The organism is Helicobacter sp. WB40 (assembly GCF_027859275.1).
GTDB classification, from domain to species: domain Bacteria; phylum Campylobacterota; class Campylobacteria; order Campylobacterales; family Helicobacteraceae; genus Helicobacter_D; species Helicobacter_D ibis.
This window is the reverse complement of sequence record NZ_JAQHXS010000010.1, coordinates 1-54,188: the sequence shown is the minus strand read 5'-3', so window position 1 is coordinate 54,188 and position 54,188 is coordinate 1. Positions and strand designations below refer to the sequence as shown.

Below are 54,188 nucleotides of genomic sequence, written 5' to 3'. Positions count from 1 at the left end.
TTAATCTTTTATTGCTATTTATATTCAAATATACGACATTTTTCTTAGAAAACTTTAGACTTCTAACTTTGTTTTTTTTTAAATAAAACAATATTTTGCAAGAATTTTTATTATTGTCTCTATAGTTTTTCCTTTGTTTATGTTATTAGTTATGGGTTTTGTGATGTATTTATATGATCCTTTGCAAATTTATCATAAGCCATATTTTAGAGATAAGACATTTTTTACTGATATGTGTTTAAGCGCTAGAGGGATTATTCAAAATTATGACTTTGATTCATGTATTGTTGTAACTTTCATGCTGGAGAATACAGATTCATTAGAAGCAAATGAAAAGCTAGGTGGAAATTGGGTTAATATATCTGCTCCTTCATCTACTTTTGATGAAAGAGGGGTAATTTTAGATTATCTATTTAGAGTGAAGAATCCTAAAAGCATCATTTACTCACTAGATCCATTTGAAAATGCCAAATATAAAAATGAGTTTAGATTTCTTTATGATGAAAATTACTTAGATGATTTTAAAATATATATATAAATTATGTGTCATGCTATGGCAAACTAGTGTAAATTGCGTGGACAAAGAAGATTTATTAAGCTTGCAAGATGGGGACTAGATAGTGATTTTAGGCATATGTTTGGCGGAGTTGAAAATTGGCTAAAATACGATAGGCAAGAGGCTATAAAATATTTCAAAAACATAAAAATATAGCCTTTTGAAACTAAAAATACAACACATGATTTTACAAAACTACAAAACCTAGCTAATAATTCACTCATCAAATATATTAAGCAGAATCCACAAACCAAGTTTCATCTAATTATCCCTACTTATTCTAAATTTCATTATAGAGTAGACAGTAAAGATGCGTTTGTAAAAAATAGAGAGTTTTATAAATGGTTAATTGTAGAGATTAGTAAATATCCTAATGCATATGTTTATGGGTTTGATGATTTAGATTATGCAGATAATATTGAAAGCTACAGAGATTCTGAACATTATGACATGGATTTAAACTCCATGCATATAGATTCAATTAGACATAAAACTAATATATTAACACCTAGCAATATGGAGCTATATTTTCAAAGTATGGAAGCAAAGATAATAAGATATGAAGCACTAAGTGTTTTGAATTCTGTTTTATTGCCAATAAAAGAGTAATGAGAATGGTTTTGTTAATTAAACATTAAACAATAATAAGTAAAATTTTGCAAAATTTTAAATGAGGTAGAACACATGAAAAAAGCAGTTTTAAGTTCAGTATTATCAGTTGCACTTCTAGGCGGGATTGCAAATGCAAAGACTTTTGCTAAGGTAAATGGAGATGAAATAACAGAAAAAGATGTAGCAGCACTAATGAGAGCTATGCCGGGAGTTTCTTTTGAGCAATTACCAGAAGAGATGAAAACACAAGTAATAAATCAAGCAATAGAAAGAAAACTACTAATTGATGAGGCTAAGAAAGATAAGATTCAAAACTCTAAAGAATACAAAGAAGCAATGGCTAGTGTAGAAGAAGATTTAATGCTTGAAATATGGATGAGAAAAGAGGTTGAGAAAACTAAAGTTTCTAATGCAGAAATAAAGAAATTCTATAATGACAATAAAGATAAATTTGTCCAACCAGAATCTGTAAAAGCAAAGCATATCCTAGTAAATAATGAAAAAGAAGCAAAGGATATAATTGCAGAATTAAAAAAAGCAGGAAAAAATGTTGAAGCTAAATTTTCAGAAATAGCAAGAGCTAAGTCAAAAGATGGTTCAGCACAAAATGGTGGTTCTCTAGGCTGGATAGCTAAGGGGCAGGTTGTGCCTGAATTTGCCGATGCTGCATTTAAGCTTAAAAAAGGAAGCTTCACTCAAAGCCCTGTTAAAACACAATTTGGCTATCACATTATCTATGCTGAAGATAAGAAGGCTACTTCTACTTTAGCTCTAAAAGATGTAGAAAAGCAAATTGAACAAAACTTAAAGCTAAAAAAGTTCCAAGAAAATACCAAAAAAGAGGGTGAGGAACTAAGATCTAAAGCAAAAATCGAGTTAGTAAAGTAAGAATATGCTAGTTAGTGGTAGTGAGATTCTAAGTAAAGCTAATATTGAAAATTACGGCGTTGGAGCATTTAACTTTGTAAATTATGAAATGCTAAGCACTATCTTTGAAGCAGCAGATAAAAAAAGCTCTCCAATTATCGTTCAAGCAAGTGAGGGAGCTATTAAGTATATGGGTATTGATATGGCTGTTGGAATGGTTAAAATTCTAGCTAATCGTTATCCGCATATTCCCGTTGCATTGCACCTAGATCATGGGACGAGCTTTGAATCATGTATAAAGGCGATTCGTGCTGGATTTACTTCTGTAATGATTGATGCTTCTCATCACCCATTTGCAGAAAATTTACATGAGACAAAAAGAGTGGTAGAAGTAGCACATAATGCTGGAGTTAGCGTAGAAGCAGAGCTTGGTAGGCTAATGGGCATTGAAGATAATATCTCTGTAGATGAAAAAGATGCATGTCTTGTAAATCCAAAAGAAGCAGAAGAGTTTGTAAGAGAGTCTAATGTTGATTTTCTAGCTCCTGCGATTGGCACTAGTCATGGGGCTTTTAAGTTTAAAGGTGAGCCAAAATTAGACTTTGAGAGGTTGATTGAAGTTAAGAAATTAACCAAGATTCCATTAGTTCTTCATGGTGCAAGTGCGATTCCTGATAATGTTAGGGAGGCATTTTTAAACACTGGTGGAGACTTAAAAGGTAGCAAGGGTGTTCCATTTGATTTTCTAAAAGAAGCAGTAAGGGGTGGTATTAATAAAATTAATACTGATACTGATTTAAGAATTGCTTTTATGTCGCAAGTTAGAAAAGTGGCAAACGAGAATGCAAGCGAGTTTGATTTAAGAAAATTCTTCACTCCTGCAAAGGATTTTATGAGAGAAGTTATTGCAGAGAGAATGGAGATTCTAGGCAGTGCAGGAAAAATTTAATAAAAGGATATAAATGGCGTATTCAATGGGAGATTTGAAAAAGGGTTTAAAAGTTGAGCTAGAAGGGATTCCATACAGGATCACAGAATATCAACATGTAAAGCCTGGTAAAGGTGCGGCTTTTGTTAGAGTTAAGATGAAGTCTTTTTTGGATGGTAGAGTGTTGGAAAAAACTTTCCATGCTGGCGATAAATGTGATGAGCCAAATTTGCAAGAGCGTTCGATGCAGTTCTTATACCATGATGGTGATTATTATCAATTTATGGATAATGAAAGCTATGAGCAAATTGGGCTAAGTGAGGATCAAGTAGCAGATTCTGCTAAGTGGATGATAGATGGCATGGCAGTGTCAATCCTCTTTCATAATGGAAAGGCAATAACTGTTAGTGTGCCACAAAGTGTTGAATTAAAGATAGTAGAAACTCCACCAAACTTCAAAGGTGATACAACAAGTGCAGGTAAAAAACCAGCTACACTTGAGACAGGTGCGGTTGTGCAAGTGCCATATCATGTGCTAGAAGGTGATGTAATTAGGGTAAATACAGAAACAGGCGAGTATTTAGATAAGGTAAAATAATGAAAAATGTAATGGTTATTTTAGCTAATGGCTTTGAAGAGATAGAATGTATAGCCGTAGTTGATGTCTTGCGTAGAGCAGGTAGCAATGTTGCTCTAGTTAGTATTAGTAATAGTTTGGAGGTTACTTCTCAAGGAAATGTAAAGGTAGTGGCTGATAAATTGTTAAGCAATGTTAGTGCAGATTCTATTGATGCTGTTGTTTTGCCAGGTGGATATGGTGGTGTTATGGGTATGATGGAATCTAATGAGCTTAGTAGCATTGTAAGTAATATTCACAAGAAAGGAAAAATAATATCTGCTATTTGTGCTGCTCCTTTATTTTTGGATAAGTTAGATATTCTAGGAGAGCTACAATTTACATGCTATCCTAGTGTTAAAGAGAATATCAAAGCTAAAAACTACACTGCTATAAAGCCTGTAATTCATGATAAAAATATTATTACTTCACAAGGACCGGCTACTGCACTTGAATTTGGATTGTATCTAGCTTCTATACTTGAGGGTAGTGATGTTTCTAAATCTATAAGAGAGGGGATGTTGCACGCTTGAGATTCTATAAACTTTGTTTATTTAGTATAGCTGGCGGTTTGTTTTTAGGTGGTTGTCTGCTTGGATATAGAGATGTAATTTATAATCCACAAGCAGCACCAACTAGAGAACAAATTATAAAAAAAGCAGTATCATATGCTACAAATCCTCAAAAACTAGAAGAAGATATTAAAAATCTTCCTATTAGATTTAAAGAAGCAGTAACAAAACTTACACAAAACGCGTCAAAAAAATGGGGAAGTAATACTCCAACTGCTTCGCAAGATGTGTATGTTAAATATACAGATTCTTATCTTTCTCGTGCCGAAGTTGATTTTAACAAAGGTGTTATTTCAGTATATACACTAGATGAGAAGAATCCAAAGCAATCATTGCACAAAGCTATTGTAACAACTCTTCTTACTCCTGAAGACCCAGAAGGTGTTGATTTGTATTCTGATAAGGATATAGAATATTCTGGTAAGCCATATCTAGCAGACTTAGTTAAGGATAATGATGGCGTTTCTGTGCTTTATCCTTGGAGGGCAAATAAATATGCTGACTATCTTGTAAATAACAAGTTGCAAACAAAAGAATTTACCCAAAATGGGGTTCAAAAAAAGGCTCATTATGTTCAATTTAATATGGTTGAAGATAGAGAGATTCAAAGTGAGCATAAGTATGGTGAGTTTGTTGCTTTATTTGCAAAAGAGTATAAGCTAGAACAAGCTTTGATTTTTGCGATTATAAAGACAGAAAGTCATTTTAACCCATATGCCGTAAGTCATATACCTGCTTATGGGCTTATGCAAGTTGTGCCCGGAAGTGCTGGTAGAGATGTGTATAAGGCATTAAACAATACAGATGGAATCCCAACTAAAGAAATGCTCTTTACCCCAAAGACAAATATACAATATGGTTCGACATATCTAAATATTTTATTTACTAGGTATTTAAAGGGAATAAATAATTCTCTCTCACAAGAATATTGTGTTATAGCTGCTTATAATACTGGTAGTGGGAATGTGCTATCTGTGTTTCACAAGGATAGAAAAAAGGCAGTTGAGATAATAAATTCTATGTCTTCTGCTGATGTATATAAGAAGCTAAGAACTTCATTGAAATATGAAGAAGCTAGAAATTATTTACATAAAGTTACAACTGCTAAAAAAGAGTTTCAAGGGCATGTAGCCTTGGAGGATAAGAATGTGCTCTTGGGCTTGAAGTGAGTTCATGGAAGTTTTTGAGTTAGAAAATAGCCTATCTAAGTGCAGTTACTTAGAAGGCTTAGAATCGAATATGAAATATTTCTATATCAAACAATGCACAAATGACTTTTATATGACACTTCTTGAGAGAGGTTGGCGAAGGTTTGGTCATTATTTCTTTGTACCTATTTGCTCTACTTGTAATGCCTGTGTAACAATTAGACAGGATTGTCAAGCTTTTGAGTTTAGTAAATCGCATAAGAGAATCTTAAAAAATCCAATTAAGGTTGTAATAAATAGACCTCATGTAACACAAGAACATCTAATGCTATATGACAAATATCACAGATATATGAATCGTAAGAAAAAGTGGAATTACACTCAAATCACACTTGATAATTATTATGATACATTTGTTGCTGGATATGAGGAGTTTGGCTATGAGTTTGACTATTATTTTGAGGATTTGCTAATAGGTGTTGCGTTAGTTGATATACTGCCTGATGCTATATCATCTGTGTATTGTTATTATGACCATGATTTCAAGAAGTATTCAATAGGCACTTATTCTATATTAAAGCAAATACAATTTGCAAAATCATATAATATACCTTATTTATATCCTGGTTATTGGATAAAAAATCACTATGCTATGGGCTATAAAGAGAAGTTTAAGCCATTTGAGATTTTGCTTAATAGACCAACTTTGGAGGATAAATGCATATGGATAAAGGAATGATATGACTTTGGTTATTTCGAAAATATTTGAGTATATTTCTCATTTTTGCTTTTTCACACCTTTACAGATTCTTATAAATAAAGCTTATGTTAAGTTATTTAATATCTCATTAGATGAATTTGATAGCATTGAATCTTATAGGAGTTTAAATTCTCTTTTTACTCGTTCTTTGGTTAGGGAGAGAGAGTTTTTGGAGGATTTAAGTGTATTAATCTCGCCTAGCGATGGATTGATAACTGAAGTAGGAAAATGCACAAACAATAAAGCATTGCAAATAAAGGGAGAAGAGTATGTTGTATCTGACTTTTTGGATAAAAGCATAGATGATGATTATGAGTTTATAAATATCTATTTATCTCCAAGTAATTACCATAGATTCCATGCTCCAACGAATCTAATAGTAAAAAAGGTGAGGTTTATAAAGGGTGCTTTATATCCGGTGAATAATTTTGCACTAAAGAATGTTGAAAATCTTTTTACCAAAAATAAAAGAGTTGTGCTAGAGTGCGTTGATTTCTATGATAATGAGTTTTTTATTGTGGCAATAGGTGCGTTAAATGTCGGTAGAATCCAAATACATATAACACCAGAGCTGATAGATAAAAAAGATTCTTGTGTGATTATATTAGATGACATAAAGATTAATAAAGGTGATGAAATAGGGTATTTTGAGATGGGTTCTACCATAGTTATGATAACTAAGGGTTGGAATTATAATGTAGAATCAGGTAATAAGGTGTTATTTGGTAATGATATAGGAGTAAGCCATGATACAGGAAATAAAGAATCTTAAAGAAAAAAACAATGTTTTGCTTGTAGCACATTATTATCAACAAGATTGCATAGTTGAGATAGCAGACTTAGTTGGAGATAGTTTAGAGTTAGCAAGAAAGGCAAGTTCTAGCAATGAGGACATTGTATTATTTTGCGGTGTTGGGTTTATGGGGCAGAGTGTTAAGATATTAGCACCAAAAAAGAGGGTTTTTATGCCAAAAATTGCTTGTTGCTCTATGGCTAGAATGATAGATGATACATATTTTGATAAGTCAATAGAGATTCTAAAAAGCTATGGTATAGATGAAGTTTTTCCTATTACATATATTAACTCAAATGCTGAAGTCAAAGCAAAAGTAGCCGAGTTAGGCGGAGTTGTATGCACTAGTTCTAATGCAAAAAAAATAATGGATTATGCACTAAAGCAAAATAAAAAGATATTTTTCTTGCCAGATAGATGCTTGGGACAGAATCTAGCGCAATCACAGGGGTTAAAGAGTGTAGTATTAGGGATAGATAGCAAAGAAGATGTAATTTTAAGTGATGTGATTTGTTATGATGGATTTTGCTCTGTTCATCAGCTTTTTAAGGTGGAGGATATAGAGTTTTTTAAAGAGAAATATAAAGATATATTAATAGCAGTTCATCCAGAATGTCCGCCAGAAGTCGTGCAAAAGGCTGATTTTGTTGGCTCTACTAGCCAGATCATAAGCTTTGTAAATGGGTTAGATGATAGTCAGAAGGTTGCGGTTGGAACAGAGTTTAATTTGGTAAATCGTCTAAGACCTAGTAAGAATGGAATCCAAAATACATTTGTCCTATCTTCTACAAAGCCAGAATGTCCAACAATGAATGAAACAACCCTGCAAGATGTGCTGAATTCACTAAATGCTATAGATAGCGGTGAGGCTTATAATGAAATAATTTTAAATAGCGATGTTGCTCTAAAGGCCAAGATAGCATTAGATAAGATGTTAGAACTCTCATAGGAGTTATTATGTTAAAGATTTTGTTAGACGATTTTTTAAAACAAGCATTATTAGAGGATAATGGTAGAGGGGATTTATATTATTTGCTATCAGACAAAAAGATAGTCAAAACAAGAGTGATAGCTAAAGATAGCGGAATTTTATCAGGTGAAATTTATATAACTAGGTTGTGTGAGTTGGTTGGAGTTGATTGTGAGTTTTTAATACATGATTCTAATGAATTTAAAAGTGGGGATATTATTTTAAATATTTCTGGGCTTGATCGTGATATTTTATCTATTGAGAGAGTGTTATTAAATATTTTACAACATTCAAGTGGGATTGCTACAAATGCTAATAAATACGCAAAAAAACTACAAAATACAAAGTGCAAAATACTAGATACTAGGAAAACTAGGCCTCTTTTAAGGGAGTTTGAAAAATACTCATCTAAACAAGGTGGAATTGTAAATCATAGATTGGGTTTAGATGATTGTTTAATGCTAAAAGATACTCATATGGCTAATATTTCTAACTTAAAAGAATTTGTAGAAAAAGCTAAAAGCAAGATTCCATGGACTTCAAAAATAGAAGTTGAGTGTGAGGATATTCGATTTTTTAAAGAGGCACTAAGTAGTGGTGTGGATATTATTATGTGTGATAATATGCAGATAGATGACATAATAAAGTGTGTGAGATTAAGGAATGATATAGCGCCCCATGTATTAATTGAAGCTAGTGGTAATATTACTTTAGATAATATTTTAGAATATGCAAATAGCGGTATAGATGCTATTTCTAGTGGTTCTATAATACATCAAGCTAGGTGGATTGATTTAAGTATGAAGTTTATAGATGAAAGATAGTGAGAGATTATTTATAAAATCATTAGAGGATACTAGAGCTACACTTGGACTTGGCGATGATTGTTTTGTGTTTAACGATTATGTAATTGCTAGCGATTCATTCTTTGAAGATGTGCATTTTAAAATAAAGTGGTGCAATTTATATGACATTATAGAAAAGGCATTCTTAGTAAATCTCTCTGACATATATGCTACAAATGCTACTCCAGTGTATGCAATGCTAAATATCTCAATACCGCATAACTTTAGACAGATAAAAGAGTTATCAAATATCATAGGCAGTATTGCCTTAAAGCATGGAGTTAGAATAATAGGTGGAGATACTATAAAAGATTCAAAGCTTCAAATTTCATTAACACTTATTGGTAAATTACAAAAAAAACCACTTTTAAGATGGAGGATAAAAAGGGGTGATTATATGGCTTATACTAGCCCTTTTAGTGCATTAACCAAAGCTAAAGCACAAAAATTTGGCAAAAATATTTCTGCACTAAAAATAGCATTAAGATATAACTATGTAAAACATAATAGTAGATTTTCTAAACCTCTATTGTATCCTAGAATGATTTTTGAGATAAATAAAATAGCAAATGCAGGTATGGATATATCTGATGGAATCTTCATGGATTTGCAGAGACTATCATCAAAAAACAATGTATCTTTTAGATTTTGTAAGGCTATTTTTGAATGGTTTTATTCTCCAGAGGAGTATCAAATGCTATATGCAATTTCTCCAAAGAAACTAACAAAAGCAAGAAATATAGCTAAAAAACATAGACATAAGTTAGAGATATTTGCAAGAGCCAAGATAGGGAGATATACAAGCAAAAAAAGAAATTGGCATAGTTAAAAATAAAATGATACTTTTGTGATTTATATAAATTTTGTGGATTTTCTATAAAGCTTTGTAGCTCCCACTTTGGAGGAGCTATTTGTGTTTTATGATGAACAAGCTGACTTTCCAGTGTTGATTGGTTGAATCTCTTTATTATCAGCTAGATTTTTAGCATTTACTTCTTCTATGAATTCCCACAAGCTTTTTGCAGCTTTTAGATATTCTTTTGCCGATTTAGATTCTGGGTTGAAATAAACAATTGGTTTTCCACTATCTCCACCTTCTCTAACGCTTGGTTCAATCGGGATTTGTGCTAGAGTTTGTGTGCCATATTCTCTAGCTACTACTTCTGTTGTGCCTTTGCCAAAAATATCATATTCTTCTCCACAGCCCGGGCAAATAAAGCCACTCATGTTTTCAATGATACCTGCTAGTGGGATTTTAAGTTTTTTAAACATATCTAATGCTCTTGCGCCATCATCTAAGGCTACTTTTTGCGGAGTTGATACCGCAATTCCTGCAGTTACAGGCACACTTTGTGCTAAAGTTAGCTGTGCATCACCAGTTCCCGGAGGCATATCAATAATCATAACATCAAGCTCGCCCCAAATTACATCGCTTAGCATTTGTTCAATCGCTCGAATAATCATAGGACCACGCCAAATAAGACTCTGCCCCTCATCATAAAGCACACCCATAGAAATCATCTCTACCCCATATGCTTGAAGTGGGATAAGTTTTTTTAGTTTTTGATCTACTTCTGGCTTATCTTTTTCTAATCCAAGCATTCTAGGCACATTTGGACCATAAATATCTGCATCTAGCAGTGCTACCTTTTTACCTTGCATGGCAAGTGCTATTGCTAGATTCACGCTTGTTGTAGATTTTCCTACGCCACCTTTACCACTGCTTACCATTACGAAATTTTTGATTTGTGGGGCTAGATTTTTAGTTGTTGGTTGCTTTGGTTGTTGTGGGGTTGGTTGTTTAATGTCTATATTTATCTTGCTAACTCCAGCGTTCTCTAGCTTTTGTGTTATATTCTCTCTTAGTGAGTTTGCCACATCATTTGAAGCTGATGGAATCTCAAGTCTTAAAGATACTGCATTTTCATGCACTAGCATTTCTTTTACAAATCCAAAAGTTACAATATCTTTTTCAAAATTTGGGTAAATTACCTCTTTTAATAAATTTAATAATTGTTCTTGATTCATTAATACTCCTTAACTATGTTGTTCTATTATTTCTTGTGATATTTTATAGCTACAAAATTTTGGTCCGCACATTGAACAAAATTTCGCATCTTTAAATACTTCTTGAGGCAGACTCTCATCGTGGTATTCTCTAGCTCTCTCTGGATCTAGTGCTAGTTCAAATTGTCTATTCCAATCAAAATTATATCTTGCATTACTCATAGCATCATCTCTGACCCTAGCATTGATTCTGCCTCTTGCAATATCAGCAGCATGTGCTGCTATTTTGTAGGCTATGATTCCCTCTCGCACATCTTTGGCGTTTGGTAATCCTAAGTGTTCTTTTGGGGTAACATAACAAAGCATTGCTACACCCTTCCAAGCTGCAATACTAGCACCAATGGCTGAAGCTATATGATCATATCCTGCGGCAATATCAGTTACAAGTGGTCCCAAAACATAAAAAGGTGCTTCATGGCAAAGCTCTTTTTGTAGTTCTACATTGCGTTCGATTTCATTCATAGGCACATGTCCCGGACCTTCTATCATTACTTGCACATCTTTTTCCCATGCCCTTAAGGTTAGCTCTCCTAAGATTTTTAACTCTCCAAGTTGAGCCTCATCACTAGAATCTGCTAAGCAACCCGGACGCAAAGAATCTCCAAGACTTAAAGATACATCATATTTTCTGCAAATCTCTAAAATATCATCAAAAGCTTCATAAAAAGGATTCTGTTTATGATAGTGCATCATCCAAGAAGCCATAAGGCTTCCGCCACGACTTACAATTCCCATTTTTCTTTTTGCCAAAGAAGGCATATGTTCTAGCAGGAATCCACAATGGATTGTAAAGTAGCTAACACCTTGTTTTGCTTGTCGTTCTAAGACTTCAAGCATTTTATCTATGGTGAGTGCGTTTATATCATTTTTTACATCATGTAAAATCTGATAGATAGGTACTGTGCCAATAGGGACGCTAGAGTTTTTAATAACAGCTTCTCTTATACTATCTAAATCACCACCTGTGCTTAAATCCATAATAGTATCTGCACCATATTTAATGGATACTAGAGTTTTTTGTACCTCTTCATCAATAGAGCTTGCAAGAGCAGAGCTACCGATATTAGAATTAATTTTTGTTCTAACAGCAATCCCAATTCCCATTGGTTCTAAATTTGTGTGATAGATATTTGATGGCAATATCAAGCGACCTTTTGCCACTTCTTTTCTAATTAGCTCAGAATCTAAATGTTCTATGTTTGCTACATATTGCATTTCTTCTGTGATGATACCTTGTTTTGCATAATAGAGTTGCGTTTTTACTTTATCGTTTTTGCGGGCTTCTACCCATTTGCTTCGCATTATTTCTCCTTATAAATGATGGCTTATAAACGCCGTATAAGGTATCAAAATAAAAATAAAAAAAAGCTTTTAAAAGGTTAAAAATTTTTGTATTTTTAAGTATATTTTGAGAGACATAGATGAAGACTCATAGGAGATTCCTATGAGTATAAATTAGAAGTTATATCTAACTTCTACCCTAAATCTGTTTTTATCTTCAGAATCTGTATTTACAGCATCATTCCAAGTGCTTACATCAGGGTTACCTAAGATAACTTGCTTATCAGCATCAGTTTGTAGCATAGCGTAGTAAGTTGAAATTTTTAGAGCCTTAGAGTATTGCCATGTGATTTTTGGAGTGATTTCTTGGAAATCAATATCGCCAGAATATCTAGCAGCATCAATACCCCTTGTAAGAGTGTTTGTTCCCTTTACATAGTCGATACCTACAGTTAGGTTATCCAAAATATCATAGCTAACATTTCCGTAGAATATGCTAAGTTCGTTGCTTTCATTTTCTAGAGGCATTGTAATACCAGTGTATGTTGGAAGAACAGAGATATTTATTCCTGTAGCAGGATTGTCAAACCATAGCTCACCAGCATAGCTTAGGTATCCACCATCTCCATTGTCAAGTGATACAGAATAAGAATCTTTTGAGTTACCCCAGTAACCAACTTTAACAGCTAGTGGAACTTGGTAATCGTGGAATTTTACACCACCTTCAATAATGTATAAATCAGCCGAATCTTGAACTTTACCGCCATGAAGCGCTGCAAAAGGCTTATCTAAATCATTGTTTAGGTTAGCCAGTATATATTGTCCCTTAAGATGTGCTAGACTGCTATCCCAACCAAGTTGTGCAAATACAGCACTATCAATTAAATCATCAGCACTAAACAACCAAGCTTCAGCATTGATATTACCAATTCCTGTTTCATAATTAGCTAGAGCAGCGATAGTATATAGTGGCTTAACTACACTTGTATAATCACCAGCATAACCAGCAAATTGATCATCTGTGCTCCAAGAATCAAATGCACCAGCAACAAAAGTCCAGTTTGGTAAGTCAGAGTTCATTGCTAATATACCTGTTCCTCTGTCATCTAGCGAATCGTTTAAAGGAGTAGCCAATCTCATTTTACCAGCTTGAATTGTAGTAGCTGTTGTATCTGGACTGATAGTAGCATAGAATTCTGTTACACCAAAGTTAGAATCTTTACCAGCACCAAGACCTGTTCCCAAGAAAGGAGTATTAACAGTTGCACCATTAGCATTAACAGCACTTACGCCTTTACCATGATTTACATTTTGATCTACATTGTGGTATCCGATACCTAATGTCATTGCAACATTATTTACAACAGGAGTTTTAAATGTAGCTTCTGCTCTCCAGTTGTGTCCAGCACCGCCTTTACTATCTGCCACAGGGTTACCTTGATTATCTGTTCTTTTACCATCTTTGACAAAGCCTTCATTGTCTATTCTAGTATCATTATATCTGTATCTTAAGAAACCATTAACCTCAACACCTTTGATTGCTTCTTCTAGTGGCTGCGCCAAACTAACTGATGAAAGACCTGCTACTGCAACACAGGTAGCTAAACTAAGTTTTGTGAATTTCATTTGTAACTTCCTTGAATAAATAGAATAAATCTTGCGTCATTTTAAGCAAAATTAAAGGATTATTTTATCTTTTAATAGCTTAAAGTAACATTATAATCTTGCAATACCAGGGATGAGTATTTTATTTTTCTTTTGTGCAGTTACAATCTTCACAACCACAACCATTATTTTTTTTAGGGAATAATTTGTAAGTAAAATATCCAAATGATAATATAAAAATACCAAATAATATAATCTTTTCTATCATGCACTTAGCCTTGTTTATGTGTTATATTTTAAAGCAATCTAAAGTAATAATGAAAGTAATTTTAACAATGTTTCTTAAAAATAAACTTATTAATTTTTTAAGTCTTTAAAGTATAAAATTAGGTTTTTATGACACATCGCAGGTTAGGGAATATTATGATAAATAAAAAATTCTTAAATAAAATAGGAGATTCTAGGATAGCTGGAATATTTAGCAAAACCGGTCTAGGATTAGTGGCTGTTTTGGCTATTGTTGGTTGTAATGGTGGAGAGAATCAAAATTCTTCTTCTAGTGGATTAGAACAAGCCACAAAAAATGGAGCTATAGTAACAATAGAAGAACAAGCAGACGGAAGCTATAAAATACTAGAAGAAACACCAAGTTCTAGTACTAGAGTGATTCTTAGGGAGCAAAACGGCAATGAGAGAATCTTGACGCAAGAGGAGATAGATAAGATAATACAAGAAGAATCTAAAAAGATAGATTCAGGTACTTCACAGCTTACAAACCCAACAGGTGCTGGGTTATCTTTGGGGGAGACGATATTAGCAAGTGCTGCTGGTGCTATACTTGGAAGTTGGATTGGTAGTAAGTTGTTTAATAATCAAAACTATCAATCACAGCAAAGAACGAGCTATAAAACTCCTCAAGCTTATGAGAGATCTCAAAATTCATTTAATAGAAATAATGCAACAAATGCCGGTAGAAGTGGGTTTTATTCCCCAAATAATAATACGCCAAATACTACAAATACTCAAAATAGACAAAATAATTCAAATACATATGGTGGGTAAGTATGAAGATTACAGAAGTTGAAGCTTTAAGTAATGAGGATTTAGAGAATCTAGGATTAGAATGGCATACAGACATCGATGATACTCCATATATTAGCAATGAAATAATAGAGGTTACAGAAGATGAAGCACAAAGATATTATGATGCTGCAAATGAACTCTATGATATGTATGTGGAAGCAGGGCAATATGTAATTGACAATGATTTATTTTTTGAACTAGGGATTCCGTTTAATTTAGTCGAAGCTATAAAAATGAGTTGGGAAGAGGAGGTGCATTGGCATCTTTATGGTAGATTTGATTTTGCAGGTGGGCTAGATGGGAAGCCAATTAAGTTATTGGAGTTTAATGCAGATACTCCTACTATGCTATATGAGAGTGCGATAATCCAATGGGCACTTTTGAAGAAAAATGGCTTTGATGAATCTATGCAGTTTAATAGTTTATATGAATCTTTAAGTGATAACTTTAAGAGAATTATCACTCTTGGTGATGATATTTCAAACTTTGATTTTGTTTATGAAGGTTGGAAGATTCTGTTTTCTAGCATACAAGGTAGCATAGAAGAAGAAAGAAGCGTGAAATTACTAGAAGTAATTGCAAGGGAAGCTGGATTTAATACTTCATTTTGTTATGCACATGAAGCACAGCTAGATGAGCATAATGGACTTAGTTTCAATGGAGATAATTACGAGTTTTGGTTTAAGCTAATACCATGGGAGAGTATCGCAGTAGATGAGCCAGATTTGGCAATGCTTATTACTACAATGATTAGAAATAAAAATACTATCTTTTTAAATCCAGCATATACACTTATGTTTCAAAGTAAAAGAATGATGAAGATTCTATGGGATTTATTTCCGAATCACCCATTATTGCTTGAGAGCTCATATGAAATGCTTAATAAAAAGCAAGTCAAAAAACATGCTTTTGGCAGAGAGGGCGAGAGTGTATCAATTCTATCTAACGGTGGAGAGATACTAACTAGAAGTGCTGGAAATTATGAAAATTACCCAGAGCTTTATCAAGAGTTTGCAGAATTAAACTCACATAATGGTAGCTTCTATCAAGCAAATGTTTTTTATGCATATGAGGCTTGTGCTTTGGGCTTTAGAAAAGGTGGTGAGATATTAAATAATATGTCAAAGTTTGTATCACATAGGATTGTTTAGTTATTTGAGTTTTCTTTTATAGATTAGAAATGCGATAATTATTACTAAGAAAAACACAACTTCAATAGCTAATGATTTTAAATCTTCCATAAATTTCTCCTTAGTGCATAGAATCTATGCACTAATTTTATCCTTTAGTAAGTTTTGCAAAATTGTCTCACTTTTTAGTAAGTTTTCTTTATCTTGTGTATTTAAATTGTTTAGATAATTTTCATTGACTAATTTTTTTAAATCTTTTATCCAGTCATTATAATCATCACTTGTTGTTACTTCTATTTTTTCATCTTTGCTAGATGTAGATTGGTCTTGATTTGTATTTTGTTCTTTATTGTTACCTAGATTTATAAGGATATCATCTATACTATTTTCTATATCTACCTTATAATGCTTTAGCACATATATATCTAGTGTGTTGCCCTCTGCACCAGATGTTTTAAATAGCATTAGTTCCTCTTTATCTCCCATCATCTCTTTTAAATTTAGTGTTCCATTTAGATCTTTATCTTGAGATATTGAATGGTTTATAAAGTCTCCTATGTTGTCAAAGAATCCAACTTTTTCTAAGAATTGCTTTTGAGCTTCTATTCCGCCTGGGATTCTATCTGCAACAGAATAATATTTGGAATCTTTTAGTGATACAAGGCTATTTATATGGATTCCTTCATCTAAGCTTAGTTTGCCATCACCATCTTTATCTTGCTCTAAATATCCCATGCTATATGCCGCATCATAATACCAAGACTTAACAAAATCTTGTGCTTCTTTTGAATCTAGGCTTCCGAATTTTTCTTTTATTGCTTTTGCATTTTCTTCTGTTAGAGGGACGCTTATATTTTTGCCACTTACTTCATCTATAAATGATACAGAATTAGGCTTAGCAGTTCCATTAGATTCTAGTGGATTGTAGCCATTTTTTATCTCATCACTTATATTTTCTGGTGCATTGCTTGGAGATTTTATTATTTCTTTTTCAAAAAATGAATCTTTCTTATCACTCATGCTTATAAGCTCATCTTCATTTTCTGCTTTTTCTTTTGCTTCTAGTTTTCTTATTTGAAGTCTTGTATCTTCTATGTCTTTTTCTGGTGCATTTTGATATGTTAGGTCAGCTAGTTTTTTATATGCTTCTTGCTTTAAGACTTCTGTTTGACTTAGGACTTCTTGTGAGCCTTCTGGTGTTTGTTCTGCTTTGTTGCTTTTTTTGCTTCCACTTGTGTTAGATAGCATTTTAGCTGCATCGCTTTCTTTGTTTGTATTTATAGATTCTTCTAGTGATTTTTTTAGTTCTTCTACATTTACTTTTTGTGCTATATCAGCAGAAACAGAGCCTGTCATCTTTAGTTGCTGAATAGCTTCTTGTATAGCCTTTTGCTTCTCAAAGCTTTCATCTTGACTAGCAGTTGTGCTTAGTCTTTTATTCTCTTCGCTTCTATTTTGTAGTGCTTTTTGTGTTTCATAAGAATAATTAACGCCACTAATATACGATGATATGCCACCATCTTTGTTTGTGTAATACATGCCAAATCCTTAAAATAGTATTACTTCCTTGTTTGTTTTTATATCCTTATTACTATAAATTACAAGCAAATATTATTCCTATAGTGTTATATTGACAATAAATATTAATTCTTATAGAATTTTTGCTCATCTAAGAACAGATAAATCAATAAAATAGGGCTTTTGTGCAGACACTTCATAAGGCATTACTTTTAAAAAAAATGTATTTATTGCAAAATTTTGGGTTTGAATATGTAGAACCAAAAATATTACAATCATTGCAAAAGAGTTTTGATTTTAAAAATTTGGGTTCTTTATGTGGAGCTATTAATTCATGCACACTTTGTAAGCATAGAAATAGCAAAGCACATGTCGGTATTATAAATAGTAACTCAAGGCTAATGTTTGTTAGTCTTTTTCCAATACTTGATAATGAAAATAGATTCACATCAAAAGGGGCTGACATGCTATTAAATATAATAAAAAAAGTGCTGAATTTAGAAATACAAGAAGTATCAATAACATCTCTTATAAAATGCGAGATGAATATGACTTATAGCAAGGAAGGGTTTAGTAATTGTAAGGATTATTTTTTAAAGCAATTAGAATTTTCTAATGCACAAAAAATAGTGTGTCTTGGAAGTGAAGCTTATGGGTTGTTGTGTGATGTGGGATTAAGATATGAAGAATCTCAAGGGAGATTCTTAAAATGGAATGGATATGACTTATTTCCGACATTTTCTATATCTCAACTTCTAAGACAACCAAAATTAAAAATACAAGCACATAAGGAATTTTTAACAATCAAAGGAAGTTTATGAAGATACTAAGAAGTTTAGTTTTTGTTATGTTGTTGCCTAGTTTATTGCTCCCAGCTGGTAGATATGTTTCTCCAATTAACATTCCAAGTGTGGAAGTATTAAATGTAGATGTAGAGCAATGTTCTCGTGCATGTTTAAAGAAACTCCTTAAAGAAGGTAAGGTATTTTCGTTTGTTGCGAAATTAAATGCAGAAAATGCCAATGAGGAGCTATATGTAAGTTTAAATGAGATAATGCGAAGCTTGCAGATTCAACAAGCTCCACTAGAGTTGCAAAATGCCAAAAAATCAGCATTTAATATAGCACTAGTCTTTCCAAGAAAGACAATAGGTAGATATTCTAGCAATACCACAAATATGGTCTTAAGCTATCTTCTAAATCAAAATGCAACTTTTAATTTTGAAGTATTTGATTCAAATACAGAAAGTATAGATGATATACAAAGGGTAATTGGCAAGATACATCAAGGCGGATACAAGCATGCAATAGCTATTTTTACTCATGTTGGAGCAAATAATTTAAATAAGCTAAATATTAACATTCCAGTATATATCCCAAGTGTGCATATCTCTCAAATACAAGGGGAGGTATCTAAGAATCTTATATTTGGTGGGATTGATTATGAAGCACAAATTAGAGCACTATCGAGTTTGAATAATAATATTAAAACAACTAGTTTTTATGATTCTAGTTTTATAGGTTCTGCATTGCATGGATATGTAGCAAAATATAATCAAAATATTAGTTATGAGAAGGTATTCAATCAAAAAGATTCTGCGAATTTTCCAAAGGAGATGAAGAATCTTAAAGGAGCAATTTCAAATTCTAAGGTATTTTTAAATACGCCAATTACTAGCAGTGCAATTATACTTTCACAAATTACATATAATGATATTAAACCTAGTGGAATTTATTCTACGCAGATAAACTACAACCCAAGTTTGCTATCAATCACACAGGAGAAAGATAGGAGAAATATGTATATAGCAAACTCAATTAGTGAGCTTGATATTAAACTAATAGAACAATCAAAACTTATAAAGGCTGATTTGGAATATGATTGGATTAATTATGCAACTGCTTTTGGTGTGGAGTATTTTTACACAAGCAAGATTCCAAGTGCAAAGAGATATTTCAAAGAAAAAATAGTAAATAATCAAGTGCAATATGAAGTAGAGATTCTGACTCCAACAAGCAGTAGATTTGAATCATATTATGAATAATGTGGAATTTCATGGTTTTAGAATAAAACTAAGAAGAGGTAGAGGGTATAAAAATTTTCGTTTAAGCTATAGGGGCTTAGATGATATATTACTTAGTGCGCCAAAGTCTTCTAGTATAAAAGAGTGTATGAAATTTTTAGAAGATTCAAAGCAATGGCTTGTGGCACACAAATCTACGCAATATACAATACATAAAGATAAGATATTTTTGTTTGGAGAATGGATTAAGAGTGAATTACAGGTGTTAGATGAGTGGAATAGGCTTTGGTTATATAATGACAAAAAAATAGTTGAATTTTATAGGTTAAAGTTGCAAGAATATATAAGCATATCATTGCCAAAGTTTAGCAAATTATTGGGGTTATATCCTAGTGATGTTGTATATGGTAAGAGCTTAAATACTCTTGGTAGTTGTTATACAGTAAGTAAGAAAATACGCTTTAGTTTAAGGCTATCTTTAATGCCATATTATGTAATAGATTCTATTATTATCCATGAGCTTACACATTTGGAGTTTAGGGGACATGATTGTAACTTTTGGAACTTTGTAGCACAACATGATATAAATCTAGTAGCTACAAAAACTTATCTAAAAACAAATAGTGGGCTTAATAGATATATAGCTAAAAAATTATTCAAGAATTAAAAATAATAAAATTAACTATATTCTCTATTAGTGGGCTTTTTTGATGTTTATAATATTCGATATATATCTCTCTATGAATCTTTTGCCCAAATGTATTACTAGATATTATCTTGCCCTTTATTTTTGGCGTAAATTCATTTGGAATTATGGCTATGCTATTCTCTTTTATAAGGCTAGATATGTTTAAGATGTTATTGTAGTATGTTGTCTTTAGAGATTCAATATTTAAGGACAATTTTACAAATATATCATCAATTGGTATATGTATGTAGGTTTTGTGTGGAATAATCCATTGTGCATTGCTTAAAGCACTATTGCTTTTTATGTTTATGTTATTTGATAGCACTATTTTGAAGTTTTCTGAAAGCCATAGTCTTGTGTTGATTGTTTTTTTGTTACTTGGATTATCCAAGATTGCTATATCACACTTTTTATTTATTAAATCATTTTTTGGGTCTTTGCTTATATAGAAATTTATATTGTTGTAGTATTTTGTTATGGTATTTTTATATGTTTGCATCGTGTTTTTATGTATATATGGAGAAGTTGCTATATTTAGTGTTGTCTTTGAGTTTAATAGCTCTAGTTGATCTTTTTGATAATCATTTAACATTTTTTTATTTTTTAATGCTAGTTTTAGCAGTTTTTCGCCATCTTGTGTTAGTTTTATGCCACTTCTTTTTCTTTCTATGATTTTAAAATTAAAGTATTTTTCTAAAAATTTTAGTTGGGAGCTAATTGCAGGTTGTGATAATCCTAGCTTATGTGAAGCTTTGGATATATTGCTTTCATTAGCGACTACGATTAGGGTATTGAGTTTGGTAAAATCGTATAGCATGTTGTCTCTCTTTATTTTTTATTTATACATTGTATTACAAATATCTTAAAGAAAACAAAAACATGTTAGAATCCACACAAATAATGCAAGGGCAGTAATGAAACTTGAAATTTTAAATACATTAAATCAAAATCAACTTGAAGCTGTAAAGTCAATAGATGGTAGCTTACTGATTCTAGCTGGAGCTGGAAGCGGGAAAACAAAGACAATAACAACTCGTTTGGCTTATTTGATTGATGAGATAGGTATAGACCCAAGAAATACGCTTACTCTAACTTTCACTAATAAAGCAGCACTAGAGATGCAAATAAGGGCTATAAGCATGATAGATAGCGTAGGGATTCCGCCACTTTTATGCACATTTCACAAGTTTGGGCTTTTGTTTTTAAAATCTAATATACATCATATAGGTAGAAAAAATAGCTTTTATGTAATTGATAGCGATGATGTAAGGTCTATGCTTAAAAAGCTGGATAAAGAAACAAAAGGAATAGAAATACCACCTAAAAAAATAGCTTCTATCATTTCTAATTACAAAAATTCTGAAATTAGTGTGGAGATGGCATTAAAAAATGCAGATTCTCTAAGTGGAGATTCTAGATTTGTAGAAGAGAGTATAAAGGTTGCTCAAATTTATAAGCAATATGAAGAGATTTTGCTCGATAGAAATGTAGTCGATTTTGATGATTTATTGCTTTTGCCACTAGATATAATGCAAAGACACAAAGAAATAGCAGTAAATCTAAGCAATCATTATCAATACATAATGGTAGATGAGTTTCAAGACACAAATAAGATTCAATACAAACTATTAAAACAATTATGTATTAGTCATAGTAATTTATGCGTTGTTGGCGATGATGATCAAAGTATTTATAGTTGGAGGGGTGCTAATATAGATAATATTTTAAACTTTACAAAAGATTTTAGAGCCAAAGAAATAAAGCTAGAAGATAATTATCGCTCTACAAACAACATACTAAAGGCTGCAAATTGTCTAATAAGTGAAAACAAAAAAAGGCTTGGAAAGACTTTAAAAAGCACGCTTGGAGATGGAGAAGAGGTTGAAGTCTTGCATTTAAGAGACGAAAAAGAAGAAGCAAAAAAAGTAGCAAAAACAATATCAAAACTCATACAAAATGGTATAGAACCAAAAAATATAGCAGTTCTATTTCGACTAAATGCACTATCAAGGTCGCTAGAAGAAGCATTTAATAAAGAAAAGATTCCATATGTCCTTGTTGGAACGATAGCATTTTATGAAAGAAAAGAAATTAAAGATATTATTTCTTATTTTAGAGTGCTAGTTGATTTAAATGATGACACATCTTTACTTAGAATCATAAATACTCCTAAAAGAAAAATAGGAAAAACAACAATACAAAAGCTACAAACACACGCAAAAGATAATAAATCTAGCATATATCAACTATTTAAAACTAATAATTTACCTCCATTAGCTCCAAAATTAAAAAATGAAATTGAAAATTTATTTAAGATTCTAGAAACTTTACAAGATGATTTTGAGCATTATAGTTTTGATGAATTTATAAATCGTTTTGAAGAGAAAATTGGCTTTTTAGATGATTTAGAAAATTCAAATGATGATATAGATAGGGTTAGTAATGTGAATGAATTTTTTGGATTATGTAAGGATTATTATAAAAATAACACAAATGATTCATTGCTTGATGCATTAAATGAGTTAGCTTTGCAAAGCGAACAAGAAAATGCAGAGAAAATAAGTAGCGAAAATAGTGTATCTTGCATGAGTGTGCATTCTAGCAAGGGTTTAGAATTTGATTATGTTTTTATAATAGGTTTAGAAGATGGGTTTTTCCCGCTAAATAAAGAAGATATATCGCTAGAAGAAGAAAGAAGATTAGCATATGTAGCATTTACTAGAGCAAAGAGTAAGCTGTATTTGTGTCATGTAAGTTCTAGGCTATATTTTGGTGGGCGAAATGATAATATGAAACCATCAATATTTTTAAAAGATAGCAACTTGCAAGATGGCAATAAAATAATGGTAGATAAAAATGAAGAATTTCAAAAAGGCAGTTGCGTTATGCACAAGATTCTAGGATATGGCAGAATCTTAGAAGTAAATGGAGAAAATGTTAAAGTAAATTTTGGTGGTTCTATAAAAGTTTTACGAAAATCATTTTTGGAATTAGTATAGGAGAGATACATGAATCCTTATATAGATATTTATAGAGATGGAGAAAAGATAAGAGAGGTTTTTTTAGCCATTAACCAAATATCCAAAAAACTAAAAAATCCTTTAAAAATCATGGAAGTGTGTGGAGGTCATACACATACTATTATGAAGTATTCACTTTTGCAGTTATTACCAGAAAATATAGAGTTTATCCATGGGCCCGGTTGTCCTGTGTGCGTGATGCCTAGAGGCAGAATAGACCATGCATATAAAATAGCATCACAAAAAGATGTAATATTATTAACGCTAGGAGATATGATTAAAGTTCCGGGAAGTTTTGGTTCTCTGCAGGTAGCTAGAAGTAATGGGCTTGATGTAAGATTTATATATTCTCCGCTTGATATATTAAAAATAGCAAAAGAAAACAAAGATAAAAAAATCGTATATTTTGCAATAGGCTTTGAGACTACTACGCCAATGACTGCAGCACTTCTAAATAGAGTAATAGAAGAAAAATTAGATAATGTATTTTTTCATATAAACCATGTTTTAGTGCCGCCACCGCTAGAGGTTATTTTGGATTCTAAAGACTGCAAGATTAATGCACTTCTAGCACCATCACATGTAAGTGTGATAACGGGAGCAAAAATATATGAATCTTTATTAGATAAGTATCATTTACCAATTGTTGTATGCGGGTTTGAGCCACTTGATATAGGAGAGAGTATATTATCGATAGTAAATCAAAAGATAAATAATGAATCTAAAATAAACATACAATATGCAAGAGTTGTAAGTAAAGATGGCAACTTAAAAGCACAAGAATTAGTGGATAAATATTTTACTCTTAGGGATAGTTTTTATTGGCGTGGGTTGGGTGAGATTCCTCATTCTGCATTGAGATTAAAAGATGAATATGCAAAATATGATGCTGAAATTATCTTTAAAGATTATCTAGGTGGAATCCCAAAAGATGAACATAAAGGTTGCATATGTGGAGAGATTCTAAGGGGCAATAAAAAGCCACTTGATTGTAGATTGTTTGCTAAAGCATGTAATCCACAAAATCCACTTGGAAGCTGTATGGTTAGCTCTGAAGGTGCATGTGCTGCATATTATAAATATGGCGGTGTAAGCAATATTTTAAACCAAACAAAGTAGAATCTAAAGTAATTATTAAAGAAGGTGTTGCATGAAACAAGATGTAAGAAGTCTGTATTTGGAGTTTTTTAAAAATAAAGGTCATCAAGTTTATAGTTCTATGCCTTTGGTGCCAGATGACCCAACTTTGCTATTTACAAATGCGGGTATGGTTCAGTTTAAAGATATTTTTACAGGAAAGATTCCAATACCGCAACCAAATATCGCTACAAGTGCACAACTATGTATTCGTGCTGGTGGTAAGCATAATGACTTAGAAAATGTAGGCTATACAGCAAGACATCATACGCTTTTTGAAATGCTTGGGAATTTTAGCTTTGGTGCTTATTTCAAAGAAGAAGCAATTGCTTATGCATGGGAGTTTGTTACAGAGGTGCTTGGGTTCTCTAAAGAAGTCTTGTATGTAACAATCCATGAAGATGATGATGAAGCTTTTAATATTTGGTGTAAGCATATAGATTCTAGCAGAATTAAAAGAATGGGGAATAAAGATAATTTTTGGCAAATGGGAGATACTGGTCCTTGTGGTCCTTGTAGCGAAATTTTTGTAGATCAAGGTGAAGAGTTTTGCGGACCTGAAGATTACTTTGGTGGAGATGGAGATAGATTCTTAGAGATATGGAATCTCGTGTTTATGCAGTATGAGAGAGATGAGAGTGGGAATTTAAAAAAGCTTCCAAAGCCAAGTATCGATACTGGAATGGGACTAGAGCGTGTAATGGCACTACTAGAAGGCAAAAAGAGCAATTTTGATTCTTCTTTATTTATGCCATTAATTTTAAAAGTAGAAGACATAGTTGGGAAAAAATATATTTATGAGAGTGGAGCAAGTTATAGAGTAATTGCTGATCATGCTAGGTCTGTTGCATTCTTGCTTGCACAAGGTGTGAATTTTGACAAAGAAGGCAGAGGATATGTTTTGCGTAGAATCTTACGCAGAGCAGTTAGGCATGGATATTTGCTTGGTATTAGAGAGCCATTTTTATATCGTATCATAGATGTTGTATGTGATATTTTAGGTGATCATTATAGTTATCTAAGGGAAAAAAGAGAGTTTATAAAGAATCAATGCATAGGCGAAGAGAAGAGATTCTTTGAGACTATTGAAAATGGAATGAATCTCTTTAATAAAGAGCTAGAAAAGCTAGAAAAAGAGCCACAAAACAGACTATTTAGCGGAGAGATTGCTTTTAAGCTTTATGATACTTATGGATTCCCGCTTGATTTAACCCAAGATATGCTAAGAGAAAAGGGATATGGAGTTAATTTAGATACATTTGAAAAATGTATGCAAGAACAAAAAGAGCAAGCAAAGGCGAGCTGGAAGGGAAGTGGAGATATAAGTAATAGCGGAGAGTTTAAAGAATTAATAGCAAAATATAGTAAAAATATTTTTGTTGGCTATGAAAGCTCTGAATCTACTTCTAAGATTCTTGCATTGCTTGATGAAAATTTCAAAGAAGTAACAACGCTAAATGAAAATGGATACGTAATGCTTGATAAAACTCCATTCTATCCTCAAGGAGGAGGTCCTATTGGAGATATTGGAAGCTTGTATGTAAACGATAAACAAGTAGCAATCATAAAAGATACTAGAAAATATTTTGAGCTAAATATATCTACTATTGTATCTAAAGCTCCAATACATGTTGGTGATATCGTTCATGCAGTGGTTGATAATAATAGGCTAGAAATTGCAAAGCATCATAGTGCAACTCATTTGCTTCATAAGGTCCTAAGAGATGTGCTAGGTGAGCATGTAGCACAAGCTGGAAGTTTAGTTGAGCCAAATAGATTGAGGTTTGACTTCACTCATCAAAGTCAGCTAAGCGGTGATGAGCTAGAGAATATAGAAATCTTGGTTAATGAAAGAATACTAAAAGCAAGTAATCAAGAATGCGAAATAATGAATATAGAAAAAGCAAAACAAAAAGGTGCCATGGCACTTTTTGGCGAGAAGTATGGCGAGAATGTAAGAGTGATTACTTTTGGAGATTCAATAGAGCTATGTGGTGGAATCCATGTGCAAAATACTGCTAGTATAGGAAGCTTCTATATTATAAAAGAAAGCGGTGTTAGCAGTGGTGTTAGAAGGATTGAGGCAGTATGTGGCAGTGCTGCATATAAATATGGTAAAGATGCTATAAATGAAATACAACAAGCAAAAGAAGAGCTAAAAGCTCAAGACTTGCTAATGGGTATAAGAAAGCAAAAAGAGCTAATAAAAAGTCTAAAATCAAATAATAGCAACACAACTAATGCAGACTTTAAAGCAGAGGTTATAAACAATGTAAATTTGATAGTCTCTAAAACAGATTTGCATGATATAAAGCCATTAATTGATAATGCTAAAAACAAGTATGAAAAAGTTGTAATTTTGTTAATTAATAATGAAGGTAAAATTGCAGCAGGTAGCAAGAATACAAATGTAAAAGCTGGAGCATGGGTAAAAGAAGTAGCAAGTATTATGGGCGGTGGTGGCGGAGGAAGAGATGACTTTGCTACTGCAGGCGGAAAAGATATAAGCAAACTTGATGAGGCTTTGCAAAAAGCTAGAGAATTTGTGTTAGAATGTATTAATTAACTTTAAAGAGGTGAGTATGCAAGTAGGTTCTAATTTTTCTGGTTATAGTTGGTTTGATGCCTATGCTAAAGATTTTACACAAAAAGAAAAGAAAGTAAGCTATGAAGTAGAATCTACAAGTAAAAAAGAAGATGAAGAACAAGAAAATTATGAATTAGATAAGCAAGATAAGAAAAAAGAAAATACGGAAATGGTAAATGGCAAAGAGCTAGAACCTGATGAAGCAGATTATGTCCGCGAATTAGAGAGGATAGATAGAAATGTAAAAGCCCATGAAAACGCCCATATAGCAGCTGGTGCTGGTGTAGTAACTGGAGGTGCTAGTTATAGCTATACTAGAGGGCCTGATGGAAGAATGTATGCAACTGCTGGTGAAGTGCCAATAGCTATGCAAAAAGGTGATACACCGCAAGAAACTATACAAAATGCAAGAAAAGTCGTTGCTGCTGCTATGGCACCTGCTGACCCTAGTCCGCAGGATTATAAAGTAGCTGCAAGTGCTATGCAAATGGAATCTCAAGCAAGAGTGGAGATGGCACAAGAAACACAAGAAAAACTAAAAGAAGATATAAAAAGAAGAGAAGAAGATAAAAGTGAAAATGAATCTTTAGACAAAAAGCAAAATAGTAAAAATTCTTATGAAATATCTAGCTATATAAAAAATCAAAATAACAACAATATAGATACTCCAAAGCTTGAGATAGCTGGTTAATTACTACAAATTCTTAAAATAATTTACTCCATATATAATATTTTTTTACAAAATGTCGATTTATCACAATATAAATATAATAAAATGGAATGAAGTTTGCTTGTATAATTGCAAGTAAGATTTTTAGATTCTAAGGAGAGAGCTATGGAATTAACTTATGAAGGATATAAACTTTGTAATTTTTTTGATGTTGTAGAAGCACCAAAGAGTAAGGATACAAAGATAAATGATTACAAAAAAAGCTCCAAAAAGGGCGATGTTGTTGTTTTATGCTCTATAAATAATCAAAATAATATGCAAAAAATCATTAAAAAGGCTTAGTATGAATACCTGTGTTATGACTGAAATTAATGAAGCTTTAGAGATTCCAAGACTAAATGACATAACATTGAATGTAATAGATAGTTTTGTAGAAAAGAAGAATCTAAAAAGTGGAAAGTGCAATATTTTTGATGAATTAACAAGTGAAGAGTATATTTTAAAGGGCTGGGAAGCTTTTTGTAGTTTGGTTGATGTTGAAAAGCTTATAAATGGAGAGTTTAAAAAAGCAAGTGAGGAAATAGCAGATATAATAATCCTAAAAGGTGGTCTGTTAAATGGAATCACTCAAACAATACAAAATAAAGATGAGTATAAACCTGTTGCATTTTTCTATGAGATTTCTTTATGGGATGGAGCATATCATAAGCAAAGTTTATTTACTCTGCTTTTTAAAAAGCATAAAAACATTACACTAAAAGATGTTTTTGATGATTTTATGTTGCATTTAGCTAGTGAAGATTTAAATAGCTTTGATAGGGATTCTTATTATGCTATCTTAGATGGAAAGAGAAGCGTTGAAACTCACTTGTTTGAAACATTTGGCAAAGACTATAATTTGAAACTTGATAGAATGTATGGGGTTGGCATATGCAATGAGATTCTATCATATTACAACAGTGCAAAAAGAAAGCACCAACTAGCCTAAAATAAAGCACCCTTTATGATATAATAAATAAAAATGAGGGGTGCAGATGATAAAAATAACAGAAAATAGCCTAAGAGATGGAAATCAATCACTAATAGCTACTCGTTTAAGATTGGAAGATATGATTGAAGCAGCAAAACACTTTGAAGAGGTTGGCTTTCATAGTGTAGAAGTGTGGGGTGGTGCTACTTATGATACTTGCTTGAGATATTTAAAAGAAGATCCGTTTGAGAGATTATCCACTTTAAAAGAAATCTTTAAAATAACTCCAATACAAATGCTACTAAGAGGGCAGAATCTAATAGGATATAGACACTATGCAGATGATGTTGTATGTGAGTTTATAAGGCTTAGTGCCCAGCATGGTGTAGATATTTTTAGGGTTTTTGATGCGTTAAATGATATAAGAAACATCAAAAAAAGTGTAGAGGAAATAAAGAAACAAAACAAACACGCACAAGGTGCTATATGCTACACAACTTCACCTGTTCATAACATTAAAGGATTTGTTGAATTTGGTAAAGAATTAGAAAAAATAGGTTGCGATTCACTTGCTATTAAGGACATGGCTGGATTATTAGAGCCAAATGTCGCATATGAGCTAGTAAAAGCTATAAAAGAAGAGATAAATTTGCCTCTAGCACTTCATACGCATTCCACTGCCGGATTTGCTTTTGCTAGTCATATTAGAGCTATTGAAGCGGGGGTTGATATTGTTGATCTTGCTAATTCTTCTTTTGCTGAAGGAACAAGTCACCCATGTACTCAATCAATGGTAGCTACATTGAGAAATACAAAATGGGATAGTAAATTAGACTTAAAGCCAATGGAGAAGGCAGCAGAGATTCTAAAGAAAAATAGAAGAAAATATAAAAAGTTTGAATCAGAATACAATCAAATTGACACTAGAGTTCTCATAAATCAAATACCCGGTGGTATGATATCTAATATGGCAAATCAACTAAGGGAACAAAATGCACTTGATAAGATGGACGAGGTATTAGAAGAGATTCCTAGTGTGAGGAGGGATTTTGGCTATCCTCCATTAGTTACCCCTTCAAGTCAGATAGTTGGAACTCAAGCAGTGCTAAATGTCCTAACACAAACAAAATATAAAACACTAACTACTGAATCTCAAAACCTAATAAGAGGACTATATGGCAAAACTCCAGCTCCAATTTCTAAAGAATTACTAGAAAAAGTTGAATCTTCTAGCATAATATCAACTAGGCCTGCTGATACTCTAAATGATGAGCTACAAAAGGCTATTGCAGAATCTAAGGATTTTGCAAAGTCTCCTACTGATGTCATCTCATATGCTATGTTTGGAAATATTGCAAAGACATTTTTAGTAGAGAGAAATGAAAATAGACTAGCCCCAGAGGCACTAACTACATTTCAAAGTGATAATGCGCCAATGCCAAGAGAGTTTAGAATAAATATGCATGGAGAGACATATAGTGTAAAAGTTGAGGGGAGTGGTGCAAAAGATCAAGCACTTAGGTCGTTTTTTGTAAGAATCGATGGAGAGCTAAAAGAAGTAATAATAGAAAATGAAAATGAAGATAAAATAGAGACACCAAATAGAAAAGATTCATTGCCTCAAGCACACCTAAGAGGACATATAATATCTCACATGCCGGGGAATCTAACAAAAATCAAAGTAAAAGTTGGCGATAAAATAAAAGAAGGCGATGTAGTAGCAATAGTAGAAGCTATGAAGATGGAAAATCAAATACTTGCAACAATAGGTGGCGAAGTGAAAGAAATATACGCTAAAGAAGGACAACAAATAAGTGCGAATTTAGCAATAATGCTAGTAGAGTAGGTATGAAAATCCTTAGCGTAAGTGAATTAAATGAGCAAATTAAGGCTATATTTGAAGAGAGTTTTTATTATGTAAGCGTGTGTGGTGAAGTTAGTAATTGCGTATATCACACAAGTGGACATGTTTATTTCACGCTAAAAGATAAAGATTCGACTATTAAGTGTGTTATGTTTAAAAGCAATGCTATTAGGCTTAAATTTCAAATAAAAGATGGCAATAGAATTGTTGTATGTGGCTCTCTTGGTGTATATTCCCCAAGGGGCGAGTATCAGATTAATTGTCAGAGTGCTCAAACGCATGGCGTTGGTAACTTACAAGAAGAGTTTTTAAAACTAAAAGATGAATATCAAAAAAAGGGATATTTTGATAATAAAAAGAAGATTCCAAAATATCCTAGAAAAATAATTTTACTAACCTCAAAAACTGGCGATGTAATAAATGATATGAAAATGGTAGCACTTAAAAGAGGATTTGGGGCTAAATTTATTTTAATAAACACAAAGGTGCAGGGCGAAGATGCAAAATGTAGCATAGCCAAGAATATATCTATTGCTGATAGCCTAGAGGCTGACTGCATTATCCTTGCTAGAGGTGGTGGTTCTATTGAGGATTTATGGGCTTTTAATGAAAGAGAAGTAGTTGAGGCTATATTTAATGCTAAAACTCCAATTATCTCTGCAATAGGACATGAGCCAGATTATGTATTAAGCGACTATGTAGCATCTCTAAGGGCACCAACGCCATCTGCTGCAATCTCTATGATAATGCCTGATATTAGTGAAGTTATGATGAATCTAGATTCTATAGCAACTAGATTTAATAGGCATTTTGTAAATTTAATAAATAATAAACAAAAAGATTTAGATACTTATTTAATACGACTAAATGCTTATTCTTTGGATAAATATATAGAAAAGCAGTATCAAAAAATAAACACACTAAAGACCATGCTTGGTTTAAAAATTGCTCATAAAGTAGGCAAATTAGAGAGAAGTCTACCAAGTATTCAAGAGCTAAATGGAATGCTTAAATTAAAAATATCAACATTATCATACAAACTAGAATCCCTAAAGGCAATGCTAGATTCTAAAAATCCAAGCAACATTCAAAAAAAAGGTTATGTATATGCAAAAATAAATAATAAAAGCATAGAAAGCCTAAAAGACATCGAGGTAAATAATACACTAATCTTAGAGGATTTACATGCTTCTTTAGAAGTTGTAGTGAAGTCAAAAAAGCTACTTTGAGATAATTTTTCATTATCTTTAACCTTATTTTACAAACACAATTTACAATCTATTTTAAAATTATTATAAAGGACAATGATGAAAAAGATAGTGTTGTGTGCTACATTATTTAGCACTTTAGTATTAGCTAGAGAATATGAAGCAAATTTAAAAGGTCATATAACAATAGATTCAAAAGCTTATATAAAGCCGCCAAAAGATGCACCAGAGTTTTTTAACACATATGGCAAGTTTGCAAATTTCACAAGAGAGGAAAAAATAGCGTCTTTTGTATCTAAAGGAAATAGGGAGACTGATTATTATCTGCCATTTAACAATCAACCAATACAAGGTCATAGTGGTATTAAGTATGACAAAAATACCGATAGTTATTTTGTATTAACAGATAATGGGCTTGGAAAAAAGCATAACTCATATGATGCAATGCTTTATATGCATAATTTCAAGCTTGACTTTAAAGATTCAAGTTATAAGTTAGTTGAGACTATATTTTTTAATGATAAAAACAAAAAATATAAATATCCAATCACAACTGAAGCAACCAAAGAGAGGTATTTAAGTGGTGCTGATTTTGATTTAGAGAGCTTTCAGATGATTGGTGGTGATTTTTGGGTTGGAGATGAGTTTGGTCCATTTTTATTGCATTTTGATAGAAGTGGCACTTTAAAGGAAGTTTTTGAAGTATATGTTAATAATAAGGAGTTATTAAGCCCAGATAATCCTAAGCTTAAATTTGCAGACCTGCCAGAGGGTAAAAATATGGAGTTTAACATTAAGCGCTCTAGGGGATTTGAAGCTATGGCAAGTTATGGTGATAAGCTTTATTTATTGCTAGAGGGAGGTATTTATAATGGAGATTCTTATGAATCTGTAAATGGAAAAGAGTTTTTAAGAATCATAGAATTTGACACAAAAAGCAAGAAATACACAAATAAGACTTATAAATATTTCCTAGAAGACAAAAGTCATTCTATAGGTGATTTTAATATGATTGATAAGCAATATGGGCTAATAATAGAGCGAGATGGAAAAGAGGGTGTAGCAGATAAGCAATGTATAGGTAAAAACACTGCAAATTGTTTTAATAATGTTGCTAAGTTTAAGAGAATCTATAAAGTAAAGCTAGAAAATGGTGAAGCTAAAAAAATAGGATATATAGATCTGCTAAATATTAATGATAATGATAGAGTGTCTAAAAAACTGCTTGTAAATGGGAGATTTGTTTTTCCATTTGAGACTATAGAGGGAGTAGATATAGTTGATAGCAAACATATAGTAGTAGCAAATGACAATAATTTTCCATATTCTTCAAGTAGAGAATCAAACAAAACAGATGATAATGAATTTATATTACTTGAAGTTTCAGAGTTTTTGAACGCTAAGTAATTTATAAATTATCTTCAAACCAACCTGCAATTTCGCTACGGATAGTATGCTTCAATACTATCCCAGCTATAAAATTATCACACTTAGCCTTTTGTAGTAGGGTGGTTAATCCATTGTGATATTTGTTTAAATATGGGTGGTCTATTTGGTTTATATCTCCTAAAAATACAATCCTAGAATCTTCAGCCATTCTAGTCCCTATAAGCTTGATTGTTGCATTTGAAGCATTTTGAGATTCATCAAAAATTACAAATTTCTTTGCTATGCTAATCCCTCTTGCATGAGCAATATCTAGCACTTCTATATTGTGTTTTTGTAAAAAATATTCTGTGGCTTCTTTGCTAAAGATACTATTAGCTTCACCTCTATATTCTATTTTTTTTGCTAGAGATTCTTTTTGCATTTTTGTTATCATAAAGTTTATGGCACTAAAGAGTGGATACATAAAATAGCTTAACTTTTGATGTTCATCACCTTTTCTAAAACCCAATTCAGCTTCTTTATCATTTGCAGTAATTGTGTTTCTCATATATACTATTCCATCCACTATCCCTTGTTTAAAGAGGCTAATACCAGCTTGCAAAGCCATTAGGGTTTTCCCGCTTCCAGTAGCACCACTGCATATTGTTATTTTGTTGTTTTTATGAGTGAGTAGAGAGTATAGGAATCTTTGTTCTAAATTTATAGGATTTATATATAACTTTTCTTTAGATATTAAATCAAAATCAATTTCGCAAAACTCATTATTAATCTTTAACCCATATCGAATCTTGCCTGTATCATATAGAGATGATTCTGTATTGTCTTGCTCTTTTATTTCTATTAAAGACCAGTTTTTTAGGCAGCAAAAATCATTATCTTTTTCTATATGTTCTTTTGTGTTGTTTTTGTGTATTTTAAAGCTATGAAAAAAATTTAAATCATGCAAAGATTCTGTATTATTATTGCTTAGAGGGTTAGCAGATACTCCACTGCCTAAGGCTTGTATCTTTAATGAAATGTCATTAGTTAGTAATTCTAATTTGTAATCTTTTGCGATTTCTAGGATTCTTGCATCATTTAAACCATAGCTTAAATTATTTGTAGCAAAAGTTTCTCTATTTATTATTTGAATCTTTATTTGCTTATTTTCGTAATCAAAGTAAAAAACATGTATCTTATCTGAATTTATAGGTGATATATTTGCAGATTCATTAATGTAATTTAGCCTTCTAAAAAATTCTCTTGCAAAGTATCCGATTTGATTGTTTAGTTCTTTTTTGGAATCTAGCTCATGTAGAGTTACGCTGGAGATAAAAATATCTCCATTTATTAAAGCTAGATTATTAATATCATCTAAAATAATCGATGTATCAAGTAAAAACACTTATTGACAACCCTCGCACTCTATACTTCTATCCATTGTTTGACTTTCAGAATCCATGCTTTGAGATCTCAGATAATATGTGGATTTTAGCCCTAACTTCCATGCTAGTGTATATATTTCATTGAGATATCTTCCACTTGCTTTATCTATCGTTATAAATATATTTGTGCTTTGTCCTTGGTCCACCCATTTTTGTCTGATTGCTGCTGCTTTTATGATTAGTGTTTGATCTATATCATATGCTGAAGTATAGTAGTTCCAATTATCTAAGCTTAAATTAGGTGCAACAACCGGAATAAGACCACTCAAGTTTTCTTCAAACCACTTTCTCTTATAGATAGGCTCGATAGTTTGAGTTGTGCCAACTAGGATAGAAATAGAGCTAGTAGGTGCAATAGCCATTAAGTATCCATTTCTAATTCCATGAGTTTTTACTTCTTCTCTTAAAGATTCCCAGTCATACACAAACCCAAATAATCCACCTCTATCGACCAGCTTTTTGGCTTCTATATTGGCTTTATCTATTGGGAAGATCCCTTGAGACCATAAAGAGCCAGTAAAGTCATTATAAACACCCTTTTCTTTTGCTAGATTGCAACTAGCATTAATTGTGTTGTAGCTTATTATCTCCATTATCTCATCTATTGTCTCTAGGTGCTTTTGGCTTCCCCATTCAATTTTGTTTTCTGCTAACATTTGTGCTTCACCCATGATTCCAAGACCTATTGCACGATTATTTAGGTTTGTTGTTTTTACTTTTCTGTTTGGATAGAAGTTTAAATCAATAACATTATCTAGCATTCTTACTGCTATTGGTATTACTCTTTCTAAGTCTTCTTTTGTGTGTATTTTTGATAGGTTTATAGACGCTAGATTACACACCGCACTTCTGCCATCTTTTGATTCTCTTTGGGCTATGAATACTCTCTTGCCATTTATGCTATCTGTTGAGCTTATTTTATTTGATGATTTTGTATTTCCACAATCAAGTTTAATTTCCATATTTTCTGGATAGTCTATAAATGTGCCATCTTCAAACTCAACTCTTATAAAGCATTCATTAGGTTCTGTATTTTGAAAGATTTCTGTGCAAAGATTCGAGCTTCTAATAATCCCTGAATGATAGTTTGGATTTGTTCTATTGGCATTATCTTTAAAGCATAAAAATGGAGATCCGACTTCAAAGTAGCTAGTTAGAATCTTTTTCCATAATTCTTTTGCTTTTATTGTTTCTTTTGGGATATTTGGATCATTTTCATATTCTTTGTATCTTGCTTCAAACGCCTCCCCGTGTAAATCTGTCAAATCAGAACAAATAAGAGCATCAAACAAGTTCCACAAACCGTCTTCTGCAACTCTTTTCATAAATAAATCAGGAATCCATAGTGCAGGGAATAAATCGTGTGTTCTCCTTCTTTCTTCGCCACTATTTTTCTTAATATCAACAAAATCGAAAATATCACTATGCCAAGGTTCCAAATACACTGCAATAGCACCTTTTCTAGTACCAAGCTGATCTACTGCTATTGCTATATCATTTGTAATTTTTAAAAATGGTATAACTCCGCCTGCTGCGTTTTTATGTCCATCAATAAAGCTTCCTAAACCTCTAATCTTAGAAAAATCCCAGCCAATTCCACCGCCATATTTACTCAATAGCGCCATTTCTTTATATGAATCAAAAATCCCTTCAATATTATCAGGTGTACTTCCTACATAGCATGAGCTTAGCTGATGTCTTGGGGTTCTAGCATTTGATAGAGTTGGTGTAGCTGCCATTGCTTCAAATTTTGATAGCATATCATAAAACTGCTCTGCCCAGTAGTTAGGATCTTTTTCATTTTGTGCTAAAAACATAGCAATGCCCATAAACATATGTTGAGGTAACTCAATTGGTTTTCCTGTTTTATCCTTTAATAAATATCTATCATATAGAGTTTTTATTCCTAGATATGTAAATTGCAAATCTCTTTTTGAATCTATTTTTAGATTTAATCTATCAAGGTTGAATTTTTCTTTCATGCCTTTTATTATTCTATTTTCTCTCTCGCCTAGCTCTAGGTATTCTTTTAAATGCTTATATCCATTAAAGCCATTTACCCTATGGTATAAATCATACAGAAATAATCTAGCAGCAACAAAAGTCCAGTTTGGTGCATCTACATCTATTTTATCTACAGCAGTTTTTGTTAATGTTTGTTGAATCTCTTCTGTAGTTATTTTATCTCTAAATTGTAACTTTGCATCAACTTCTAATTCACTTTGTGAGACACCTTCTAAGCCAACTACAGAATCTTTTGTATATTTTTGTATTTTTGTTATATCTAATGGCTCTATTCTACCATCCCTCTTTATTACCATAAGCATAACAAGCCCTCCCTTATTTATTCTTTCTTTTTCTTTGCGTTGGATCAAGCACTTTTTTTCTTATTCTTATATTTTTTGGAGTTACTTCTAATATCTCATCTTCTTCTATCCATTCTAATGCTCTCTCTAAATTCAAATCCCTAGGTGGAGTTAGCTTTATTGCATCATCGCTTCCACTTGCACGCATGTTAGTTAGGTGTTTTGCTTTTACTGGATTTACATCTAAGTCATTTTCTCTTGAGTGTTCTCCTATAATCATACCTACATATACTTTTGTTTGTGGTGGTATAAATAATACTCCTCTTTCTTGTATATTTCCTAGTGAAAATGGCGTAGCTTCTCCATTTTCCATAGAGATTAATGCTCCATTGTTTCTAGTCTCTACATTACCACTAAATGGACGGAATTCTAAAAAGCTATTATTCATAATCCCTTCACCTTTAGTATCTGTTAAAAACTCGCTTCTATATCCAATTAATCCTCTAGCTGGAATTTCAAACTCTAATCTTGTATATCCTTCACCCATAGGATTCATGGCTTTTAGTTCTGCCTTTCTTCTGCCTAGCTTTTCAATTACACTACCAGAATAATCTTGTGGAGTATCTATTACTAGCATTTCAAAAGGTTCGCATTTTTGTCCATCTATTTCTTTTACAATTACTTCAGGTCTTGAGATACTAAATTCAAAATCTTCCCTTCTTAGATTTTCTGCTAGGATTGTAATTTGCAATTCACCTCTACCGCTTACTTTAAATTTACCTTCTCCAAGCTCTTCTATTTTCATAGCAATATTTGTTTGCATTTCTTTTTCTAATCTTTCTTTTAGCTTGTTTGCCGTTACATGCTTGCCTTCTGTTCCTGCAAAAGGAGAATCATTAACCGCAAAATTAACACTCATAGTAGGTTCTTCTAGGTGCATAGGATCTAGTGGGATAGGATTATTTGGATCAACTATTGAATCTCCAACATTTATAGAATGGAATCCCGCTAAAGCAACTATATCTCCAGCTTGTGCTTCATTAATTTCTGTTCTTGCTAGTCCATAAAATCCTATTAGTTTTGTAATTTTGCCTGTAACTTTTTCTCCATTACTTTTAGCAAGCATTACATTTTCGCCTTTTTTTATCTTGCCATTAAAGATTCTAGCAATTCCGATTTTTCCAACATAATTATCATAATCTAGTGTAAAAATTTGAATTTGAAGTGGGTTTGTAGATTCTCCGCTTGGAAGTGGCACATGCTCTAAAATGGCATCAAATAATGGTTCGAGATTTTTCTTTTCATCATCTAAGTTTTTAATCGCATATCCATCTCTTGCTGCTGCATATACAACTGGAAAATCTAGTTGTTCTTCATTAGCGTCCATAGCAGCAAAGAGATCAAATACTTCATCTACAACCCTATCTGGTTGTGCTGCTGGTTTGTCTATTTTATTTACAACAACAATTGGCTTAATCCCAAGTCCTAGAGCTTTTTTAACCACAAATTTAGTCTGTGGCATAACTCCTTCTTGTGCATCAACTAAAAGCAAAACGCCATCTACCATTTTTAACACCCTCTCAACTTCACCACCAAAATCAGCGTGTCCGGGGGTGTCTATTATGTTTATTTTTGTATCTTTGTATTTTATAGCTGTGTTTTTAGAGAGAATTGTAATACCTCTTTCTTTTTCTATATCATTGCTATCCATAACTCTTTCATCAACTTGCTCATGGCTTGCAAATGTGCCTGATTGACGCAATAGACCATCTACAAGAGTTGTTTTGCCATGATCGACATGTGCTATTACTGCGATATTTCTAATGTTTTGCATAATTTTCCTTGAGGATTTTTCTAAAAAATGTTCGGAATTCTACAATTAATACAATTAAAAAATTTTTAGAATATTTTAGGAATGATATTTGCTTTTTGGTGAATAGTTTTAATTATCAAAGAGGCTTATATGTTTCCATTATTAGATATAGAAAAAACACAAAAACCTAATAAATTATTAAGCAAAAACACTAATGAAACACAAGAAGTAGAAGGCGAGAGTTTTTCTAGTATATTGCATACAACAATTAACGAATCTGATGATAAAACAAATAAAAAATCATCAAAAAAAGATAAAAAAACAACCATAAAAGAAGATGTATCAGACAAAAAAGATCTAAGCAAAGACAAAAAGTCAAAAAATGATGATAAAGAAATTAAAGACAATGAAATAGAAATAAAACTAGATAAAACAATATTAGATAAAACAAAGAACAAAAAAGATTCCAACATTCAAAATGAGCTTGAATCAAAAATTAAAAATATAACAAATACAAAAGAAGTACCTAAAATACAACATAAAGATAAAGAAATAATACTGCCAAAAAACGAAAAGGAGCTTTTAGAATTCACAAAGCAAACTAGCCTCGAATCTAAACGCACAATCAAAGATGTAGTAGATGAAGCAAATAAATTGAAGCTAAATGTAAAAAAGGCTGATATAAAAATATCCACAGAAAGCAAAGGCGCAAAAAGAGAGATCAAGCATGATTTATTACAAGAATCAGTAGAAAAAAACATAACTCTAAAACAAAGTAGCATAGCAATAATTAAAGATTCTAAAATCACACAAGAATCCAAAAAAGAAACAAATATACTAAATAGCATACTTAATGACAAAGAGCTAATAACAAAATCTAACAATAAAGATTCCAAAAAACCCGAAACAAAAAAAGAAATCAAACAAGAAATTATCCTAGAAGAAAAGCCTAAAATTCTTGATATTAAAGATATAAAAGAAAACAAAGATAATACAAAGCCACAAAATAAAGAAACTAAGCTAGAAAACATAGAAATAAAAAATGAAAAAGAAGTAAAGCCAAATAATCCACAAATCAGCAAGGAAACAGATTCTAAGAAAACCAATAAAAATATAGCAAATGAAATAAAAGAAGAAATCAAAACTGAAAAAGTTACAGCAAAAAATACAGAAATACAAGAAATAAAAAATAAGGATACAAAAGAAGCAAAGATTACAGAAACAAAAGAAGCAGAAAAGAATAAAGTAGAAACAAAAGAGGTAAATAACAAGATAGAAAAACAAGTAAATTTAGAATTTCAAAACATGCAAAACAATAAAGAAATAAAAGATAAAAAAGTAGATATAAAGCAAGTTGGCACAGAGATAAAAGGTGAAGTAAAAGCAGATATAAAGAGTGATAATGTGGTTAGTAAAAAGATAAAAAATGACATAAGAAAAGATGAAGGCAAAGTAAGCACAAATAGCCAACAAGACATTCGCCTAACAAATATAATAAAAGAAGAAATAATTAATCCTACATCATTTAAAGAAGTAAATAAGGATACAAAAGAAGCTGATGATTTTTTAAATAATTTATTAAAAACCGAATCTAAAGCAAAACCACAAGAAGAGGTAGTAAGCCAAAATAAAGAAAAAGAAAAACCAAAAGACAAAGAAAAAGTAAGCAATGAAAGCTATCAAGGAAATATACAATCTCAAAAGCAAGATAATTTTGCAATCAAAAATACATTTTTAAATTTTGGTGATAAACTAAAAGAAGCATTGCAACAATACAAGCCACCAATTACAAAAATATCATTGGAGCTAAACCCAGAGAGACTTGGAAGTGTAGAGCTTACAATTACTAAAAGGGGAGATAATATAAGCGTCCAAATAAGCTCGAATCCTCAAGCACTAAAAATGTTTATGCAAAACAAAGAAGAGTTCAAAAAAGAGCTTAGTAATTTGGGATTCAATGATGTTGTGCTTGATTTTAAGGATATAGAAGGCAATTCTTTATTTGGTGGATTTGGAGATTCAAATCCACACCAACATCATCAAAACCCACAAAATAGGGAAGATGAGCAAAAGAGGAACGAAAATGGCTTACAAGCATACAAAGAAGCAGAAGAATCTAGCTTAGAAGTCTCTAGCATGGATTTAAGCTTTTCATATTATGCGTAAGGATTTATCATGGCAATTTCTGGTGTTAATAATTCACTTTATGGTTACAACCCATATGCAACAAATGCGTTTCAGGCTAGTCCTCTAAGCGATAAAATAACTAGAGATGATTCATCTAGTGGTGGTGGCACAAGTTCAGGTAATGGAACAAGCTCTGGAGGAAGCACTGGAAGCGGTGGTGGAACAAGCTCTGGTGGTGGAACAGGCAGTGGAGGAAATACTGGATCTGGAGGAAGCACTGGAAGCGGTGGTGGAACAAGCTCTGGTGGTGGAACAGGCAGTGGAGGAAATACTGGAAGCGGTGGCATAGTAGATCCATTTCCAGATAAGCCAACTAGTGGAAACAAAAATGAGCTAGATAATGAAGCCTTTATGAGACTATTTTTAGAGCAACTAAAAAACCAAGATCCAACTGCACCAATGGAGACACAAGATATCCTAACTCAAACAGCACAGCTAACGCAAGTTGAATCTCAAACAAAAATGAAAGAAGCCATGGAAGAGATGACTTCAGCTATGAAATCTATGCAAGAGACAAATGAAAAAACCATCGAAGCTCAAAACAAGCTGATAGAGACTCAACAAAAAATGCTAGAGACAATGGGGATCTTAGCAGGAAGTATCCAAGATAGCTCAATTATAGGTGGCTATAACACAGTTGGTATGATAGGAAATATAGCAGAAACTCCATTTACAGCATTAAAGGTTGAAAAAAATGAAGAAATTGAATTTGAACTATACTTTGATGAGCCAATAGATCCAACTAAAGGTTCTCCAAAAATAACTATTACAGATAAAGACAATAATGTTATAAAAGAAATTGACCTTGCCGCAAAAGATGAAGAAGGAAATTATATATATGCAGGTAAGTCTGGCTATGTGGAGTTTAAATGGGATACTACAAATAGTAGTGGAGCTTATGTAGGTAATGGAGATTATAATGTAAGGGCTGAATATAATCTAGATGATAAAACAAATAAATACAAAGAAACCCAACTTGGAAGAGGAGAGGTGCAAAGTATTTTATTTGAAGGTGGGGTACCCTATGTGAAGCTTGGAGATAAACTAACCGTGCCTATTATATATGTTACTTCATACTATAAAAAAACAGGCGAAGGAGTTGATTTGCCGGACTTGCCAAAACCAGATGAAAGTGGTGGTGGAACTGGAAGTGGAGGAGATTCGTCTACTGACAAAAAAAGAAGAATAGTCTAGCACATAAGGAGACACTATGATTGGATCACTATATAGCGGTATAAGTGGTATAAAAACACATCAATTTGGTATTGATGTAACATCAAACAATATTGCAAATGTTAATACGACTGGTTTTAGAGCAAATTCACCAGAATTTAAGAGTTTGTTTGCTACTAGCTTGGATTATATAAATGCAAATTCACCAATATCAAATGATTACAACTACGGAACAACAGTTGGTGCAAATCCAATTAACTCAAATGATGGCTCTTATGTTAGTGCTGACGGTCAGTTTAATGTAGCATATAGTGGAAAAGGTTGGTTTGTAGTTGGAACAAACAAAAATGGTACATTTGATGTAAAGAATCCAAACTATCAAAACCAACAAAATTACTTTACAAGAGATGGTTCTTTTAGCCTTGATGCTGAAGGGTATTTGGTAAATTCTAGTGGATTATACATGTATGGTATAAACTTAGGAAAAATAGGTGAAGATGGTGCATTAACAGGCACAAATAATCCAGCACAAGATTATGCAGGACTTGCTGGGTCAAACTTAGAACCACTAAGAATCCCAAAAGACTTATATTATAGACCAACTCTTACTACTGAAGTTGATTTGGCAGTGAATTTAAATAGGACAAAAAATCCAAAACCTATTACTTCAGCATTCAAAGATAAAGATGGAAACTTTGATATGCAAAAGTTTAGAGATTCTGATTTTGGTATTTTTATGGATGGAAGCGGAAAGCCAATAGATGCTAAAAACTTCAAAGATATAAAAATATCAATAGAGCAAGATGGTAAGGTAACAACACATGAATTTATCTATGGCGATACTGGTGAGAATGGATTTAAGACTGTAGGTGAGCTAATTGATAAAATAAAAGAAAAAACCGGACTTGATGTTGGACTAAAGTTAAACGATGAGGGAAATCCTGTTGATTGTTCGCTATATATTACAAATAATAGTATGCAAGATATGGAAATTGACATTAGTGGGAAGTTGGCAGACAAACTTGGAATTAGCGCTAAAGATAAGGACTTAAACTCATCATTTGCAAATTCTATTGAAAGCTTTGGCGAAGGCAAAGAATACAAAGATGGAGAATATGTAAAATATAATGGAATGATTTTTCAAAAAAATGGAGATGGGGTAAGTACTGGTAATCCATTAGAAGATGAGGGTGGGTGGAGTCTTGTTGATTCAAGTGCTGTGCCTAATTATGATAAAGACAAAGAATATAAAGAAAATGATTTAATAGTAATAGATGGAACAATCTATAAAAGAACTGCAGCAGAATTAGGAGTAGATGAAGAAGGTAATCCTCTCCCACCAAATGAAGATGCACAAGGCTGGGAAGCAGTAGGCGAGAGTGTAAGAGGTGAAATTCCTGCTTATGAAGAGGGGAAGAGCTATGATGAAAATAGCTATGTTTTACACAATGGTGTGCTATATAAAAAAATAAATGGTGCTGGTTCTACGAATCCTAGTGAGGATAAGAATGGTTGGAGAGCTATAAATGGAAATTCTATTAGTAGCACAAGCCTAAATGTGCCTTCATATACATCAAATACAGAGATTTTTAGCGATACTGGTGAGAAATTTATTTTAAAAAATGAATTTGTGCTAGTAGAGCAGGGAGATAAAGAAGCTGTGCCTCCAATACCAGAGAGATGGGAAGTTAAGACTGCTATTTATGATATGGAAGGCAAGGTTATGATAAGTGATGAAGTTCATACTAGTGAAATCACTTTTGATGCTGAAGGAAGACCTACTGCACCTGCTTTTGACATACCATTTTTAGAAGGGACTATAAATGTGGATCTAACACAAGCAGATGGCAAACCAACAACAAATCACGCATATACAGATTCAGCTATTAAAGCTGAGTGGCAAGATGGTACTGAAGCTGGGCTTATGAAAGATATAATTATAAATGATGATGGTGTGATTATTGTAAATTTTACCAATGGTAAAAATGAACCTATAGGTAGATTTGGACTTGCCGCCTTTGTAAATGATCAAGGATTAAGCAAGGTTGGTGGTAATTTATTTGAGATGAATGTAACTATAAGAAATGGACAGACGATTGTAGTTAGCGGACCACCACTTATGGCATGGAATGAAAATGGCTACGCAAATTTAAAATACGGAAAAGTAATGGATCATATGCTAGAGACAAGTAATGTAGATACTGGGACAGCATTAACGGATCTAATAGTTTATCAAAGAGGTTATCAGATGAGCTCTAAAGCTATCTCAACTGCAGATCAGTTAATGCAAGAGGCAATAGGACTTAAGAAATAATTTTTAGATTATTTCTGTTGTTGCTTTTAATTTATTTACATCAAAGTGAGTGTAGATTCTTGAAGTTTCTAAACTTGCATGTCCTAGTGCTTCTTGAACTAAAATTAGATCTTGGCTTTTTTGATACAGAAGTGTAGCAAAGGAATGTCTTAGCATATGTGCTCCATTTTTGTCCTTTCTTATACCGCTTGACATTAAAATGGTCTCTACAATTCTACTTACAAATGCTTGTGTAATTTTTTGACCTTTGTTGTTGCAAAATAGAAATTCACTCTCATCATTTCTTAGTTCTAACCACTCTTTTAAGTCATTGTATATATGTTCTTTTTTTATTAGAACCATTCTTTGTTTGTTTCCTTTGCCTCTTACTATTATTTTAAGAATATTGTCATTTTCTGGCATGATGTCTTTTGGTTTTAGATTCAAGGCTTCTCCGACACGAATCCCTGTGTATATTATGATTTTTAAAATAAGTCTATTTCTGCTATTGCTATATTTATGCTTGAAACTAAAAGTATTAATGCTATCTATAAATCTTTTTATTTCACTTTCATTCATGTATGCAGGTAGTTTGTTTCCGCTCTTTCCTCTTAGCCCATTCCAGTTTTTAAGCTCGATTTTAAATGTGTGAGAATTGCCATTATCGTCGCTATTTTGTTTATCTATGAATGAAAAAAAATTTATAAGTGCCATTCTGTGATTTTTCTTAGAAGCATCAGATAGTGAGCTTGTATGTATTGTTAGAAATTCTTTTAGTAATTCCTCATCTATATCTTTCATGCTTTCTAATTCTATGACCAATAAATAATCATATAACTTTATTAGGGGATTTATATAAGTATTAATTCCAATTATGCCAACATTGCGACATTTCTTGCATGCTAAAGATAGAGTTTCTATGTCTTTTATACCATTTCTAAAGATATTCATCACTTTTGATATTTCATTTTTATTATTTACTTGATGATTTGATAGACTATTTAGTTTGCTATATGTGTATTTTTCAATCCAAAACAATAATGTATCTTTGAAGTTATCTTTAAAATCAATGAAATATCCCATATTATACCTTTAGCACAGCATCAAATTTTTCTTGCAAATAGAGAGGGTTATATGATTGCTTGGCTTTTCTTAAGCCTTCAATCCCCAAATCTTCTTCTCTATTTACGAATTTGTAATTACTCCATTTATTGGCTAAAAACTCTCTGTTTATTGCTTGATATGCACCTTGATAGTCTATATTTGCCTTTTCTATATGAACTACTATTGTATCTTTATTTAATACTTCAGCGAAACTAAAAGCAATGATTTCTCCATCTACACGCAAGATTCCACCTGTAAATTTAAGAATTTCCATTTCTTTTAGAGATTCTATTATTCCTATGTATTCATTCTTTAATCCATCGCTTGCTGTATCGCTTATCTTGCCAAACCAATTTTTATACACTTCAATTACTTCATCTTTATTGCTTGAATTTATATCTTCGTATGTAAAGTTGTATCTTTCGTTGAATCTATTTATATGAGTTTTTTTCTTATGAAATTTCTTTCCTTTTAGTTCTATTAGCTCCTCTATTGAGTAAATATAATCGCTTCTATCCTCTCTAAAAGTGTATGAAAAAGTATTTGGAAGAATAGATTCTAACTCCTCTTTATCAACATTGCTTAAAGAATGTATGGAAAACACAAAACCTTTTGCATGGCATATTTCTATTAATTCTAAGATTGTTTTTTTGATTTTTTCTTTGTTGTTTTTTTTGTGTATAGGATAGAATATAAATGGAGTTTGATTTGGATATTGCGTCTTTATAACCAAGCAATCATTTAATATACAATAGCTTATATGCCTAGAATAATGCCACAGATAAAAATTTGTAAAGTTAATATCAGACACCAAAATCTCTTTGGTGTTTATAAATTCATTTATAATGTCTCTATCTTGTATGTCAAGTGGTTTCCATTGCATAATATACCTTTTTAAAAAAGATATATTTTATTATAGCTTATCAAAAAGAGATATTAAGCCTATGAGAAGTTTCTTGTTTTGGTAAGAATTGTTTGGTTTGTTTAAGCTTTCTCATTTCATTAGTTAGCTTATTTTTTTCTTCTTTTGCATAGCTGGTTATTTCTTCAAATATAGCCAACGCCTCAAACATTTCATCTCTAGTTTTAAGAGTTGGCAAATTATCTAACAATTCATTAATTTTATTGTCATTTTTATTTAAAAATGCTACTTTTAATTCATTGAGCCAATTCATGATTTACTTCCTTCCAAGCTTCCAATAACCCTTTGGTAACTTTAATTACTATGTCTATTTTCTCTTTATTGTTTTCCATATTTGCTTGGGTTAATAACTTTATTTGATGTGTATATAGCCCAGTTAAATAATGTGCTACCTGACCACCTTTTTCATAATCTAGTGAATTTAGTAATTCTACAAAAATGTCAGTAGTTCGATTTATATAATAGATTTTTTTCTCTATATCGCCAGAATCTATGCATCTCTTAGCCATTGAAGAGAATCTCAAAATCCCTTCATATAGCATTTCAACCAATCTGGCTGGAGATTCAACTGCAACAGAATTTTGTTGATATGAGTTATAAGCTGCACCATTCATTTTTTATCCTAGTTACTATTATTCATTTGATTTATCATATTTGCTACTGCATTTCCTGCTTGATTTGTCTTAGCTATCATCGTATCATATACAGACCACTTAGCAGCCATAATTTCATATCTACTATCTATATATGCTTGTGTAGAAGTTAGATCCTCTCGTAATGATTTTTGCTCATTTATTAAGTTTTGCTCTAAAATCTTTAAGGTAGAATTACTGCCACTAATTAACGAATCCATAGTGCTTTTTAGCTTTGTAAATACACCTTCTTTTTCTGTGTCTACACCATTTACTTTAACAGTTCCACCTCTAAAGAATTCTATTGCTTTATCGGGATCTTCTTTAAAAGCAGTCTCAAACTTGCTAGAATCTATAGATAAAGTCCCATTTTCATTCATTGTAATACCAAATTTCACAAGACTATTTTTATCGGCATCAGTAGAGTTTATAAGAGAATTTAGTTCCCTTGTAATACTTCTTACTTCGCTATTACCATTAAATACTCCAGCTACCTTTGTCTCTTCATCATATTTAGTTAGCTCTTGAATCTTTAGTATTAAAGCATTGTAATTCTCTACAAATGCCTTTGCTTCATCTAAAACTGCCTTATCATCTCTTGAGATTCTAACTGTTACTTCTTCGTCTTCTTTTGTTACATTTGTAAGCTCAAGTGTAAGACCAGATATTACATCATCAACCACATTTTTATCTCTTTCTACCTTTATACCATTATATGTAAAGATAGCATTTTGTGCATTTTGGATACTTGTTATATCCATTTTTTCTAGAAAACTTTGAGATGAAGTATAGTTACCACTGCTTAATCCAATTGACGATAATACTTTTGACTTTGCATCATCATCAGCACCTTCAGCAGCTACACGAATCGAGCTTCCATCTGTGGAATTTAGCACAAGCTTCCCATCTCTTACTTCTGCTTTTATCTTTGTGCTGTCTGTCTTTGCATTTATTGCATCTGCAATTTTTTGTGCATTATCCTTTCCATTTGAATCTTTTAATATCTCACCTAAATCAAACTTTTCTCCATTTAGAGTAAATACACCACTTAAACCAGTGTTTGTGCTAACAGGAGAACCAACAACCAAATCTCTACTTCCAGCTTCTTTTTTAGAGAAACCAAGGTCGGTATCAGTATCGCTAACACCTTCTGCACTTTGCACCTTGATATTTTCTGTGGTAATTTTAATAGGCCCGCCTTTAGCATCATTTAACATGAGTCCTTTGCCATCTTTATTTAAATCAATAGTAATTTCGCCACTGTCTATCTTTTTCTTTAGTTCAGAATTGTCTGGCTTTTCAAGCTCTTTGTTTATTGCTTCCATAACCGCACTTGCATTTTGTTCAGAAGTATTACCTAGCTTACTATTTATTTGAGACATATCTATATCTAATGTATGTCCGCCAATTTCTATTTTTAAATTACCGCTTTTGATATGTCCTCCGGGCATTGCTGCGCCTTCTAGAGTTGTTCCAAAGTATATCTTGTTGTCTTTACCAGTGTTTTTTGATTGTATCATTAGTTGATATGGCTCATCTCCGCCAGTTTTCATAATGACACCTAGAACTTCTCCGCCAGTTGCATCAGTAATGCTTTGTGCAACATCGCTTAAAGTAGCTCCCGCCTTTACATCTATATTGTATTCTGTACCATTGTGATAGAAATTTATAGTGGTATTATCATTACTAAAAACACTATCTCTTTCTTTGAATTTCAAGCCAACTTGATTTACATCATTTTGTGCTAGTTGCGATACATTAAGCTTTATATCTTGGACAGCTAATCCTTCTCCAGCAGTAGCTTTAACACCACTTCCTTCAACACTTGCTTGTCTTTTTTGGAATGTGCTGTAATCAGACAATGCCCTAAAGTTTGAATTTAGAGAGCTCATAAGTGACATTAAAGAAGTAAGCTCTGTTTGTTGTTGTAGATTGCTTTGTAACTTTGTTTGAATCGGTGTTAGTTGGTTTTTTATATCTAATTCTTTCATTTGATTTATGGTATCCCAAGTTAAAACACCACTACCAACACCCAATGAAGCTAATGAACCTAATGCCATAATGTCCTCCTAGTATTAAGCTTGTTTGTCAAAAATCATACCAACGACTTCTTTCATTTTTGCCATTAGTTCCATAGCTTCGTCGCTTGGTATTTTTCTTATTACTCTATTTGTATCTCTCTCACTAACTGTTACATACAAGCCTTCTATATCTTCATTAAAGCTAAATGTAACATTAGTGTTTAAAGGATTTAGCTCTTTATTTAGCTGTTGAGCTAATTCATTTAATTTTTTCTTTTGCTCTTCAATATCTTGCTTTTCTTTTAGCTCTTCCAACTCCGTTTGTTGAGCTTTAAGATTCGAAGTTTTAGCACTACTAGTATTATCATAGTTATTTGAAGCACTAGCAATATTTATTCCACTTTGAACATTTGTCTGTTTTACTTCCATAGCAATCTCCTTATTGTCTATATAAGCTGTATAGCTTTCATATCGGATATTTTACAAAAAAAATTATACAGATAATAAAAAAAATATTAAAATCCAAATTTATTAATAGCATTTTTGTATAATCAACTCTAAATAATGCTTGATTTTAAAGGAATAATATGAAATTGACACTAGAAGAAGAAAAAAAGTTAGAAGAACTACTCCAAAGCTCCTTTGATTTTGCAAGAAACAATGATATTGAATCTTTAAAAATACTTTTAGATTCTGGATTAAATGTAAATTTATCAAATCATAAAGGAAATACGCTGTTAATGTTAGCAGCTTACAACAATTCCATTGAATGTGCAAAGCTATTATTAGAGTGTGGAGCGGAGGTTGATAAAAGAAATGATAAAAATCAAACTCCTCTTGCTGGAGTTTGTTTTAAAGGTTATTATGATATGGCGAAACTACTAATAGAATATGGTGCTGATGTAGGTTCTGATAATGGTATGGGGCTTACTCCACTTAATTGTGCGATTATTTTTAGAAGAAAAGAAATAGCCACTCTATTGCTAAAACATAGTAATAAGAAGATGAGTTTTATGCAAAAAATGGGATTAAAATTACTATGCAAATAAGTTTTGAATGATTTGTTATTAATAAAATTTTTCTTTAAGTAAAAAATAGTAATAATTATCGCTTAATAATAATTTATTATTTAAGGATATACTATGAGTAAAAAACTTACAACCGCAACAGGCACGCCAATAGGTGACAACCAAAATTCAATCACAGCAGGAAAAAGAGGTCCTACACTTCTTCAAGATACTTGGCTACTAGAAAAGTTAGCACATTTTGATAGAGAAAGAATTCCAGAGCGTGTGGTTCATGCTAAAGGAAGTGCAGCTTATGGGGAACTAACAATCACAAATGACATTACGCAATATTCAAAAGCTAAGATTTTTGAAACAGTAGGAAAAAAGACAAAAGCATTTTTAAGATTCTCAACTGTGGCAGGCGAGAGAGGTGCAGCTGATGCGGAGAGAGATGTGCGAGGATTTGCGCTTAAACTCTATACAGAAGAGGGAAATTGGGATATAGTAGGAAATAATACTCCGGTATTCTTTATAAAAGACGCTATTAAATTCCCTGATTTTATCCATACACAAAAACGAGATCCAAAAACAAACCTAAGAAGTGCTACTGCTGCATGGGATTTTTGGAGTTTGCACCCAGAATCTTTGCATCAAGTAACAATTTTAATGAGTGATAGAGGAATTCCAAGAAGTTATAGAGAAATGCACGGATTTGGGAGCCATACTTATAGCTTTTTAAATGCTAAAAATGAGCGATTTTGGGTTAAATTCCACTTTAAGAGTATGCAAGGAATCCACAATCTAACAAATAAAGAAGCAGAAGAAATAATAGCACAAGATAGAGAATCTCATCAAAAAGATCTCTTTGAAAACATAGAAAAAGGTAATTTTCCAAAGTGGAGATTCTGTGTGCAAATAATGCCTGAAAAAGACGCAGAAACTTACAGATTTAACCCATTTGATCTTACAAAAGTATGGAGCCATAAAGATTATCCATTAATTGAAGTTGGTATCTTAGAGCTTAACAAAAATCCAGAAAACTATTTTGCAGAGGTAGAACAATCAGCATTCAATCCTGCAAATATAGTGCCGGGAGTTGGATATAGCCCTGATAAAATGCTCCAAGGAAGATTATTTAGTTATGGTGATACACAAAGATATAGACTTGGAATTAATCACTCTCAGCTCCCAGTAAATGCAAGTATAGCTCCTGTATCTACGACACATAGAGATGGTTATATGCAAATGGGTAAATTTGGTGGAGAGAGAAACTATAACCCAAGCTACTATAATGACTATAGTGAAGATTTAAATGCTATTGAGCCACCATTGCACATAAAAGAGGGTGATGTGATGATGAAATATAATCACAGAGAATACGAAGATGATTATTATGTGCAAGCAGGGGATTTATATCGCCTTATGAACGCAGAGCAAAAAGAAGCACTATGCCAAAACATCAAAGAAGCAATGGAGGGTGTGCCAGTAGAAATACAAAAGCGCCAACTAGAGCATTTTAAAAAAGCAGATGAAAATTACGGCAAGAGGGTAGCAGAACTTTTGGGTCTATAATTCTCCAAGCAATCATCTTGCTTGGAGAAGCTTTTGGGCTCTAGCAACCTTATTTTTTACCAGTTTATACCCTAGCAAATTCTAGGCAATAGTTCTCCGCTTGGATATTCTAAATATCTTCTTGCACCATACGAAGTTTTAAATATCACTTGTTTTTTGTTTTCATTAGTTGTTTGTCCTATGATTTGCGCATTTTGTCCCAACTTACTATTTCTTAGAATCTCTAGTGTTTTTAATTCATCTTTTTTACTTACGCATAACACACACATACCTTCATTAGCAAGATTGTATGCTTCAAAACCTAGCATTTCACATATGCCTCTTACTTCATTTTTTATAGGTAATTTTTCCTCATTAATTTCTATACCTACATTTGAGGAGTTTGCCCATTCATTTAGTACACTAGCTATTCCACCCCTAGTGGAATCTCTTAGCGCATAAATGTTTATATTTTCTGTAAATAAAGATTCGAGCATTGGATATAAGAATGCACAATCGCTTTGTAAATTGGAATTTATTTCTATTTCTTCTCTTTTTGAGAATATAACTGCTCCATGATCTCCTATTGTTCCACTTACAATAATTGAGCAATCACTCTGCAGTGAGAAAGCACTTAAATTTGGATATACAATCTCACCAATAGCAGTAGTAGTTATAAACATCTTATCTATTGTGCCTTTTGGCAACACTTTTGTATCGCCCGAAATTAATTTAACATTGCATTCTTTAATTGCAGCAGAAAAAGATATTACAATTTTCTCTAACTCTTCAAACAAGAAACCTTCTTCAATCATAAAGCTAGCTGTTATATATTGTGGCTTTGCACCCATCATTGATACATCATTACAGCTACCATAAATAGATAATTTACCTATATCGCCACCTTCAAAAAATATAGGAGATATTGTATATCCATCTGTGCTAACTGCAAGTTTTGAATTAGTTTCAAACACTCCAGCATCTTCTCCACCACATATAACCAAGTCTTGCAAATGTTTATAGAAAATATCGTTTATAAGTTTTTGAGACTCTACTCCACCACTACCATGAGATAATTGGACACTTTGCATTTTCATAACATTCCTAATAAAATAAAATTAGGTGTAGCTATAAGCCGAGTTCTGTTTTTGTGGTTATTTGTCTTGTTTTTATCTCACAATAAAAATCTAGCGAAGGATTCTAAAATTTGGGATTTTAACCATATCCTTCTTGCTGCAGATTGGGTTTGCACTGACAAAGATGTATTACTACACTTCCGGTAAGCTCTTACCTTACCATTTCACCCTTGCTAAATATGCTAAATAGCGGTTTAATTTCTGTTGCACTTTCCCTTAGATTGCTCTAGCCATTTGTTAAATGGAATCTTATCCCAAAGCAGCTCGGACTTTCCTCTTTATAAAAAGCAACCACTCGCTACACCTGTGTAATTTTATCCTAAAAAATAAAAAATAGTTTTTATTTATAGTATAATGTTTATCGAAAAATATTTTATTATTGTAAATATTTTCCTTTACAATTCATTGTGTTATTGATGTAAATCATAATATTCAAGATACACAATAGTTAAAGTTTTTTAGTAAATTTTTTATTTTTTTTTAGAAAGGATTACTAATGTTTAGGAATTTTAGTTTGGGCACAAAAATTATAGCCATAGTTAGCTTATCTATAATTTTTGGTATTTCCATATTAGTTGGATTTGTTATCTTTAGAACTTCGAATACATTAGAATTAGAAGCTGAAAAATTGCTAAATTCGGCTAGCAATAGGTATGCAAATGGAATACAAGCTATTTCGCAAAATGTTTATTCTGGTCTAATTTCATTACAAGGCAATGTAAAAGGAATGTATCAACTCCACGGTAAAGTCGATATTGAAGATTTAAGAATGTTCTTAGAAAATGTGTTAGATACTAACTCTTGGACTTCTTATGGTTACATACATATGGTTGATAGAAATAAATACTCTGATGGCAATCCACTTTATTATACAAAAAATGGTGATTTTATTATGGTTCTTTCAGATGCTAACCCTACTTCTAAAGGTGGAGTGAAAGCTGTAAATGCAGAACCTGCTATATTGAATTGGAATTCTGCCAAGAGAGCTTTACAAGATAAGCAAGAAAGTGCTGGAACCCCAAGAGATATACGCATTTCTGGCGATACAGTAGTTGGTTATACAGTAACAGTACCACTTTTTGATAACAAAGACAAAGTAATAGGATTTGTAGGTGTTGTTGTTAGAATAGATTTACTAAGAGATGAGTTAAATCACCCTTCAAAATCTTTGTATAAAAATGACCAAAGATTATTGATAGCAGACAATGGTTTAATTGCCTCAAGTCCAAAGTCAGAATTTATTGGAAAAATAATATCAGAAGTAAATCCTCATCCTAGTTCTAGCAAAATAGTAGAGATGCAAAAAAATAAAGAAAATGGAATATTTACATTCGTTCCAGCTAGTACTGGAGAAAAGAACATAGCACAACTTTTTAATTTTGATCTATGGGAGAATTCTTCTCAACATTGGAGCATGGTTATAATAGCACCAGAAACTTCTGTTTCCAAACCTTTGTATGATCTAGTATACACTATATTAATTGTATCTGTTGCCATATTATTAGCGGTTATAATCATAATTTATTTTTATGTTAAATATGGAATAAGTGATAGATTATTTAGATTGCAAAATACATTATTTGATTTTTTTAAGTATGTTAATCATGAAACTAAAAATGTTTCATTAAGTAAAGATATAACATCTAATGATGAATTTGGTTCTATGGCTAAAGCCATAAATGATAATATACAAAGAACTCAAAATGCTCTAA

General features: G+C 32.2%; 48 protein-coding genes and 1 other RNA gene. 32 read left to right on the top strand and 17 right to left on the bottom strand.

The window, feature by feature from the left end; genetic code table 11:
• The first annotated feature begins 163 nt into the window (after positions 1-163).
• From PF022_RS07750 to PF022_RS07695, 12 genes are all read left to right on the top strand, one after another.
• Positions 164-538 carry a hypothetical protein gene (locus PF022_RS07750; RefSeq protein WP_271021053.1) on the top strand — a complete coding sequence of 125 codons (375 nt, stop codon included), beginning with the start codon at positions 164-166 and terminating at the stop codon, positions 536-538.
• A 483-nt stretch (positions 539-1,021) separates the two neighbouring features.
• Entirely contained in the window at positions 1,022-1,165 is a 144-nt protein-coding gene (locus tag PF022_RS07745) for a hypothetical protein (protein WP_271023419.1), read from the top strand.
• A 75-nt stretch (positions 1,166-1,240) separates the two neighbouring features.
• The gene (locus PF022_RS07740; protein ID WP_271021051.1) at positions 1,241-2,056 is read left to right on the top strand and encodes a peptidylprolyl isomerase; all 816 of its coding nucleotides are present in this window, start codon (positions 1,241-1,243) and stop codon (positions 2,054-2,056) included.
• A 4-nt stretch (positions 2,057-2,060) separates the two neighbouring features.
• The gene (locus PF022_RS07735; RefSeq protein ID WP_271023416.1) at positions 2,061-2,984 is read left to right on the top strand and encodes a class II fructose-bisphosphate aldolase; all 924 of its coding nucleotides are present in this window, start codon (positions 2,061-2,063) and stop codon (positions 2,982-2,984) included.
• A 13-nt stretch (positions 2,985-2,997) separates the two neighbouring features.
• The gene (gene efp / locus PF022_RS07730; RefSeq protein WP_271023414.1) at positions 2,998-3,561 is read left to right on the top strand and encodes an elongation factor P; all 564 of its coding nucleotides are present in this window, start codon (positions 2,998-3,000) and stop codon (positions 3,559-3,561) included.
• Positions 3,561-4,112 (top strand): DJ-1 family glyoxalase III, encoded by a 552-nt coding sequence (locus tag PF022_RS07725; protein ID WP_271023413.1) that lies wholly within the window; start codon positions 3,561-3,563, stop codon positions 4,110-4,112. The genes efp and PF022_RS07725 overlap by 1 nt, the downstream gene beginning before the upstream one ends.
• A complete protein-coding gene (locus tag PF022_RS07720; RefSeq protein WP_271021047.1) occupies positions 4,109-5,320 on the top strand; it encodes a murein transglycosylase domain-containing protein in 1,212 nt (403 codons plus the stop codon). Before PF022_RS07725 ends, PF022_RS07720 begins: the two co-directional genes overlap by 4 nt.
• A gap of 4 nt (positions 5,321-5,324) precedes the next feature.
• Positions 5,325-6,038 (top strand): arginyltransferase, encoded by a 714-nt coding sequence (locus PF022_RS07715; protein ID WP_271021046.1) that lies wholly within the window; start codon positions 5,325-5,327, stop codon positions 6,036-6,038.
• A 1-nt stretch (position 6,039) separates the two neighbouring features.
• Entirely contained in the window at positions 6,040-6,831 is a 792-nt protein-coding gene (locus PF022_RS07710) for a phosphatidylserine decarboxylase (protein ID WP_271021045.1), read from the top strand.
• Positions 6,806-7,801 carry a quinolinate synthase NadA gene (gene nadA / locus PF022_RS07705; RefSeq protein WP_271021044.1) on the top strand — a complete coding sequence of 332 codons (996 nt, stop codon included), beginning with the start codon at positions 6,806-6,808 and terminating at the stop codon, positions 7,799-7,801. The genes PF022_RS07710 and nadA overlap by 26 nt, the downstream gene beginning before the upstream one ends.
• 8 nt (positions 7,802-7,809) lie before the next feature.
• The gene (gene nadC, locus PF022_RS07700; protein WP_271021043.1) at positions 7,810-8,646 is read left to right on the top strand and encodes a carboxylating nicotinate-nucleotide diphosphorylase; all 837 of its coding nucleotides are present in this window, start codon (positions 7,810-7,812) and stop codon (positions 8,644-8,646) included.
• Entirely contained in the window at positions 8,636-9,496 is an 861-nt protein-coding gene (locus tag PF022_RS07695) for a thiamine-phosphate kinase (protein ID WP_271021042.1), read from the top strand. Before nadC ends, PF022_RS07695 begins: the two co-directional genes overlap by 11 nt.
• Before the next feature lie 89 nt (positions 9,497-9,585).
• On the opposite strand, the gene PF022_RS07690 is transcribed toward PF022_RS07695, so the two are convergent.
• The 4 genes from PF022_RS07690 to PF022_RS07675 form a co-directional block, all read right to left on the bottom strand.
• On the bottom strand, positions 9,586-10,695 hold the full coding sequence (locus tag PF022_RS07690; protein ID WP_271021041.1) for an Mrp/NBP35 family ATP-binding protein: 1,110 nt from the start codon (positions 10,693-10,695) through the stop codon (positions 9,586-9,588).
• Positions 10,696-10,704: 9 nt separating this feature from the next.
• The gene (gene thiC, locus PF022_RS07685; RefSeq protein ID WP_271023412.1) at positions 10,705-12,036 is read right to left on the bottom strand and encodes a phosphomethylpyrimidine synthase ThiC; all 1,332 of its coding nucleotides are present in this window, start codon (positions 12,034-12,036) and stop codon (positions 10,705-10,707) included.
• A 153-nt stretch (positions 12,037-12,189) separates the two neighbouring features.
• Complete coding sequence (locus PF022_RS07680; protein WP_271023411.1) at positions 12,190-13,641, bottom strand: major outer membrane protein; 1,452 nt, start codon at positions 13,639-13,641, stop codon at positions 12,190-12,192.
• 121 nt (positions 13,642-13,762) lie between these two features.
• Positions 13,763-13,888: a FeoB-associated Cys-rich membrane protein gene (locus tag PF022_RS07675; RefSeq protein WP_271023410.1), complete on the bottom strand. Its 126-nt coding sequence runs from the start codon at positions 13,886-13,888 to the stop codon at positions 13,763-13,765.
• A gap of 155 nt (positions 13,889-14,043) precedes the next feature.
• Here PF022_RS07675 and PF022_RS07670 point away from each other — a divergent pair, with 155 nt between their 5' ends.
• Together PF022_RS07670 and PF022_RS07665 are read left to right on the top strand one after the other, a co-directional pair.
• Positions 14,044-14,682 carry a UPF0323 family lipoprotein gene (locus PF022_RS07670; RefSeq protein WP_271021037.1) on the top strand — a complete coding sequence of 213 codons (639 nt, stop codon included), beginning with the start codon at positions 14,044-14,046 and terminating at the stop codon, positions 14,680-14,682.
• Between the two features lie 2 nt (positions 14,683-14,684).
• Positions 14,685-15,854, top strand: a complete 1,170-nt coding sequence (locus tag PF022_RS07665; protein ID WP_271023409.1) for a glutathionylspermidine synthase family protein — start codon at positions 14,685-14,687, stop codon at positions 15,852-15,854.
• Between the two features lie 114 nt (positions 15,855-15,968).
• Here the strand turns inward: PF022_RS07665 and PF022_RS07660 are convergent, their stop codons facing one another.
• Positions 15,969-17,372, bottom strand: a complete 1,404-nt coding sequence (locus PF022_RS07660; protein WP_271023408.1) for a hypothetical protein — start codon at positions 17,370-17,372, stop codon at positions 15,969-15,971.
• Between the two features lie 164 nt (positions 17,373-17,536).
• Between PF022_RS07660 and PF022_RS07655 the strand changes: the two genes are divergently transcribed.
• The 3 genes from PF022_RS07655 to PF022_RS07645 are packed head-to-tail and all read left to right on the top strand — an operon-like array spanning position 17,537 to position 20,041.
• Positions 17,537-18,172, top strand: coding sequence for a uracil-DNA glycosylase family protein (locus tag PF022_RS07655; protein WP_271021034.1), 636 nt, complete (start codon positions 17,537-17,539; stop codon positions 18,170-18,172).
• Positions 18,169-19,395, top strand: coding sequence for a hypothetical protein (locus tag PF022_RS07650; RefSeq protein WP_271023406.1), 1,227 nt, complete (start codon positions 18,169-18,171; stop codon positions 19,393-19,395). Before PF022_RS07655 ends, PF022_RS07650 begins: the two co-directional genes overlap by 4 nt.
• Positions 19,376-20,041 carry a YgjP-like metallopeptidase domain-containing protein gene (locus PF022_RS07645; protein ID WP_271021032.1) on the top strand — a complete coding sequence of 222 codons (666 nt, stop codon included), beginning with the start codon at positions 19,376-19,378 and terminating at the stop codon, positions 20,039-20,041. Before PF022_RS07650 ends, PF022_RS07645 begins: the two co-directional genes overlap by 20 nt.
• On the opposite strand, the gene PF022_RS07640 is transcribed toward PF022_RS07645, so the two are convergent.
• Entirely contained in the window at positions 20,031-20,879 is an 849-nt protein-coding gene (locus PF022_RS07640) for a LysR family transcriptional regulator (protein ID WP_271021031.1), read from the bottom strand. The genes PF022_RS07645 and PF022_RS07640 overlap by 11 nt on opposite strands.
• Before the next feature lie 97 nt (positions 20,880-20,976).
• Between PF022_RS07640 and PF022_RS07635 the strand changes: the two genes are divergently transcribed.
• From PF022_RS07635 to PF022_RS07595, 9 genes are all read left to right on the top strand, one after another.
• Entirely contained in the window at positions 20,977-23,061 is a 2,085-nt protein-coding gene (locus tag PF022_RS07635) for an ATP-dependent helicase (protein WP_271023405.1), read from the top strand.
• A 9-nt stretch (positions 23,062-23,070) separates the two neighbouring features.
• A complete protein-coding gene (gene hypD / locus PF022_RS07630; RefSeq protein ID WP_271021029.1) occupies positions 23,071-24,201 on the top strand; it encodes a hydrogenase formation protein HypD in 1,131 nt (376 codons plus the stop codon).
• 31 nt (positions 24,202-24,232) lie between these two features.
• Positions 24,233-26,785: an alanine--tRNA ligase gene (gene alaS / locus PF022_RS07625; RefSeq protein ID WP_271021028.1), complete on the top strand. Its 2,553-nt coding sequence runs from the start codon at positions 24,233-24,235 to the stop codon at positions 26,783-26,785.
• A 16-nt stretch (positions 26,786-26,801) separates the two neighbouring features.
• Positions 26,802-27,497, top strand: coding sequence for a putative metalloprotease CJM1_0395 family protein (locus PF022_RS07620; protein ID WP_271021027.1), 696 nt, complete (start codon positions 26,802-26,804; stop codon positions 27,495-27,497).
• A 144-nt stretch (positions 27,498-27,641) separates the two neighbouring features.
• Positions 27,642-27,818 (top strand): hypothetical protein, encoded by a 177-nt coding sequence (locus PF022_RS07615; protein ID WP_271021026.1) that lies wholly within the window; start codon positions 27,642-27,644, stop codon positions 27,816-27,818.
• 1 nt (position 27,819) lies between these two features.
• Complete coding sequence (locus PF022_RS07610) at positions 27,820-28,464, top strand: hypothetical protein (RefSeq protein ID WP_271021025.1); 645 nt, start codon at positions 27,820-27,822, stop codon at positions 28,462-28,464.
• A gap of 46 nt (positions 28,465-28,510) precedes the next feature.
• On the top strand, positions 28,511-30,292 hold the full coding sequence (locus PF022_RS07605; protein WP_271021024.1) for a pyruvate/oxaloacetate carboxyltransferase: 1,782 nt from the start codon (positions 28,511-28,513) through the stop codon (positions 30,290-30,292).
• Between the two features lie 2 nt (positions 30,293-30,294).
• The gene (gene xseA / locus PF022_RS07600; protein WP_271023404.1) at positions 30,295-31,539 is read left to right on the top strand and encodes an exodeoxyribonuclease VII large subunit; all 1,245 of its coding nucleotides are present in this window, start codon (positions 30,295-30,297) and stop codon (positions 31,537-31,539) included.
• Between the two features lie 78 nt (positions 31,540-31,617).
• On the top strand, positions 31,618-32,925 hold the full coding sequence (locus PF022_RS07595; protein WP_271021022.1) for an esterase-like activity of phytase family protein: 1,308 nt from the start codon (positions 31,618-31,620) through the stop codon (positions 32,923-32,925).
• Between the two features lies 1 nt (position 32,926).
• Here PF022_RS07595 and PF022_RS07590 read toward each other — a convergent pair whose 3' ends face one another.
• The 3 genes from PF022_RS07590 to typA are packed head-to-tail and all read right to left on the bottom strand — an operon-like array spanning position 32,927 to position 38,471.
• Positions 32,927-34,291, bottom strand: a complete 1,365-nt coding sequence (locus tag PF022_RS07590; RefSeq protein WP_271021021.1) for a PhoH family protein — start codon at positions 34,289-34,291, stop codon at positions 32,927-32,929.
• Positions 34,292-36,658 (bottom strand): ribonucleoside-diphosphate reductase subunit alpha, encoded by a 2,367-nt coding sequence (locus PF022_RS07585; protein WP_271023403.1) that lies wholly within the window; start codon positions 36,656-36,658, stop codon positions 34,292-34,294.
• Positions 36,659-36,671: 13 nt separating this feature from the next.
• Entirely contained in the window at positions 36,672-38,471 is a 1,800-nt protein-coding gene (gene typA, locus PF022_RS07580) for a translational GTPase TypA (protein WP_271021019.1), read from the bottom strand.
• Positions 38,472-38,600: 129 nt separating this feature from the next.
• Here typA and PF022_RS07575 point away from each other — a divergent pair, with 129 nt between their 5' ends.
• Genes PF022_RS07575 through PF022_RS07565 form a run of 3 tightly spaced genes read left to right on the top strand, consistent with a single transcriptional unit; the run spans position 38,601 to position 44,124 of the window.
• Positions 38,601-40,616, top strand: a complete 2,016-nt coding sequence (locus PF022_RS07575; protein ID WP_271021018.1) for a flagellar hook-length control protein FliK — start codon at positions 38,601-38,603, stop codon at positions 40,614-40,616.
• A 9-nt stretch (positions 40,617-40,625) separates the two neighbouring features.
• Entirely contained in the window at positions 40,626-41,831 is a 1,206-nt protein-coding gene (gene flgD, locus PF022_RS07570; RefSeq protein WP_271021017.1) for a flagellar hook assembly protein FlgD, read from the top strand.
• A 16-nt stretch (positions 41,832-41,847) separates the two neighbouring features.
• Entirely contained in the window at positions 41,848-44,124 is a 2,277-nt protein-coding gene (locus PF022_RS07565) for a flagellar hook-basal body complex protein (protein WP_271023401.1), read from the top strand.
• Between the two features lie 3 nt (positions 44,125-44,127).
• On the opposite strand, the gene PF022_RS07560 is transcribed toward PF022_RS07565, so the two are convergent.
• The 6 genes from PF022_RS07560 to PF022_RS07535 are packed head-to-tail and all read right to left on the bottom strand — an operon-like array spanning position 44,128 to position 49,211.
• On the bottom strand, positions 44,128-45,186 hold the full coding sequence (locus PF022_RS07560; RefSeq protein WP_271023400.1) for a tyrosine-type recombinase/integrase: 1,059 nt from the start codon (positions 45,184-45,186) through the stop codon (positions 44,128-44,130).
• 1 nt (position 45,187) lies between these two features.
• A complete protein-coding gene (locus PF022_RS07555) occupies positions 45,188-46,090 on the bottom strand; it encodes a DUF2156 domain-containing protein (RefSeq protein ID WP_271023399.1) in 903 nt (300 codons plus the stop codon).
• 40 nt (positions 46,091-46,130) lie between these two features.
• Positions 46,131-46,382 (bottom strand): hypothetical protein, encoded by a 252-nt coding sequence (locus PF022_RS07550; RefSeq protein ID WP_271023397.1) that lies wholly within the window; start codon positions 46,380-46,382, stop codon positions 46,131-46,133.
• Positions 46,366-46,743 (bottom strand): flagellar export chaperone FliS, encoded by a 378-nt coding sequence (fliS, locus tag PF022_RS07545; RefSeq protein ID WP_271021012.1) that lies wholly within the window; start codon positions 46,741-46,743, stop codon positions 46,366-46,368. Before fliS ends, PF022_RS07550 begins: the two co-directional genes overlap by 17 nt.
• An 8-nt stretch (positions 46,744-46,751) precedes the next feature.
• Positions 46,752-48,821, bottom strand: coding sequence for a flagellar filament capping protein FliD (gene fliD / locus PF022_RS07540; RefSeq protein ID WP_271023396.1), 2,070 nt, complete (start codon positions 48,819-48,821; stop codon positions 46,752-46,754).
• A gap of 15 nt (positions 48,822-48,836) precedes the next feature.
• Positions 48,837-49,211: a FlaG family protein gene (locus PF022_RS07535; RefSeq protein WP_271021010.1), complete on the bottom strand. Its 375-nt coding sequence runs from the start codon at positions 49,209-49,211 to the stop codon at positions 48,837-48,839.
• Between the two features lie 158 nt (positions 49,212-49,369).
• Here PF022_RS07535 and PF022_RS07530 point away from each other — a divergent pair, with 158 nt between their 5' ends.
• The gene (locus PF022_RS07530) at positions 49,370-49,831 is read left to right on the top strand and encodes an ankyrin repeat domain-containing protein (protein ID WP_271023394.1); all 462 of its coding nucleotides are present in this window, start codon (positions 49,370-49,372) and stop codon (positions 49,829-49,831) included.
• Between the two features lie 93 nt (positions 49,832-49,924).
• Positions 49,925-51,361 carry a catalase gene (locus PF022_RS07525; RefSeq protein WP_271023393.1) on the top strand — a complete coding sequence of 479 codons (1,437 nt, stop codon included), beginning with the start codon at positions 49,925-49,927 and terminating at the stop codon, positions 51,359-51,361.
• 71 nt (positions 51,362-51,432) lie between these two features.
• Here PF022_RS07525 and hypE read toward each other — a convergent pair whose 3' ends face one another.
• Entirely contained in the window at positions 51,433-52,437 is a 1,005-nt protein-coding gene (gene hypE / locus PF022_RS07520) for a hydrogenase expression/formation protein HypE (RefSeq protein ID WP_271023391.1), read from the bottom strand.
• An 18-nt stretch (positions 52,438-52,455) separates the two neighbouring features.
• Positions 52,456-52,783, bottom strand: an RNA gene (gene rnpB / locus PF022_RS07515) — RNase P RNA component class A.
• A gap of 189 nt (positions 52,784-52,972) precedes the next feature.
• On the opposite strand from rnpB, the gene PF022_RS07510 reads away from it, so the two are divergent.
• Positions 52,973-54,188, top strand: a 1,216-nt coding sequence (locus PF022_RS07510; RefSeq protein ID WP_271023389.1) for a PDC sensor domain-containing protein, incomplete at its 3' end; no start/stop codon positions are given.

Excerpts from the sequence above, each read along its gene's own strand:
- thiC (WP_271023412.1), bottom strand. The coding sequence starts at position 12,036 with ATGCGAAGCAAATGGGTAGAAGCCCGCAAAAACGATAAAGTAAAAACG.
- PF022_RS07695 (WP_271021042.1), top strand. The coding sequence starts at position 8,636 with ATGAAAGATAGTGAGAGATTATTTATAAAATCATTAGAGGATACTAGA.
- PF022_RS07560 (WP_271023400.1), bottom strand. The coding sequence starts at position 45,186 with ATGGGATATTTCATTGATTTTAAAGATAACTTCAAAGATACATTATTG.
- PF022_RS07615 (WP_271021026.1), top strand. The coding sequence starts at position 27,642 with ATGGAATTAACTTATGAAGGATATAAACTTTGTAATTTTTTTGATGTT.
- PF022_RS07740 (WP_271021051.1), top strand. The coding sequence starts at position 1,241 with ATGAAAAAAGCAGTTTTAAGTTCAGTATTATCAGTTGCACTTCTAGGC.
- PF022_RS07745 (WP_271023419.1), top strand. The coding sequence starts at position 1,022 with ATGCATATAGATTCAATTAGACATAAAACTAATATATTAACACCTAGC.
- PF022_RS07640 (WP_271021031.1), bottom strand. The coding sequence starts at position 20,879 with ATGCTATACGATTTTACCAAACTCAATACCCTAATCGTAGTCGCTAAT.
- PF022_RS07535 (WP_271021010.1), bottom strand. The coding sequence starts at position 49,211 with ATGGAAGTAAAACAGACAAATGTTCAAAGTGGAATAAATATTGCTAGT.
- PF022_RS07635 (WP_271023405.1), top strand. The coding sequence starts at position 20,977 with ATGAAACTTGAAATTTTAAATACATTAAATCAAAATCAACTTGAAGCT.
- xseA (WP_271023404.1), top strand. The coding sequence starts at position 30,295 with ATGAAAATCCTTAGCGTAAGTGAATTAAATGAGCAAATTAAGGCTATA.
- PF022_RS07750 (WP_271021053.1), top strand. The coding sequence starts at position 164 with ATGTATTTATATGATCCTTTGCAAATTTATCATAAGCCATATTTTAGA.
- nadC (WP_271021043.1), top strand. The coding sequence starts at position 7,810 with ATGTTAAAGATTTTGTTAGACGATTTTTTAAAACAAGCATTATTAGAG.
- PF022_RS07665 (WP_271023409.1), top strand. The coding sequence starts at position 14,685 with ATGAAGATTACAGAAGTTGAAGCTTTAAGTAATGAGGATTTAGAGAAT.
- PF022_RS07525 (WP_271023393.1), top strand. The coding sequence starts at position 49,925 with ATGAGTAAAAAACTTACAACCGCAACAGGCACGCCAATAGGTGACAAC.
- PF022_RS07550 (WP_271023397.1), bottom strand. The coding sequence starts at position 46,382 with ATGAATTGGCTCAATGAATTAAAAGTAGCATTTTTAAATAAAAATGAC.
- PF022_RS07650 (WP_271023406.1), top strand. The coding sequence starts at position 18,169 with ATGAAGATACTAAGAAGTTTAGTTTTTGTTATGTTGTTGCCTAGTTTA.
- PF022_RS07575 (WP_271021018.1), top strand. The coding sequence starts at position 38,601 with ATGTTTCCATTATTAGATATAGAAAAAACACAAAAACCTAATAAATTA.
- PF022_RS07690 (WP_271021041.1), bottom strand. The coding sequence starts at position 10,695 with ATGAATCAAGAACAATTATTAAATTTATTAAAAGAGGTAATTTACCCA.
- PF022_RS07585 (WP_271023403.1), bottom strand. The coding sequence starts at position 36,658 with ATGCTTATGGTAATAAAGAGGGATGGTAGAATAGAGCCATTAGATATA.
- PF022_RS07715 (WP_271021046.1), top strand. The coding sequence starts at position 5,325 with ATGGAAGTTTTTGAGTTAGAAAATAGCCTATCTAAGTGCAGTTACTTA.
- PF022_RS07555 (WP_271023399.1), bottom strand. The coding sequence starts at position 46,090 with ATGCAATGGAAACCACTTGACATACAAGATAGAGACATTATAAATGAA.
- PF022_RS07675 (WP_271023410.1), bottom strand. The coding sequence starts at position 13,888 with ATGATAGAAAAGATTATATTATTTGGTATTTTTATATTATCATTTGGA.
- fliD (WP_271023396.1), bottom strand. The coding sequence starts at position 48,821 with ATGGCATTAGGTTCATTAGCTTCATTGGGTGTTGGTAGTGGTGTTTTA.
- PF022_RS07610 (WP_271021025.1), top strand. The coding sequence starts at position 27,820 with ATGAATACCTGTGTTATGACTGAAATTAATGAAGCTTTAGAGATTCCA.
- efp (WP_271023414.1), top strand. The coding sequence starts at position 2,998 with ATGGCGTATTCAATGGGAGATTTGAAAAAGGGTTTAAAAGTTGAGCTA.
- PF022_RS07680 (WP_271023411.1), bottom strand. The coding sequence starts at position 13,641 with ATGAAATTCACAAAACTTAGTTTAGCTACCTGTGTTGCAGTAGCAGGT.
- nadA (WP_271021044.1), top strand. The coding sequence starts at position 6,806 with ATGATACAGGAAATAAAGAATCTTAAAGAAAAAAACAATGTTTTGCTT.
- PF022_RS07660 (WP_271023408.1), bottom strand. The coding sequence starts at position 17,372 with ATGTATTACACAAACAAAGATGGTGGCATATCATCGTATATTAGTGGC.
- PF022_RS07670 (WP_271021037.1), top strand. The coding sequence starts at position 14,044 with ATGATAAATAAAAAATTCTTAAATAAAATAGGAGATTCTAGGATAGCT.
- typA (WP_271021019.1), bottom strand. The coding sequence starts at position 38,471 with ATGCAAAACATTAGAAATATCGCAGTAATAGCACATGTCGATCATGGC.
- PF022_RS07620 (WP_271021027.1), top strand. The coding sequence starts at position 26,802 with ATGCAAGTAGGTTCTAATTTTTCTGGTTATAGTTGGTTTGATGCCTAT.
- PF022_RS07710 (WP_271021045.1), top strand. The coding sequence starts at position 6,040 with ATGACTTTGGTTATTTCGAAAATATTTGAGTATATTTCTCATTTTTGC.
- PF022_RS07595 (WP_271021022.1), top strand. The coding sequence starts at position 31,618 with ATGAAAAAGATAGTGTTGTGTGCTACATTATTTAGCACTTTAGTATTA.
- fliS (WP_271021012.1), bottom strand. The coding sequence starts at position 46,743 with ATGAATGGTGCAGCTTATAACTCATATCAACAAAATTCTGTTGCAGTT.
- hypD (WP_271021029.1), top strand. The coding sequence starts at position 23,071 with ATGAATCCTTATATAGATATTTATAGAGATGGAGAAAAGATAAGAGAG.
- PF022_RS07725 (WP_271023413.1), top strand. The coding sequence starts at position 3,561 with ATGAAAAATGTAATGGTTATTTTAGCTAATGGCTTTGAAGAGATAGAA.
- flgD (WP_271021017.1), top strand. The coding sequence starts at position 40,626 with ATGGCAATTTCTGGTGTTAATAATTCACTTTATGGTTACAACCCATAT.
- PF022_RS07530 (WP_271023394.1), top strand. The coding sequence starts at position 49,370 with ATGAAATTGACACTAGAAGAAGAAAAAAAGTTAGAAGAACTACTCCAA.
- PF022_RS07605 (WP_271021024.1), top strand. The coding sequence starts at position 28,511 with ATGATAAAAATAACAGAAAATAGCCTAAGAGATGGAAATCAATCACTA.
- hypE (WP_271023391.1), bottom strand. The coding sequence starts at position 52,437 with ATGAAAATGCAAAGTGTCCAATTATCTCATGGTAGTGGTGGAGTAGAG.
- PF022_RS07735 (WP_271023416.1), top strand. The coding sequence starts at position 2,061 with ATGCTAGTTAGTGGTAGTGAGATTCTAAGTAAAGCTAATATTGAAAAT.
- alaS (WP_271021028.1), top strand. The coding sequence starts at position 24,233 with ATGAAACAAGATGTAAGAAGTCTGTATTTGGAGTTTTTTAAAAATAAA.
- PF022_RS07565 (WP_271023401.1), top strand. The coding sequence starts at position 41,848 with ATGATTGGATCACTATATAGCGGTATAAGTGGTATAAAAACACATCAA.